Source organism: Anabaena sp. CCY 9613 (genome assembly GCF_963920895.1).
In the GTDB taxonomy this organism is placed as follows: Bacteria; Cyanobacteriota; Cyanobacteriia; order Cyanobacteriales; family Nostocaceae; genus Cyanocohniella.
Window position 1 is genome coordinate 1 of the sequence record NZ_CAWUDE010000024.1, and the last position, 57,671, is coordinate 57,671.

A 57,671-nucleotide genomic window follows, 5' to 3' on the forward strand; every position below is an offset into this window, starting at 1 on the left:
TTGTCGTCAACAGGGTCGCACCGTCTACCATATTCATTGGGAGACCTCCAGGAATAGTTCCGTTACCTTTATCTTGTGCTTTCCTCTTCTTTTTTGCTACTCCCTCTCACATAAGGCGTATAATATATCGTGCTACACAGGTAAAATACACACCCGCATGAGCTTTATATTAATCAATCGTGACAAAACCTCTTAAGGAAGCAAAGAAGAGACTTAATTTTTATGATTTTATTTGGCAACTCATCGTTTTACTCGTAAAATCGAAGACAAAGTAAAACTCAGTAGAATAGATTCCCTAAATTGATGAGTCAGTTAATAAGTCAGGGTGCGAGAGCTATCACTAAATCTCAAATGCTGGATAGGATAAATGATATCGCTTGGCAGGCTCACCAAGGTAGCGTTGCTGCGATTATTCAACTATTAAACGAAAAGCTAGCTAATTCTGGCGTCAGAACCAGAGCTATTTTTGCTGATGGTGTTCTACAACTTCTGTGTGAGGCGGCTAAAGAAGAAGAGCTAGAGCAATCTACTCTGGTAGCAGAAATTCAGCAAATCCTGGATTCCATCACACCCCGTAATATTCGGCGAGTCAATATCAACAGTCGTATCGTTCGGGAACAGCAATTGCTTTGGTTAACAGAAATTTATCGCGATCGCGAAAACCAATTGCTTTGGTCGCAAGAAATTATCTTAGCGCAACCACATATTTTCAAGCAATTAATTACAGATTTTAAAGAAGCCCAAAAAGACGTAAAAACTAATTTACCCAAGACCCAATTTTCTCGTTCTTCAGTACTTATTAAAAATTCACCCAAAAAAGGGATACTAGCTACAGTTGGGGTCTGCTCGCTGTTATTGCTAGGTTGGGTTGTCTATGGCCAGTTAGGTCATAAATTAACTAACTTCATGCAATCAAAAAACTTGAATTCTTTGACGACAAACACTAAGGAGAGTTCACCCCGTGTTGGGGTAAATAGCCTTTCTAACCCTGTTGAAGACGCATTTGGAGAAGCTGTGCGAATTGCTAACTTAGCCTCAGATGGAGGAAAAGTAGCTAAAACTTCAACTCAGTGGTTAGAATTAGCTGCTCAGTGGCAACGAGCTTCAGGTTTAATGAGTATGGTACTACCCGATCATAGTCGCTATGAAGAAGCTAAAATTCGCACTCAACTATATAAAGAATATAGTGACATAGCCAAAGCGGAAGCAGAGAAAAATAAAATTTAGTGTTTGGGGTTAGCTAGATTTTTAGTAAGACAAAATTACATGTAAAAAGTAAGGAGTTATTACTGAAAGAAGGTGAGTTAAGTGGTGTGCAAGTTAAACATGTTGCTTGGTTGGGTTTAGTTTTGCTCAACCCAACCTACAAAACATTGTAATTTTACTGGATGTTATAAATATTAAATACAGCCATTGTCATATTCTGGTTTATCTGAAAATAAATTGACCTCATTTTTTGCTAACTCCCCTCCAGCATAACCAGCAGCTAAAACTATGCCATAAAAAGCGACTCCAGGAACAGCTAGGGGTAGAGCTGCTGCTGCAACTCCTCCTGCTATCGCACCTCCTAAAATTCCCTCCGTATTTTCCATCAAATGATAAAGTTTCAAATAAGAAATTAAATATTCGTTTAAAGTTTCCATGTAACCTACATTTTTTCAATTTCTAATCTTTTCTTAAAATAGTTCTGTTAGATAACAAATATTATTTCAAAAACTCCTATCGAATTAGATTGTGTAGAGACGCAAAGTTTAACGCCTCTACAACATATCAACATCAACCCTAACTAGGCACTCATCTCTAACATCCTTTGAATTGGTCTTAATGCCGCAATACGTATTTCTTCTGACGTGGTAATTTCAGGAGTGCGATTCTTCATTGCTAAATAGAGTTTTTCTAAAGTGTTTAACCGCATGAATGGGCACTCGTTACAATTGCAGTTATTCAATGGTGGGGCAGGAATAAAGCGTTTGTTAGGAGCCAGTTTTTGCATTTGGTGGATGATACCTGGCTCTGTAGCCACGATAAAGTCATTTGTAGGACTACTTTGACAATATTTAAGTAAAGCTGCTGTGGAACCGATAAAACTGGCGTGGCGCAATACACTACTTTCACATTCTGGGTGAGCGATCGCCTCTGCCTCTGGATGAGCAATTTTTAATTGGACAATTTTCTTTTCGGAAAAGGTTTCATGGACGATACAGCTACCTTGCCACAGCAGTAAATTACGTCCAGTCTGTTCCATGACATACCTGCCCAAATTCCTGTCTGGAGCAAAAATAATCGGCTGTGACTGGGGTATCTGCTGCACAATCTTGACAGCATTGGAACTGGTGCAGATAATATCGCTCATGGCTTTAATTTCCGCAGAACAGTTGATGTAAGAAACCACCAAATGATTTGGATGTGCTGCTTTAAATGCGGCAAACTCTTGTGGTGGACAACTGTCTGCTAAGGAACAACCAGCATCTAAATCTGGTAAAAGCACCAATTTATCAGGATTGAGTATCTTTGCCGTCTCTGCCATGAAGTGAACACCAGCAAAGACAATGACATCTGCATTGGTCTTTTCTGCGGCTTTGGCTAATTGTAATGAATCCCCAATAAAGTCAGCGATATCTTGAATATCTGGGTCTTGATAGTAATGCGCCAGGATCACCGCGTTGAGTTCTTTTTTGAGAGTCTCAATGGCAGCAAATAAATCCAGCGGTAGTCCACCCGGTTGGGTTTTGTTTTGTTGAGGTAGTGCAGTGGTAAACACAGTTAAGGGGTGCTTTAAGTTGCAAGTTTTTGTTCTGTGGATTCAATTATAGTAGTTTTTACCAAAAATAGTAGATGGTGGATGTCCCTACAGTTGTGTCCAAATCCGGCGGAGTTTCATATGCTGGAGATAGACGGCAAGGAAAGTGGCATGACCAGTCAGAAAACTCAATCAATAACCCTAAAAATTGCTGTAGTTGGAGATGTTCACGATCAATGGGAATTAGAAGATGGCATGGCACTCAAGCATCTGGGTGTTGACTTAGTGCTGTTTGTGGGTGATTTTGGCAATGAGTCGGTGGAAGTAGTCAAAGCGATCGCCTCCCTCGACATTCCCAAAGCAGCAGTAATGGGAAACCACGATGCCTGGTACACTGCCACGGAATGGGGTCGGAGGAAGTGTCCCTACGATCGCTCTCAGGAAGATTGGGTACAGCAACAACTCGATTTATTGGGCCCTGCCCATGTTGGTTACGGTAAGCTAGATTTTCCCGCGTGGAATTTAACTGTGGTGGGGGGTCGTCCTTTTACTTGGGGTGGCCCAGAGTGGAAATTTGCGGATATCGTGCAAGAACGTTATGGTGTCACGAGTCTGGAAGAATCGGCTGATCGCATCGTTAAAGCGGTAAAAAGTGCGGCTCATGAGACGATTATTTTTCTCGGTCATAATGGGCCCAGTGGATTAGGCGATCGCCCAGAAGATCCCTGCGGTAAAGACTGGCATCCTATAGGCGGTGACTTTGGTGATCCAGACTTAGGCGAGGCGATTTCTCAGACCCTCACGGCTGGTAAAACTATTCCTCTGGTGACATTCGGTCACATGCACCGCACCCTCAGACATACCAAAAAAATGCAGCGCAAAGCTGTCTTTAGAAGTCCCGAAGGAACAATTTACTTGAACGCGGCAACTGTACCCAGGATTTTGGAAAATCAGGGCGATAAGCTGCGTAATTTTTCGATTGTTTCCCTAGAAGCGGGTGAGGTTTCCCAAGTCTCTCTAGTGTGGGTAGGCCATGATTTCCAGGTGACTTCAGAGGAAATTTTGTACGAGCGTTCGCTTAGTGTGTCATAGATATTTGCCTTCAAGAGTGCAATCTGCGTAGATGATGAGATATAGTATTATCTGTCAGCTTGTTAATGGTCGGCAAAAGCGCTATGATAGCTTACTGTCGTCAATTCATTAAGGGCTAGACAGTTTTATTGGAGAGGTGGCAGAGTGGTCGATTGCGTCCGACTTGAAATCGGATGAGGCTAAAACCTCCGGGAGTTCGAATCTCCCCCTCTCCGTTGAAGAAATATTGGGTTTTGTCTGGTTAATTAACATCCTCAGCAATGAATAATTAATTTTTCAAGACGGCAAAGTTTTCAAAATTGGTAAAGCTGAAAATCCTGATGATTCTGCTTCATTTAATTGAAAGCCCGTGAGTGCGATCGCTATTGCTTCTACAGCAGAATTTCACTGCCGAATAGTGAGTCTAAATACTTATATGACGAGTGTTTATTCTGTCACTTGTTCAAATTTAAATCCACTTTCTTTGGGGCCGCCACCACCTCTAACTACTCTCACAAGCACAGGTTCTTGTTGGCGATCGCCTTGCTCATCAAATTGTAGTAGATATCCAGAAGTTTCACTCTGTACAAGACTCAGAGATTTGAGGTTCTCTAAAACACTTTGACGAGTTGGATTGCTAGACATAGATATAGCCTGAATAAAAGCTCGAGTCGCATCATAAGTTGTAGCTGTACGCCAACTAATCTGCCCTCCCCATCTCTGACTAGCTTGATCTGCAAATTTTTGGGAGTTTTCTTCCCCTGCAAACCAGGGTACAGCTAAAACCAAACCTTCACCAGCTTCACCGGCTTGTCTTAAAGTCTCTGTATTATATAAAGCATCTGCGCCCAGTACAGGTAATTTTTTACTGCCTTGATTTTCTAATTTTTTTTGAGCGCGCATAATTTCCATTGCTACAGAAATTAATTCTGGTTCTGGGAACAAAATCATGGCATCGGCTTGATCCCGATATGAACTAAGTAAGACTTCAGCATCAGCATTTAAGGTAGCAAGGCTCACATTTATCGTTCTGACAAGTTCACCACCATTTTTTTGGAATTTTTTTTCAAACTCTTGATATAAGCTCTGACTATATTCATTTTCAGGATTATGGAAAATTACAACTTTTTCATAGCCTTTATTTAGAGAATGTTCTGCTAATTTTTCACCAATTTTTGTGTTAGAAGTTACTGTTCTAAAAAAGACCGGACTATTCAGGAAGGTACTTGTGCTGGATGGAGAAACCATAGCTATGTTAGCCCTTTCATACACAGGTATTGCCGCTTGACTATTTGTACTGGTGTAGTGTCCAATAACTCCTAAAATTTCTAGGTTTGTCGTTACATCTTGAGCAATTTTTTCAGATTGAATAGAATTATTATTATCATCAGCCATGACTATATTTAATAACTTATTATTAACTCCACCTGAAATGTTAAATTCATCTTGTGCTTGGGCAACCCCTCGCAAAAATTCAGCAGCAATATCTCTTCTAGTAGACACAGGTAAAGCTACTACTAAACTCAGGGGATTACCATTTTAATATGCTTTAGCATTATTATAAAATATATGTAATTCTGGATCTGTAGGAAAAGCTTGTATAGCTCTTTGGAAAGAATTAATAGCTTCAGTATAATTTTGAGTTTTAAAAGCATTAAAACCCCGATCACGATTGATATTCTCATTACCTCCAAAGAGAGTACCCTCTCCTTGACTAAATAGTGTTGCTTCTATTTGCTCAGTAACAAATAAAGGCTTAATCAGTCTCCGATATTGCCACACGACTAATGGCATTAGTAGTAACGGTATAGCCAGAATTAAGATAAATAGCTGGTGTCTTTGTGTTGCAAGTTTTTGGCTAGCATAAAGAAATTGATAATCTAGAGCAGTCAATTCATTAGCTTTTGCCCATGCTTGAGCTTGTCTTAATTTCTGTCCACGTAAAAGTTTATAATTATCCTGACAAGAAGAGCTTTGCCATGCTATTAGTTCCTGCCGATAAGGTCGTAAATCCGTTAATGTTTGATTAATCCATTCGTGATTAAAAACAGCCTTGTAAATAGGATTATATATCTTTAATTTACCGTGTTTTTTTACTACTAATCCTGAAAGGCGTAATTCCATTTGTTCAGGACTATCATCAGCAGTAATTTCTCCATGTTGCAAAATTTGATGATAAAGTCCTACTAGCTTAACTGTAAGTTTTTCATTCCGCACAATGCGATCACTGATTGTTCGCAAATGCTCTGGATCATCTTGATATTGCCAATTTTCGATAATCCGCGACTTTACTAATTCTTCTACGCCAGATACCTCAATTTCATCGGCAATGATGTTACACAGCTTTTGGGTAAGAAATGGTTGTCCACCTGTCCAAGTTAAAATTTCCTTCAGTACGTTTTCGGGATCGCTAACTTTTCCCTCCAACCCTTTAGCTAATAGCTTGGATTCAATAAATTGAAATCCATTTAATTCAATTGCCCTACCGATATTAAATGGTGTACGTCTTTTTTCTCTCATTAAATACGATGGTGTCGCCACTCCCAATAAACAAAATGTCAGGCGTTTATAGTCTGAATTATCAGCACGCTGGTTATAGCAAAATCTGATTAAGGCAAAAAAGTCATCAGGAGAAAAATTTTTTAAACTAAGAACGCTATCTATTTCATCGATGAAAATCACAATTTTTCCAGGAATCTGCGTGAGCAATACTTCTTCAATAAATTTGCTCAAGCGTCTGACTGGGGATAAAAGATTGCGTCGATGCCACCAACTAGTTAAATCAAAATGTTCCGATAAATTTAAATTATTGACTAGACTATCTATCACCCCTGCATACCATTTTCCTGGTTTTATATCTGTCCCAATTTCGTTGAGGTCTATAGCTGCACAAGTAATTTCATCGGCCTGCAATCGTTCCATAATTCTTACCCGCAAGCTAGATTTGCCCATCTGACGGGAATTAAGAACGTAACAAAATTCACCTTCTTTTAAACCGTAATACAAGTCATCATCTGCCTGTCGTGTGACATAAGTAGGTACATCAGCAGGTAAACTGCCTCCCACTTGGTATTGATAGTTGGTCAAGTCAGCTAAATTCATAACATCATCAACAATTCAAGCGATCGCGAAAATATAAGCGATATAAATCACACAAAGGCTGCACAGAATTGCCAGTATATTTTACTAGTCTCATACTCCGCAGTTTATATGCTTTGTCTGGATCTATTTTGACGGGGACATTGGCACTAACTACCTGCTGCATCGCTGCTAGTAGTTCTGGATTGTCCTGTAATGTTGACCAATAACGCAGTAAATGATCGCCATATAAGCCTTCTTCTGTAGGAGCAATGTGTAAAAACTTCTCTAACGTTAGTTCGCGTTGCGCTATTTTATACAATGCTTTTTTTTACCAACCAAGGATGTCCGCCCACCATTGCCATAAGTTGAGTAATTTGCCCTTCATGCCAATAAAGTTTGAGGTGTTGTGCAAATTTCTGGATTTGCTCTTGAGTTAATTCTGGTATTTCTACGGGTTTACCAACATTAAATGGTGACCTATTTCTATCTATAGGAATGTACTCTTCTTGAGCATAAGCAATTACCAAGCGTAGCTTTTGCCAACAAGGCTGAGTCCTCCCCTTCTCATACCAAGCTCGCAGCAAGGGCAAAAAATTACAGGCGATCGTCGGATATGAAAAAATCACATCAGTATTATCCAAGCCTAAAAGCAAGGGACTAGGAATTACTGCCAATAGTCTTTCCAAATAGTTGGTACAGTTACTATTGGCACTTAATGTACCGCCCCAATGTTGAGCTAAGTTATTCGGTAAATGTAACCCCTTGGCTATGCTGCTACAGAACCACTGCAAGAACCTTTCTAGACTATTAAATACTTCTTGTTCTGGCTCCTGAAAGTCCACTCTGACAGCTTGATAGCCTTGCTGAGTTGCATGATTGAGAATTTGAATCATTAAGTAAGTTTTACCCCATTGCAAAGGAGCTTTAACTCGAATTAATGAGCCTGGACGCTCAATTTCTCGATAGCAACCAGTATAAAAAGCTGAATCGAAAAAGAATAATTCTTGTTTGGAGGCTAATTCTGAATGTAGTAAATCTGCCAAATTCCACCAATTTTCCTCTACTGTTTGTAGGGGTACAGCCAGTCCTCCTTGGGTATTATCATAAGCAGCAATAATTCCCACTACAGCTTGAGCTTCAGTATCAAACACCGGGGAACCACTGTAGCCACCAATAATTTGTTGTGAGTCTGCCATGACTCGTAACCGTAACATACATAAATTATTAAAATCGGCATGGGGGTTAGCATCGGTAATACTACCCTCAATAGTTCCACCGCAGGGGAAGTCTAGCCTGCCATAACCAATGGAGCGAAATTGTTTCCCCGGTTCAAAAGTCAATAACAAAGGTGCGGCTTCGCCTTGATAGCCAGGTAATTGCAATACAGCAAAGTCGTCATGGGAGCTACTTCCCAAATAAACTAACTCAACTTTTTGCCCATTAACTCTGACATTTTCCCAACCATCAGCATCTTCAACTACATGGGCGCAGGTAAGTAAATGTCCTGTGGATGAGATAAAAAAACCTGTGCCTCGGATAATATCTTCAGGCGTGGCGATCGCAACGGTACAAGCTTTAACTAAATCCCAACTCATGTAAGTTTATTTATTTACGGTTTATTTTCTTCTGGTGCCAGTTTCCAAGTGATTTTCACCTTCAATGATGCTTGTGCAGAGGATTCCACCACATACACCGAGCCTTTGGCAGTAAAATTTAAACCAAATTCCACTTCACCATTCACAGGCTGTGATTCTTGCTGCAAGGTGCGGAATGCCCTAGTAATTGGACGACAGCCGTTCACAATCAAATCCTGAACTGCATCAAAGCTGGCTTCTACTTTTTCTATGGGTAAATCACTAGGAGCCGATACACGACCCACTGATATATCTGGTATCTCAACTGCTACCAAAATTGTGCTGCCATCTGCTGTATCTAATTCTAAAAGTTTACGGGACATGATTTAATGAGCTTGTGAATAAATATCAACAACGTAGTAAATTTAACTACTTTTTACAATAAATTGATGTAAATTTTTTGGTAAAAAATGTTCTTGGTAGAAAATTTACCTAAGGACAATATCTAGAAAAATTATACTAATAAATCAATTTTCCCGCAGAATTAGCTTATAACTACACCTCGCTACCCCATGAGTTCCCTATCTTCTCGATTTGACAAAATTCTAGTTGTCGATGATTCTCCTGATAATGTGTTTTTGATCAAAACGATTTTGGAGGAAGAAGGCTATACGGTTAGCACCGCAGAGAATGGTGTCTCTGCCTTGATACAACTGGAAACATCGCCTTGCGACTTGGTATTACTGGATCTGATGATGCCAGGTATGGATGGATACGAAGTTACTAGGCGCATTCGTGAAGATATGAAGTTGCAAGCATATATTCCTATCCTGCTGATTACTGCCCACGATGCGCCTAATGTGGCGCACGGATTAGACTTGGGTGCTGATGATTTTATCCGCAAACCTGTGACTGTAGACGAATTACTCGCAAGGGTGCGATCGCTCTTACGTTTAAAGCGCAGCATAGATGAACGTGATGAAATTGCCCGCCAGCGCGAAGATTTTGTTTCCCGTCTCACTCACGACTTACGCACGCCTTTAGTAGCAGCTGATCGCATGTTAATGCTGTTTCAGCAGGGTGCTTTGGGAAATTTATCACCACAAATGGCAGAAGTCATCACCATCATGGCGCGGAGTAATCTCAACCTGCTGTCTATGGTGAATACCTTATTGGAAGTTTATCGCTTTGAAGCCGGACGCAAAACCCTGGCATTTCAACCAGTTGATCTCAGTCAGTTGCTAGAAGAATTAGTTGGTGAACTGACACCCCTAGCACAAGACAAAAAACTATCTCTGAAACTGGAGTTGTCTGAGGATGCTACCAATACTATAGTGATGGGCGATCGCTTAGAACTACATCGTTTATTCACTAATTTAATCGGTAATGCCATCAAATTTACGGAATCTGGTTCAGTGGCTATTCGTCTTACTAGTGTACTTTGGAGTAGCAAAATTAGTTCCTCTGAGTTTACCGCCTCTGCCAGTATCAGTGACTACGTTACCATTGAAATAGCAGACACAGGCACAGGTATTTCGCCTGAAGAACAAGCCAATTTGTTTGAAAGATTCCGTCAGGGAAGCCACAAGAGTTCTGGTAGTGGCTTAGGATTATACCTTTCTCGTCGCATAGTCGATGCACATCACGGTAGTATTCTGGTAAGTTCTGAGTTAAATAAAGGTAGTGTATTCATGGTTAATCTACCTATTAAACAGTAAGAACCACAATAATAAATTATGATCAATGAATTATCTAATGTGGCGGCAATTATTAGTAAGCAGCGTGAGTTTTTTCAGACTGGTCAAACGCAAAATGTAGATTTCCGTCTCGCACAACTCAAAATATTAAAGCAAGCAATTGTTGAGCAAGAACAAGCAATCTTCCAAGCACTAGAAGCAGATTTACATAAACCAGAATTTGAGACTTATATTTCAGAAATCCTGGTTACCAAAGAAATTGATTATGCTATAAAACATCTTAAAAGTTGGACTCAGCCGCAAAAAACAGCAGTTCCCTGGCAATTATTTTCCTATTCAGCCCGAATTAACCCAGAACCACTAGGGGTAGTTTTAATTATTGGTACTTGGAATTATCCCTTTAATTTGATTATTGCACCCTTAGTAGGTGCGATCGCCGCGGGAAATTGTGCAATTCTCAAACCTTCAGAAATTGCCCCTCATACTTCTAGTTTGTTGGCTGAGATAATTGGCAAATATTTTGATCCAGCATATATTGCCGTAGTAGAAGGAGGGGTGGAAATCAGCCAACAACTACTCGCAGAAAAATTCGATCATATCTTTTTTACTGGTGGTACAGGGGTGGGCAAAATTGTTATGGCAGCAGCAGCCAAACATCTCACACCAGTGACTTTAGAATTAGGTGGTAAAAGTCCTTGTATTGTTGATAATGAGATTAATTTAGAATACACAGCTAGACGTATTACTTGGGGTAAATTTCTCAACGCCGGACAAACTTGTATTGCACCTGACTATCTTTTAGTTAATCAAAAAATTAAACCAGATTTGATTAATGCCATAAAAAAATGCCTCACAGGATTTTATGGAAATAATCCCGCCAGCAGTCCAGATTATGCTAGAATTATTAGCCAAAATCATTTTGAGAGATTGGGTAAGTTGCTCAAAGATGGTGCAATTATTATTGGTGGAGAAACTGACCAATCAACACTTTATATTGCTCCCACAGTAATTGATCATGTTTCCTTAACAGATACCATCATGCAAGAGGAAATTTTTGGCCCCATCTTGCCTGTAATTGAATACACTGATATTACAGAAGCGATCGCCTTAATTAACTCAAAACCAAAACCCTTGGCTTTATACTTATTCACACAAAATAAAAATCTGCAAAAGCGAGTTTTACAGGAAACTTCCTCTGGGGGAGTGTGTATCAATGATACAAACTTACAGTTTGGCGTCGCATCTTTACCATTTGGTGGTGTAGGTGAAAGTGGTATAGGCAGTTATCACGGTAAAGCTGGTTTTGACACCTTTTCCCATCACAAAAGTGTATTAAAACATTCCTTTTGGTTGGATTTAAACTGGCGATATGCTCCCTACAAACACAAATTACCCATAATCAAGCGTATTTTGGGTTAGTTAGCCAAGACTACTACTATAACGCTCTTCCGCCCAAGGTTCACCCCGCCGATGGTAGCCATTACGCTCCCAAAACCCAAGTTCTTCCTCACTGAGAAATTCCAAACCATTAATCCATTTGGCACTTTTCCAGGCGTAGAGGTGGGGTACAACCAGCCGCATTGGGCCACCGTGTTCTGCGGGTAACGGTTCATCAAATAATTGCCAGGCCAAGAAATTTTCTGCACGCATCAAGTCTGCCATAGCAATATTGGTAGTGTAACCGCCATAGCAGTGTTCCATCACATGCACTGCTTGGGGATCTACCTCAATTAAATTCATAAAATCGGTCACCTTGATGCCAGTCCACTTCACATCCAGTTTTGACCAGCGCGTTACACAATGAAAGTCGGCTGTAAACTCGGATTGAGGTAGTTTCATCAAATCTGACCACGTAAATACCGCAGGTTTTACCAAACCCGAAACCCGAAACTCCCAGTCTTCTGTACTAACTTGGGGTGTTGCACCGTAGGTTAATACGGGGAAACCCTTAGCCAAATGTTGACCTGGGGGAACGCGTTTTTGCTCTTCCTCGTTTGGTTTATGAAAAAATTTTCCTGGCATATTCTCAAAAAAATAAGTCTTGTGATTGGCAAGTCGCTCATTCATGGGTGGAGGGTAATGGGTAATGGGCAGCCCCAATTACTCATTACCGATTTTCTTTTAACCCAATTAGCTTTTGCAGACTACTTATTATTGATAATGCAATCAGAAAAGCAGCGAAAAAGCGCTCATACACTATTGAGAAATTTGGACGGTAGCTTTTACCGCGCAAATCTTCGGTGCTGTCCCTGCTTTTACTCAATAGGGAATTATTATTCTTCGTCCTCTTCTTCAGTGGTTGGATAGACAAAGGTAGAACGTCCAGTCAAAATTGACTTGCCCAGAGACAGGGCCTTTTGAGCTTCCACAACAGCTTTGTGTCTCCAAGTAGCTCGACGTTTATCTCGTTTGGATTTGGATGTTTTCTTCTTAGGAACAGCCATAATAGCGGATATCGCAATTCTTGACAACCTTTTTATTCTAAGCGATCAAATTGACATTTATTTAGGGACTAGGGGCTAGAAACTTTTTTCCTTCTTCTCCCGCATCCCTGGCATCTCCCTCTACTTCTGCGCCTCATCAGTAGGGGAATTAGTGGCATTTGCGGGACTAGCAGTTGGAGGAACAATAGTGGCTGCTTGTCCTACATTGGGTCTGGCCGGTTGGTTATCAAAGAATAAGAGCGATCGCGCTGTTTTGAAGTATGTTGCCCAACGTTGGGCATCGGGGCGTGTGCGCCATTGCTGGCGACTGACATCTAAAGTCAAGATGGGCGCGATCGCTCCATAACTTTGTACGGTGACGATAATTGAAACATCTGTTACTAAAATATCTTGGTCTAAGCTACGTTGAGCTGCTGCTCTGGCAACCGCTTCTGCCCTCCGCAGTATGGTTTCATAAGCTTCATCTTCCATACGGTCAATACTCAGGTCAACTCTGGCGGTATAAGCGCGCACTACCTGGGGTGCGATCGCTTCTGTCAACATCCACACTGAAACTGGTGAAAAAAGTAAAACCATTAACGGAAATATCCGGATTTTTTTGGCAATTTGGCCAATAAATAGAGAGGGGATGATCGATGATGGTTGATGAGCAACACTCCTGTGCATAACCTGAAAACTCCTAATTAATCAATTGATAATTTGAATTTGTGTAAGCAATATTTGCTAGAAAACATGTAACTAATTTAACTTAGGAAACGGTAATTTGATAATAATCTCCTAGACCATAAGACATAGGTTAGCTTTGTTTTTTCAGCAAAGCCAACCGCAATTTTAGGCAAACAAACGACCACCTACAAACAGCGGGATGGCAAATTACTGGGCGATCGCCATAGGCATCAATCAATATCAGTTATTTCAACCGTTACGTTGCGCTCAAGCAGATGCCGAAGCGCTAAATGATTTTTTAGTTCAAGAAGGAAGTTTTGTCAGGCAACGCTGCTTGTTAATGACAGAGACTTCGCCACCAATTGGAGACAGATCCACCTATCCCACCAAGGAAAATATTCTGCTGTTGCTGGAGGATTTAGCAGCCGCCTGTTGGCAACCACAAGACCATCTGTGGTTATTCTTTTGCGGTTATGGGATTAATTACAAGGGTCAAGATTACTTAATGCCAGTGGCAGGAAATCCAGAATTAGTAGAGGAAACTGGCATCGAAGTGCGATCGCTGATGCAAAGTCTGCAAATGACTGGACTGAATACATTGCTACTGCTGGATATCCACCGTGCTTTTGGCACTCAAACCGATACTCTTGTGGGCCAAGAAACCATAGAACTGGCTGCGGAACTACAACTGGCTACAATTCTTTCTTGTCAACCAGAGCAATTCTCCCATGAAAGTAGCGAACTAGGCCACGGTTTTTTTACAGCAGCAATTTTAGAGGCTTTGCGTTCCGGTAATGCCAGCAATTTGGCTGATCTAGAAAGCTATCTGAGTATTCTCACTCCAGAATTATGTCAACACTACTGGCGTCCTACACAAAACCCTGTAACCGTAATTCCCTTTAATCAGCTAGCAATCTTGCCGCAATTGGAGATGCAAAAAAATAGTAAAGTTATCCCCAGCACCATAGAACCTAGCGCCGCAGAATCAGTGATTTTTCCCGAAGAATCCTTCGCTGTTGCACTAGCCACATCTTCTTTGGGCGCAAAACCCACCGTAAATTCCCCTCAGCCGCCAAAAACGAATATTTGGCAAGCAGCCCCAGTAGTCGAAACAACCCTTGGGAACATATCTCAACAGCTGAGTTGGCAAAACTTGATCCCAAAGTCCCATAAATTAGAAACACCACAATTTTCTGGTGTAGCAACTGATTTGAGCAAAGGACAATACGGCAACCAGCCAGCCCAATTGGTCACGTCTTCTCCAGAAATGGCTACAGGCGGTCGGTTCATCCCTAACACACCTAAACCTAATCCTTCTCGTTTGCCACAAAATAAGTCAGCTACTCCAATTTGGCAACAGTTTTTATTTTGGGGTGGCGGCACTATGTTGATAGTGGCTTTAATTTTTGTAGTTATTCTTCGCAATCAGGCACAATTTTTATCAGTCAAAGATACACCACCAGCATCACCCACTGCTGTGACCCCTGAGTCTGAGACACCCCCCGTAACGCCTCCGGCAAACAACCAATCTAGCGCCCAAATAGCCTCCATTTCTGAGTCTAAAAAGCGAAATCAAGCAGTATTAGACCTAGCAAAAATGTCTCTGAGGCAAACTCAAGCTAGTGATCTCAGCTTGGCCATCGCTACTGCGCGCAAAATTCAACCAGGTGAACCGCTTTACGAACAAGCCCAAGAAAATATTAAAATTTGGACTCGTATGATTCTCGATTTAGCAGAGGGTCGGGCCCAGCAGCAACAATATACTAATGCCATTGCAGCCGCTAAATTAATTGCCAAAGATCAGTCACTTTATCCCCAAGCACAAACAGCAATTAATCAATGGCAGTTAGAAGCTAAACAATTTGTAGGTAACAAAACTGTTTTAGATGCGGCCAAGTCCTTAATTAGATCTGGACAGGCATCAACATATAATCGTGCCATTGAAGTTGCCAAAAGAGTCCCACCAGGACAGCCAGGCTTTGATCTCGCGGAAAAATCTATTAATGACTGGAGTGAGAAAATTTTAGAGTTGGCTAAAAATCGAGCCAATCAGGGCAATATCAAAGCGGCCATTGAAACGGCTACTTTAGTTCCAGAGGTGACAGCAGTCTACGAAGATGCTCAAGAATCCATCCAAAAATGGCAAGCAAGAATAGATAAAAAATAAAAAAGCTAGGAGTTAATTGCTAACTCCTAACTCTCTTCACTGAAGACTCAACACTGGTATTTAGCAGTACTGAGAAATATCCTCGCCACATTCGTCAGCAAGATAACACAGTGCGCGGAAGCGTAAACCAACCACTTCTTCATATAAGGGATTGAGTTTACACATGGGGGGGATGTGAAACAGGGTTTTGCCGAATAATTTGACATCACGCTCAAAGGGACATTGAGCAGGAATCAGTTTGCACAAACGATGAGCTAATTGGCGATCTTTAACCGCAATACTTTCTACTCGCTGCCGTAGGGGCCGGAGAATATCACCGTAAAACTTAGGAGCCGAATGGTTGAGCTGGGTTACAGGAGCTTTACTCGTCTGTGTTGGGTTGATCGATACCCAGCTTGTGAAAAAAATATTTTTTTTGGTATCATCAAATACCTTCATGGTTATTCCTCTGTATTAATGAGGTTATTCACCTTTCTGATGAATATATACAATGTGGCAATGACCTGTCCCGGAGAAATGTTTTCCTGACTGAGTTACAATAGGATGTTACAGTAACTACTTAAGTCAGAATCCAATTTATTACTACGTCAAGTTAATCGCAGTTTATGCGGGATCGGGAGTGTAAAAATGTAATCTTCTTCGTAACTTGACACAGATTAAATTTTAATAAAGACATCTGTCGTTGGACAGGTTTTATTGTAACATTTACAAAATTTAATATAAGCAAATCTGAAAATTATTTTTGTTAAGTATAAATATTAGCAATAGAAATAGGGGATGGGGAGGCGGAGCATTGTAGGTATTAAGCGGCCTGTGGTCATATATGGCCCTTGGCAATGCCTCATAAAAAACAGTGTTTGTCTGGGAATTGGCAATTTACGGAGTGCTGGGGCTAACTTAATTATAGTCCTCCTAGTCTTCTGGGCTTGTTGATTGCTTTGACCTTTGGCAGTATGGTCAATCGTCACCGCCCACTGTCCATCCCCACCTTGCTTCGCTGAAAGTGGGGACTTCCGTGATTCCGTTAAACAAAAAAAGCCTGCGTAGGCAGGCTTCGTCTATATAGCCGCATCCTTCAGGGTGACGGCAATGTTTGATTGATTATGATGCTACTTGAGCTGTAGTGCGAGTCCGCCGTCTTCTACCATCAGCAACCTTCACAGGTGGTTCATCAGGAATTTGCATCAACAAAGTCACCGTTGGTTGACATTGCAGTTCTCGGCGAATGGAACGTTGCAATTCCCGTTCTAATGTGCCTTGCAACCCACCCCAGTCTACTTCTGTTTTTTCGCCTTCAGAGGGTTGGGCAAATTCTGACCACCGGACACTGAGCATTTCTTCGATGCGTTGTTGTACCCATTTTTGGACAAGCGATCGCTCTACACTGGTAACTACGCCACGCATATGTATTTCTGGTTTGGCCATAAGTTTGCCGTTCCAATCAATGGCCGCTGCAATGGTAACCAGTCCTTCTTCTGACATGCGTTGCCGTTCTTGCAAGACTTTGGCACTTACCATACCAGAACTTGTAGTGTCCACAAGTTCAATACCGGATGGTACTTTACCAGCAACGCGAATCGCTTCTTGAGTCAGTTCTATGACATCACCATTCTGGATGAGTACCATGTTTTCGGCAGGGATACCCATACTCTGTGCCGTTTGTGAGTGCTTCACAAGCATTCGGTGTTCACCGTGAACAGGTACGAAGAACTTGGGACGAGTTAAGGCAATCATCAGTTTTTGTTCTTCCTGACAGCCGTGTCCTGAGACGTGAATACCTTTGTCTCGACCATAGACTACATTGGCGCCCTGAATCATCAATTTATCGATGGTATTGACCACAGCAATAGTGTTGCCAGGAATCGGGTTGGCGGAGAATACTACTGTATCTCCTTGACGGATTTTAATGTGGGGATGTTCTTTGTTGGCAATACGGGTCATGGCTGCCATTAGTTCACCCTGGGAACCAGTAGTCAAAATTAAGACACTTTCGTCTGGTAAGTTACGGGCTGCATTCAAGGGTTGGAAAATGCTATCTTCACACTTGATGTAACCTAAGTTACGGGCATGAGCAATCAAATTCAGCATGGAACGACCCACAACCGATACGACACGGTTATGCTTCTGTGCTAACTGCAAAATCATGTTGATGCGATGCACACTCGAAGCGAAGGTGGTGACAAATAATCTGCCAGTGGCTTGACCAAATACCCGGTCAAGATTGGGATAAACTGAACGTTCCGAAGGAGTGAATCCCGGTACTTCTGAGTTGGTGGAATCGCTCAATAAGCACAGTACACCTTGTTCACCGTGTTCTGCTAGCCTTTGTAAGTCAAAGTTTTCGCCATCAACTGGTGTATGGTCAATTTTAAAATCACCTGTGTGGATGACTATTCCCAAAGGCGTATGGATAGCTAGAGTAAAGCTATCAGCCATAGAGTGGGTGTTACGGATGTATTCCACAAAGAAATGTTGTCCAATTCGCACAACATCACGGGGTGCGACCGTTCTTAACTCGGTGCGATCGCGTACTCCTGCTTCTTCCAATTTACCTTCTAGCAAGGCCATTGCTAGTCTGGGCCCATAAATCACAGGGATATCAAATTGCTTGAGGTGAAAAGCAATCCCGCCAATATGGTCTTCATGACCGTGGGTGACGACCATGCCTTTAATTTTGTGACGATTTTCCCTGAGATAAGTGGTATCTGGTAGGACAATATTCACTCCCAGCATTCCTTTTGTGGGGAAAGCCAAACCCGCATCTAATAAGATGATTTCGTCTTCATACTCGAAAACACAAGTATTTTTACCAATTTCATGCAAACCGCCCAAAGGAATAATTTTGAGGGCAGAATTAGTTTCGTTATTTACCATTTTCTCCTGAGATTGTTGTTGGTTTTTCGGTGTTAATAAATTCAAACTTAGCGATCTTGTATGAAAAAAATACTAGCTTTCTATCTAAAAGCAGCTAAATTTTATGTGAGATGTTCAGTTGTTTGTTCAATAAAATGGACTCGAAATTAAAGGATTCAACATATATCTATGACAGTCTTAGCACAGGCATTTAAAGTGTAGATTATTTAAAATTATGCTCATTATTGATATAGCATTTCTTACTTTGGTGCAGTATGGCTTCACAGGCTAGAGTGGTTTACTCCATCGACATAAAAAGTGTTGTCTGCGTTTTTGGCAACTATTTCAGTTAGCAAGCATTCCCCAAGCTGCTGTCTAGATTAAGTCTAGTTTTTCCAAAACTGCTTTTAATTTGTCACTCACATCTGAATCAGCTTCGCATAGCGGTAGACGAGATGAACCCACCTCCCAACCTTGAAGTTTCAGCGCTTTTTTAACTGGAATGGGATTTGTAGTTAAAAATAAAGCTTTAAACAACGGAAACAGTTGCAAATGAATCTCGCTAGCCAGTGCAACTTTCCCTGCACTAAAAGCTTGGATCATCTGCTGTAGTTGGTTTCCTACCAGATGAGAAGCTACACTAACTACACCCTTGGCCCCAATGGCTAACAAGGGTAGGGTTAAAGAATCATCTCCAGAGTAAATCTGAAATTCTTGTGGTGTCAACCGCCGGATTTCACTTGCTTGGTCTAAATTTCCACTAGCTTCTTTAATGCCAACAATATTGCTAATTTCCGCTAACCGGGCAACTGTTTCTGGACTGAGGTTTTGACCAGTACGTCCAGGGACATTGTATAACAGTAATGGTAGGTCGGGACAAGCTTGGGCGATTGCTTGAAAGTGCTGGTAGAGACCTGTTTGTGGCGGTTTGTTGTAATAAGGTACAACTTGTAAGGAACCATGTACTCCTATTTTAGCTGCTTTTTCGGTGGCCGCGATCGCTTCTTTGGTGGAATTAGAACCACATCCTGCTATCACCTTAGCTTTGCCTGCCACGGCTTGCAATACTTCCACAAATAGCTGATATTCTTCCTCCCAACTGAGAGTGGGGGATTCTCCTGTCGTTCCACATACCACCAACGTATCTGTACCGTTGTTAGCTAGATTTGCTGCTAGTTCGGCCGCTACATCATAGTTGACACTACCGTCTGTTTTGAACGGTGTAATCATAGCGGTTAAAACTCTGCCAAATTCTCCCACCCTGTTTTCACTCCTGATTACCCTTTTGGTTTTTTTGTATCTTGGTGGTTTTCTATTTTAATAACCTATTAATCAATTTGTTTCAAGCGTATTCTGCACATTATATTTGATGTTTCTGTATCTTAATTAGCGCCATATGCTAGAAATCTTATTTCTTATTTCTTTAGCTAGAAGCATATACCTTTGTTGGTTGTAGGAGATTTTTTTCTACTAATAATTCGGCAATTTGGACTGCATTCAAGGCTGCGCCTTTACGAATTTGGTCACCACAAAGCCACAATTCCAAACCGCATGGATGAGAAATATCCTGACGAATTCTCCCTACCAATACTTCATCCTGCCCAGTGGCTTCCATTGGCATGGGAAAATAATTGTTTTCCCAATCTTCTAATAATTTTACTCCAGGAGCGCGGCTTAAAATTTCTCTAGCTGTATCTGGATTAAATGGTTGGGCAAATTCTAGATTAATTGCTTCTGAATGAGCGCGTAGTACGGGAACCCGTATACAAGTAGCAGTAATTCTAATTTCTTGATTATCAAAAATTTTCCGGGTCTCGTTGACCATTTTCATTTCTTCCTCACAATATCCCGCATCATTTAAGGGGGAATTATGGGGGAATAAATTAAATGCTAATGGGTAAGGCAAGACCTCAGCTACTGGCTGCTGTCCTTGTAAAATAGCACTAGCTTGGGTTTTGACTTCTGCCATTGCTTTGGCACCAGCACCACTAGCTGACTGATAAGTTGAGGCGACAATACGTTTTATGGGACTGATTTGATGCAAAGGCCAGATTGCCACTGTCATCAAAATTGTCGTGCAGTTGGGGTTAGCAATAATACCTTGGTGATCAGCCGCTGCTAAGGGATTCACTTCTGGCACTACTAAAGGCACTTGGGGGTTCATCCGAAAGGCACTAGAGTTATCTATAACTACTGCACCCTTGCCTACAGCTATGGGGGCCCAGGTTTTGGATGTGGAACCACCTGCACTAGCTAGCACCAAATCTACATTTTCTAAAGCGCGATCGCTTACTGCTTCTACTGGTAAATTTTCCCCTTGAAACGGCAGCGATCGCCCGACACTTTGCGGCGAGGCCAACAACTTCAAATCGGCAACCGGAAAATGCCGGCTTTCTAGTAATTCCAGCAACTCCGTGCCCACAGCACCAGTTGCTCCCAAAATAGCTACACGATAGGATTTTGACAAACTAGCTCCCTCCTTCGAGAGGTTATGTGCGATTTTTTGAAACAATTCAGAATATATGCTGAGTTAATTTAAAGAAAATATAGCTATGGCAAACTTTGAATAAAAATTTTTTCTGATTTTTAATTCTTTTCTGAAGATGGTAGTTTAATTTTTTATTTTACATTCATATTAGGTAACGGTAATATTTATTATCAAATTATAAAAATACTATATATATCACCATTATACAACAACCTGAGGTCGGTGTATATTCCCCGAATAAAATTCAGGGGCTTTACACATCATGTCTGGTAAAGTTATTGAGGTAAAGTGTCAAGACCTTTGCCATTGGCAGTAAACTGGATATCTACTGAAGAGCGGCTAGATTCAGTCGTGTCAACTTGTGGACTGGTGAGGCAGCGCGGTGAGGCAGGCTCCCCATGAGCGACTGTCAAACCCCGAAGGATTAGCGCCGACGCTTCCAGGTTTTTTACCACAGAGTAGCAGGAAGAAAATGTGATATTTTGTTAGCATTTTTGGATTGGCGCTCATCCATATAATATGGAACTTTAAAACATCCCTTGTGGGTACCTCCCATCTCCAGCCAAAAAACATTAACCCACAGAAGCGTTAAATTGCTTCTTGTGCGTCATTGGAGCCAAACATACCGGAAATATAGAGACGAAGCATGAAAGTTACCCAGGAAAAACTTCCCGCCAGCCAAATTGGCTTGGAAATCGAGATTACGCCAGAAATTACCAAGCAAACTTACGAACAGGTAATTAAAAACTTAGCTAGTACTACCAATATTCCTGGGTTTCGTAAAGGCAAGGTGCCTCGGCAGATATTGCTCCAGCGCCTAGGCGTAACTCGTATTAAAGCAGCAGCATTGGAAGAACTGGTTCAAGATGGTGTCGAGAAAGCACTCAAACAAGAAGAAATTCCGGCAATTGGTCAGCCACAATTGCGGACTTCGTTTGAGGAATTGATTAATAATTATGAACCAGGAAAACCTCTGACTTTTTCTGCGGCCGTAGATGTCGAACCAGAAGTTAATCTGGTACAGTACACCGAGTTACAAGCCAAAGCCGAAGAAATCAAGCATGATTCCAGTCGAGTCGAAGAAGTCCTGCAAAAAGAACGAGAAGAATTAGCCACATTGATTCCCGTAGAAGGACGTGCAGCCCAAATTGGCGATGTCGCCGTAGTTGATTTTAAAGGTGTACTGGCCAAAGGCGAAGGCGAAGACAAAACAGCCGAACCCACCCCAATTCCGGGGGCCGAAGCCACAGATTTTCAACTGGAGTTGCAAGAAGATAAATTTATTCCTGGCTTTGTTTCTGGCATGATAGGCATGAATCCTGGAGAAACCAGAGAAGTTTCTGCTCAGTTCCCAGATCCTTATGCTGACGAAGAATTAGCGGGAAAACCAGCAACTTTTACGGTGACACTACACGAATTAAAAGAAAAAGAACTCCCAGAGTTGAATGATGACTTTGCTCAGGAAGTCAGTGACTTTGATACATTGGCTGAATTACGGGCGTCTTTAGAAGAGCGATATCAAAAAGAAGCCGAGGAAAAAACCAAATCAAACCAGCAGGAAGCATTGTTAGGGGAACTGCTGAAGTACGTAGAAGTTGACTTGCCAGAAACGCTAATTGATCAAGAAATTGATGCCATGCTGACGCAAACAGCAATGCGACTGTCTCAGCAGGGATTAGATGTGAGAAAGTTGTTTACCCAAGATATTATTCCGCAATTACGTGAGCGATCGCGCGATGAGGCCATTGAACGCCTCAAACGTTCTTTGGGATTACGGGAAGTCGGTAAACGTGAGTCCATCGAATTGACACCTGACGAAATTCAAGCCAGAGTCAATGAACTCTTGGAACAGTATGCAGACCAAGACATTGACCCAGTGAGAGTACGTTCAGTGGTAGAAAACGAACTGTTAACTGAAAAAATCGTCGATTGGCTGCTCGCACATTCCACCGTCGAACTTGTCCCCGAAGGCTCTTTAAGCCCCGCAGAAGAGGAAACAGCAGCAGAATCAGCAACAACTGAACCTCAGACTGAGGAAGTAAGCGCCGAAACTAATACTTGATTCAGTGCTGAGTTATGGAAGTTGTCTCAAAGGGAAACCCCCCGCAGTAGCTCCTCTTAGCAACTTCTCGCTGAGTAAAAATTTTTCCTACTCAGCACTCAGCACTGACTTAATGTGCAAGATGTCAAGAATCTGTAACAACAAGAGCCATGTGCGATCGCCTGAGCTAGATGCAGCTTTACACGAGAGCAATATGGATGAGGCATAATGGTTAACACATGGCTCAAATTAAATTGCATCCGTTAAGCAGGCAGCCATCAACGCTGCCAAACCTGTCCTAAATTATTGTCAAATGTTCTTATATGCTTTTATCGCAGTCGGGAAATGACCCCATTAGCAGTGTTAGTCAAATAAAAATACACTCCCACTTGAGCGGCCCTACTAATATTGTGCCTATGGTGGTAGAACAGTCAGGAATGGGAGAAAGAGCTTTTGACATCTACTCCCGCTTGTTGAGAGAGCGGATTATATTTTTGGGCACGCCCATAGAAGATGCTGTTGCCAATTCAATTGTGGCTCAATTGCTCTTTCTAGATGCCGAAGATCCAGAAAAGGACATCCAGCTGTACATTAATTCTCCAGGTGGCTCCGTCTACGCAGGCATGGCAATCTATGATACAATACAACAAATCCGTCCCGATGTTGTTACTATATGTTTTGGATTAGCCGCCAGCATGGGAGCATTCCTACTGGCAGCAGGCTCTGCTGGTAAACGTATGTCTCTACCCGACTCCCGGATCATGATCCACCAACCATTGGGGGGCGCTCAAGGTCAAGCAATTGACATTGAGATTCAGGCAAGAGAAATTCTCTACGTTAAGGCTAAACTGAATCAGTTACTGGCTCATCATACTGGTCAAGGTTTAGAAAGACTTGAGGCAGATACTGAACGCGACTTTTTTATGTCGGCAGAAGAGGCGAAAAATTACGGTTTGATTGATCAGGTCATCTCCAGACAAAATCTTCCCACCGCTGGGGAAAACGTCACCATTCTGAAATAAGAGGCTGGTATGTCTAAGTACGACTCCCATTTAAAATGTTCATTTTGTGGCAAGTCTCAAGAGCAGGTGCGTAAATTAATCGCAGGGCCGGGAGTCTACATCTGCGATGAATGCGTTGACTTGTGTAATGAAATACTTGATGAGGAGTTACTCGACACAAACAGTGCCGCGTCTCCACCAGCACCAAGGTCAGAACCACCTCAAAAACGCCGTACCCGCTCTTCCAGTCTCTCATTTAATCAAATTCCCAAACCCAGAGAGATTAAAAATTATCTAGACGAACACGTTATTGGTCAAGACGAAGCCAAAAAAGTGTTGTCAGTTGCAGTTTATAACCATTACAAGCGGCTGGCAGTCCTGCAATCTAAAGGCAGTGGAAAAAATGCCGCAGACGATGCAGTCGAACTGCAAAAGTCTAACATCCTGTTAATTGGCCCCACTGGTTGCGGTAAAACTCTTTTGGCACAAACCCTGGCAACAATCTTGGATGTACCCTTTGCTGTAGCTGATGCCACAACACTAACAGAAGCAGGGTATGTAGGGGAAGATGTGGAAAATATTTTGCTGCGACTGTTGCAAGTAGCAGATTTGGATGTAGAAGAAGCCCAACGAGGGATTATCTACATTGACGAAATTGACAAAGTTGCCCGCAAAAGTGAGAACCCTTCGATTACACGCGATGTTTCTGGTGAAGGCGTGCAACAAGCTTTGTTGAAAATGTTAGAAGGGACAATCGCCAATGTCCCGCCCCAGGGAGGACGTAAACATCCTTATCAAGACTGCATCCAAATTGATACCAGTAATATTCTATTTGTCTGTGGCGGTGCTTTCGTCGGTTTAGAAAAGGTAGTAGAGCAGAGATCAGGCAAAAAGTCAATGGGGTTTGTACAACCGGGAGAAACTCCATCCAAAGAAAAGCGGGCTGCGGATACTCTCCGTCATCTAGAACCAGATGACTTAGTAAAGTTTGGCATGATTCCCGAATTTATCGGACGTGTGCCCATGGTAGCAGTGGTAGATCCGTTGGATGAAGAAGCCCTGATGGCGATTTTGACCGAACCACGCAGTGCCTTGGTGAAACAATACCAAAAGCTGCTGAAGATGGATAATGTCCAATTGGACTTTAAACCAGATGCTTTGCGGGCGATCGCTCAAGAAGCCTACCGCCGCAAAACTGGTGCTAGGGCGCTACGGGGGATTGTCGAAGAACTAATGCTCGATGTCATGTATGAGTTACCATCTCGGAAGGATGTAACTTGTTGCACAGTCACACGAGAAATGGTCGAGAAGCGCTCAACGGCTGAACTGATAGTACACCCGTCTTCTCTACCGAAGCCAGAATCGGCTTAATAGTCATTAGTCATTAGTCATTTTTGACTTATACGACTATCAGATTTATTCTCCCCCTGCTCCCCCTGCTAATCAAAACAATTGATTATTTTTGTATTTTTCAGTCCCTTAGAGTTATCAGGGTCGTCTAAACCACAAATTATCAGTGACTAACTTGTGGTTTAATTGCAAAAATATTAAACTTTTGCAATTTAATTTTTGAAACATGTCTTATATTACTGTTCGTGGCGTAGAACACTACTATGAATGGGTGAAAAAACCATCTGCATCTGGGGTAAAACCAGTCATGGTGTTTATTCATGGTTGGGCTGGTTCAGCTAGGTACTGGAAAAGTACAGCTGATGCTTTAGTAGATGAGTTTGATTGTTTACTCTATGATTTACGGGGATTTGGGCGCTCTCAGGGAAAACCTACCATCGCCCAAGCCAGTGAATCTGTAGTTGAGTCTGAGTCAACACCAGAAAAATCAGCAGCTATTCAAGAGCTAACCTATGAATTAGAAGAGTATGCTGAAGATTTGACAACTTTGCTAGATGAGTTGCATCTCCAACGCGTTTATATTAATGCTCATTCAATGGGTGCATCTATCGCTACATTATTTATCAACCGCTATCCCCAACGAGTGGAACGGGGAATTTTGACTTGTAGTGGTATTTTTGAATATGACGAAAAAGCTTTTACTGCTTTTCACAAATTTGGTGGCTACGTAGTTAAATTTCGTCCCAAATGGTTAGATAAAATACCATTTGTTGACCGGATGTTTATGGCAAGATTTTTACATAGCCCTATACCCAAGACTGAACGTCAGGCGTTTTTACGAGATTTTCTCGAAGCAGATTATGATGCAGCCTTAGGTACAATTTTTACTTCAGTCAGTAAGGCACAATCGGAATTAATGCCACAAGAGTTTGCCAAACTGAAAGTACCGATTTTGTTAGTGGCTGGGGAGTATGACCAAATTATTCCGGCTGAGATGGGGCGGGTAGCAGCAGCACAAAGTAACAAAGTTGAATTTGCCATGATTCCTCATACAGCGCATTTTCCCATGTTGGAAGATGCACCAACTTACTTGCGACGGGTGCGAGAGTTTTTGCATATTCCCACACCAGAAGCCCAGCCGGGTTAACTTAGTCCAAAAGGTTCGCCGTAGCTTTCATTAAAATAAACTTGGTCAAGAGGAAAACGTCCGCCGTATTGCTTGGCTGGTTCATCAGCATAACCAAGTGCTAGCAAACAACAAACATCCACTTCCTCTGGAATTTGGAATGCTTCTTTGACTTGATTGCTGACAAATCCTTCCATTGGACAGCTATCCACACCAAAGCTTTTCGCCACAATCATCATATAAGCTACCGCTAACATCGTGTGACGGTTAGTCCAAGTTTCCATTGAAGCAAAGTTGGGATGATTAGTAAAAAATTCGGGGATGCTAGAACGCATATAATTGGCGAAGTTATCGGTCATCATCCCATTCTCTTCCCCTAGATGGATGACAGCATCGATATTATCCACATTATCGGCACGGCGATCGCCACAACAAATCAACACAACTGGTGCTTCTCCTACTTGGCGCTGGTTAAAAGCACATTCTTGGAGTTTATCTTTATTTTTTTGCTCCTTGACCACAATAAATCGCCAAGGCTGGAGATTAAAGCCTGATGGTGCTTGTATTCCTAACTCAAGTATTTCTTGCAAAATTGCCGGGGGAATCACGTCGCTTTTAAAAGACCTAGCTGCACGGCGCTGCTTGATTGCTTCTACTAAACCGACATAAGGTTGCATTTCTACAAACATAATTCTGAGTTATTCATTAAAGGTGTGGCCTATACCATCTTCCTCCTATCTAAATTCTTTCTCTTCTACCTATGGGTCAACTCAAGCCTAGTTCGCGTTTTAACAAGTTAATTGAGCTAGTACCAATGTAATTTTCCACTTTAATCAGTTTAGGTGGACGAATAATGTCGTCTAAAGATGCTTGCACAGCCGCTTGGACAGCCGGAAAACTAGCTTGGTCACTGATTATGACTTCAGCCCGCTTGACGATCGCTTGCAGTTTGTAAGCATCTTTGGGTTGGGAAGTCATCACCAATAGTTCATCTCCTCGCAAACCATGAAGAATGACTTCTGCGGCGCGAGCGATTCCCGAACTGAGGCTGACTATACCTACACAATTTTCCTTGGGTAAGGTTTTTAGCAGATTCAGTTCTTTGGTGTAATCGTAAATATCCAGAGGAATCACACGTACAGCTTTCGGGGCAGCGATCGCTTCCACATCACCGATAAAATACCGACTTGTGACTACTGTTGCTGAGTTAGTTTTATCTAGTACAGCGGTTAGTTCTTCCATGGCTACCAACTGTACTGGTATTTTTAAAGCCAGTTCCAACTCATACACCATCAATTCCCCAGCACCAATGTCATGAGTCGGTACTGCAACCAGCACTTGGGCGCTACAACGCAAACGCCAATCAATTTCTGCTAAAAATAGCTCTCGCGCTTGATTGAGTGAGTAACCTTGAGACAGCATCTCATCCAGGGCTTGCTGCACCAGTTTATATGCGTCTTCAGGATGTTGTTTTTTTACAATGGGTGATTGTAGCCTGCTACCGCCTTCATGACCCTGGGCGCGCACATAAATTCCCGAACCAGCTAGACTTTCCACAAACCCGTCTTCTTCCAACTGGCGGTAAACTTTACTGATGGTATTACGGTGTAACCCAGTTTGCATAGCTAATGCTCTTGTGCTTGGCAACTTGTAACTAGGTGGATATTGCCGAGAAGCGATCGCAAACCGAATTTGATTAAACAGTTGGGTTGATGCGGGAATTTCACTGTCTGGCTGAATACGGAATTGAATCATCACCAAACCTCTTGAATACTAATAAGAGCAAGTGACTAGGTGCATTAATTACGTGTCAAATATTTGATTTACACAGGGAATTTTGGAGGACAAATTTCTCATGCACACACTTTTGCTAATTGATAACTTTTGACTAGTAATAGCCTAGAGATGCTGGCATAGTTATATCAAATAATCACATATCTAATGACACAGCACGGGTAAAAGTTTTTATGACAGAGCAAGTAATAAATACCACAACGGTTGAACTTTCGCAAGAGAATTTCCCAGTATCGGCTTACTTAGCACAGCCCCAAGCACCTGGCTCTTACCCAGGAATTGTAGTTTTACAAGAGATTTTTGGTGTTAACGTTCACATTCGTGAAGTTACAGAACGAATTGCTAAACAAGGATATGTGGCCATCGCCCCGGCACTTTTTCAGCGTCAAGCCCCTGGTTTTGAAACAGGCTACACTCCCGAAGATATTGAAATTGGCAGAAAATATGCTTGGTCGCAAACTAAAGCATCAGAGTTATTGAGTGATATTCAATTAGCCATCGACTATCTCAAGACTCTACCCCAGGTGAAACTAGATAGCTTTGGCTGTATTGGCTTTTGTTTTGGTGGTCATGTAGCATATTTAGCTGCCACCTTACCAGATATAAAAGCTACTGCTGCCTTCTACGGTGCTGGCATTACTACCCGCACACCAGGGGGTGGCGCTCCTACAATTACTCGTACCCCAGAAATCAAAGGCACAGTGTATGCTTTTTTTGGCAAGGAAGATGCCAGTATTCCCCCAGAACAAGTCAATGAGATAGCCGCAGAGTTAGAAAAATATAAAATTCCCCATCAAGTGTTTCGCTACGATGGATCTGACCACGGATTTTTTTGTGACCATCGCGCCAGCTATAATCCTAAAGCCGCAGCTGATGCTTGGGAGCAGGTTAAACAACTGTTTGACACTGTGTTGAGGGCTTAAATAGAAATGAGCGCCATGCCAGCTATTTTGGTCTTCTCTACCTGCCAAATCCTCATGCCATAATTAACAAGCATATTCAACTAAAACTCCCAATAGATCGGACTTTGTTAGGCGTTTAGTAAAACTCCAGTGGCATCCAATCAAATAACTATTTATCTTCAACCGTCATGAACTCCGAATCGAAACTTTCTCAACCAGCCAATTCGTCTTTTACAATGGACGATTTTGCCAAAGCACTAGAAACCCACGACTACCAGTTTCAGAAGGGACAAGTCGTACATGGCAAAGTGTTTCAACTTGACCATGATGGAGCTTACGTTGATATTGGTGGCAAATCATCCGCTTTTCTCCCCCGCGAAGAGGCTTCTTTGAGAGCAGTTATCGATTTAGCGGAAGTGTTGCCGTTGCAAGAAGAATTGAAGTTTTTGATTATCCGCGATCAAGATGCAGAAGGTCAAGTTACCCTTTCTCGCAAACAGTTAGAAATTCAGCAAATTTGGGAAAAATTGGCGCAAATGCAAGAAGGCGGCCAAACGGTACAAGTCAGAGTTATGGGTGTAAATAAAGGTGGTGTCACTGTTGATTTACTGGGTTTAAGGGGATTTATTCCGCGATCGCACTTAGCAGAGCGTGATAACTTAGAAGCACTCAAAGGTCATACCCTCACTGTAGGTTTTTTAGAAATTAACCGCAACACCAATAAACTCATTCTTTCCCAGCGCTTGGCGACTCGTTCTAGCAGCTTCAGCTTGTTAGAACTAGGTCAATTAGTAGAAGGTAAAGTGACTGGTATCAAACCCTTTGGAGTATTTGTAGATTTAGATGGTCTCAGCGCCTTACTACACATTAAGCAAGTTAGCCAAAAATTCATTGAATCTCTAGAAAAAGTCTTTCAAGTCGGTCAAATAATTAAAGCTGTAATTATTGACTTGGATGAAGGTAAGGGTCGGGTTGCTATTTCTACTAGGATTTTGGAAAACTTTCCTGGTGAATTACTAGAGAATTTTGATGAAGTTATGGCTTCGGCCGAAGCGCGCGCTCATCGAGCTAGTAATAAAACGGCTGATTAAAAGGATTTTTGCGCCAGTCTTGGGTATTCTGGCAAAATTGAGATAATTACTCATTCACAATCCGCAATATCGCGCTGCGGTGGGCGTTTGTAGGTAAACGTGAAACTATCACCACTAGCTATCACCCGCCGCATCTCATCATACAGAGGATAACTGCCCACACCACTCAGATTAGCCCAACCCCGCGCTCTCGTTAAAGCCACAAACAACTGATTGCGGCAATTTACATTATTTTCATGACGAGCCACATAATCGCAACCAACCACATAAACCATATCAGCCTCTTGTCCTTTGGCACGATTGACGCGAGATACTGTGACTCCTCCCTCATGCCAAAATTTATCTGGGTCATGTTTAGGCCATTGGGGGGTTAAATCATTTAACTTCATCGCCGTAGGGATATAAACATCAATATCCTGTGCCCTTAAGAAACCAGCCACATAGGTTTCTAATTCCATCGCTTCGTAAGTGGGGCCTAAAATGATAACTAAAATATCACGACTGGGATTAAGTCCATCGTGGACAATATTATGCATAATGTTCTCAGCCAGAGCCATCATTTCTTCTGGACGAGAACTATAAGTATCAAACTCTAATACAGGTTCTCCCCACATTTCTGGAATGGGATTTGGTGAATATTTTGGGGGTCGATGGATAGTTAATGGCTGACCAATACGCCGGAAATCGCCCTCGACTTCGTAACCAATTTTCTGCCAATCATCTTTGTTAGTTAAACCTGTTAGCATTCCTTCAGGACGTAGTAAACCCATACCAATTGCATGGGCAGCCGTGAGAATTGGCCCTGGTGTACGATAGCAGTGGCGCATAATTTCAGATTTTTTAATGCCGCCTTTATAGGTACCACTGACAGCTTTACGAAGATTTGCTTCAGCACCAAATAACTCTGATACTGTGGGAATTTTCAGGTTATCTAAACTTTGAGATTCATCATAAGCCCAAATCAAACGCCGTTGCTCTGGATGTTCATGATCCACTGGTCGCAAGGCTTGATAAGCTAACCAATATATGGCTTGTTTATCTTCATATTTTAAATCATCTTCGGCTACCAAATCTTGACCTTCATCAATCAAGATGGCATCAAACATCGGTTCAATCTTAATTTCTTCTTGTAGCCGTTTACTTAAGTCTATTAAGCTGCGATTTGGCTGTTTTTCCCTTGTATTTTGTGGCGTTTTAGATTTTTTGCCGTGGTACTCGCAAATTGTACTGTAAAAACCGGGTTGTTCCTTGGCTCCCCAAGCATGAAGTACGCGCAACTTCAAGTTAGTTGTAGGGTCGTATTGCAACTCACCACAACTAAAACGGCGCATCCACTGATCTAATAACCCAATCATTAAATCGTAGAGCGATCGCGTGAAAAAGACCAAGGCAATATCCCAATCGGGATGCTTGAGATGCATATGTGCGGCTTTTTGACACAGCAGCACAGTTTTACCTGAACCAGCAATCCCGCGAATACGCTGGAAACCAGGGGGAATTTGTTTACCAATATGTTCTTGCTGTAAATCGATTTCGTATAATTTATTTCGCAAACTATCGATGACACTAGAACGGGTTTTGCCGGTGGTGGAAACTCTGTGGCGCGGATTTTTGCGGAGTACAGGTGTTCCACCAATCACAGAAAGTAGCAATTCCCAGTCTTTATCTTCTAAATTTTCTCCGGGAACTACAACCGCAGATTGTTGAATGCGTTCTACCAAGTGAGCTTTATCTAACTGGTCTTGAAAAATCATTGATGGACTGGATGATTGCTCAAAACCTTTTTGCTGCCATTGTTCTTGGGTAATCAGAGGTAATGCAACTATTGCTCTACCATTGACTTTACGCCAAATTGCAGGCTCGCGATCGCTATATGCTATTAATGCTCTTAGCTGATTTTCTGCTTGCTGAGGGAAGTTAAATTCTGTAGTTTCAGAGTTTTGTAATTGCCACTTTCCACCATCGACAGCAACAATTTGATCAATGGTAACAGTTTGAATTTCGATGACAACTAAACCCAATTCTCGATCAACAATCAAGATGTCCGGTTCTTTACGAATTTCGCCCACCTGCGAGAAAATCGGATAGCGCCAGTAGCCGATACAGTTCCTCTCCGCAAAAGTGCTACGAACAACATCCCATAGTTTTTGCTCAATCTCATCACTAGATTTTAGCGGTTCTGTGGTGATGAATTTGCTACCCTGTGCTTCGTTCCCAACAGCCATTTACTACCCGCCTCAAATGGTTATTGCTGCCAAGCTAGCATTGACTAAACGCTGCACACCAGTGCAGATATACTGATGCGGTATTTGACTAGATAGATAAAGTTTTAATTAATTGCGTCACCAAGATAAACACTGGTGCGATATACCATATAAACAAAGCCTTGCTGATTACGCAACTGCTGATATAAATCTTGTAAGTCGGTGATAACTTGATTGTATGCTGCACCTTCATGCGGTACATAAGAAGAACTCATCGCCCTACCAATCAGTCCAGCTAAATCTAACTCGTGGCGATAAATAAAAGTATATTCATGAATATTAATAAAATGAGAAGTTACTAATAGTGGTTCTACTGATTGCATCCGTGATTCTGCTGGATGATTGTTAGACGCTGCACGTACTATGCGACTATACTCCGCCGTCAACTCATCATCTTTATCACGATTATTCCACACCACAGCTAACCGTCCTGATGGTTTTAAAATGCGGTGAAACTCCCATAAACTAGGTTCTGGGTTAAACCAGTGAAAAGCTTGAAAACAGGTAACTAAATCAACAAATTTATCAGGTAATTTTGTTGCTTCTGCTGTTTCATCCCGCCACTCTACCAAAGGATGACTTGCAGCAGCTTCTCTCATAGCTATATTTGGTTCAATGGCAATAACATTAACTCCACATTCAGCCAATAATCGTGAAGAAATTCCTGTACCAGCATCAATATCTGCGGCTTTGAGTTGTGAGGTAGAAGATAAGCCTTCTAGGATAATATCAATAGCTGCATCGGGATAACTAGGACGATGTTTTACATAATCTTCGGCTCTATCAGAAAATCGATTCAGTGGATTTAAAGTGTGTAGAGGTGTTTTATCAGAGTGAATTTTGCTCATATTTCACAGTTTAATTAATTTTCATTTTACTGTTTTTAATATATAACTAAATCAGCTATTTCAGAATTAATCTGTAGAGACGTTGTATCTAACGCCTCTCATATCACAACTATTTTTTTCTAACCAAGCTGCTAAATCAGCTATTTCAGAAAAATCAAATAATGCTTCTCCTAAATCTTCTAATTCATCAGCCGATAAATCTCTTATCTGTGTCATTAATGAATCATTAACTTCACCAAAACGTTTTTTAATCTGGCGATTAACTATTTTTAACGCTTCTTTTTGTACAATATCTTGATAAATGACTGACTCTTTCATGATATCCTCCCGTAAAAATTGTCGAACTAAGTTTTTCTCAAACCGTAAACCTGCGAGAATCTCTACACAACCTGCAATATTTTGTTGCTGTTGCCTATCTGGAATTGTAGCGATTTTTTGAGCTACTTGGGATAATAAAGTTTGTGGTGAATCAGTTCTCGTTAAGGTTGCTAACGGTATCAATGCAGGATTGTCTAAAAAGACTGTTGAATCTTGCTCCCATAAACGCACTACTTCAAATTTATGAATAGTTGTATTGTCTCGATACTCATCCGTAAAAGCTATTTCGTTGTCAGTTTCCTTTAAAAAGATAATTACTTGATGTACAGGACATCGATATTGACGCTTTAATCTCACAGAATAATCAAGCATTCGGAAATTAAGAGGCGTTTTTGATTTAGTTAAAGTCTGAAATTCAATATGCAATATTTGGTTATTAGCTTGCAAAAATGTTACCGAATCTGCACGAATAGGTTCTAGAGTTAATTCTGTTTTCAAAACTTCAATTTGTGTTGGTTCTACTCCCAATAGCCAACGTACAAAATCAGCAGGATATTGTTCAGCTAAATATTTACAAGCGTTGTCGTAACTCATTGTTTTTAATTGTATTAATACAGGATTGTTACGTAAGCACAATTATTTTTTAATAACAATTATCCCGTGAAAATACTGTTCATGAGAGTAAAATTTTCCTGTTAGATTTATTGTTAAGTTTTTCAAACAATTAAATTATGTCTACAGTAGCAGTTGCAGAAATTCAAAAATTTCGTTTAGAATTTTCAAACTATCCTGGAGTATCGGATGTTCTTAACGTTATTGAATCTTGTGGAGGAAACTTAGAAATAGCAATTACAACATTAGCAGAACGTTGTGGACAAAACTCAAATTTAGTTTTAAAGCTAGTAGATGAGCAATGCCAAGAAATAATCTGTAATAGTGAATTTATGAAAATGGCTTTAGCTCCAACTTTAGGACTCATAGCAAACTATTTAACAAAATCCCATCTGCCTACTCCTTTATCTGAAGAGCTAGCAATTATAGTTGGGATATATGTAGAATTAGGACTAAGAGGTTATTGCAAGGCTAAAACAGTTTAAATATCTGGTTTTTATTATTTATTTACAACTAAAAAAACAGCTGCTTCTTAATATAGAAACAGCTGTTTTGAATTTATTTGATTGACTACAGAATATTAGTAATCGAAGTCACCGCCACCCATGCCGCCAGCAGCAGGAGCAGCATCTTTGGGTTCTGGCTTGTCAACAATGATACATTCGGTTGTCAACACCATCCCAGCGATGGAAGCAGCATTTTGCAGTGCAGAACGAGTTACTTTGGCAGGATCAACAATACCAGCAGCCAATAAATCGACAAATTCGTTGGTTGCAGCGTTGTAGCCAATGTTGAAATCTTTCTCTTTTACACGTTCGGCGATTACAGCACCATTCTGACCAGCGTTTTCAGCGATCCGCTTCAGAGGCGCAGGTAAAGCCCGAACGACAATCAAAGCACCAATCAACTCTTCATCTTTGAGATTAGCTTTGGCCCAAGTTTCTAACTCAGGAGCAAGGTGAGCGAGAGTTGTACCACCGCCGGGAACAATACCTTCTTCCACAGCAGCCTTGGTGGCGTTGATAGCATCTTCTAGGCGCAGCTTTTTATCTTTCATTTCGGTTTCAGTGGCTGCACCCACTTTCACCACAGCTACACCGCCAGAGAGTTTAGCAAGGCGTTCTTGCAACTTCTCTTTATCGTAAGAAGATTCGGTTTCATCCATCTGACGACGGATTTGTTCGCAACGAGCCTTTACAGGAGCTTCGTTACCTTCAGCAACAATTGTGGTGTTGTCTTTGGTAATGGTGATCCGGCGAGCTTTACCTAAGCTTTCCAGCTTGGTATTTTCTAGCTTCAAACCAGCGTCTTCGGTGATTAATTGACCACCAGTGAGAACGGCGATATCTTCTAGCATCGCTTTGCGGCGATCGCCAAAGCCGGGAGCCTTAACAGCAGCAACGTTCAGCACACCCCGCAGGCGGTTAACCACCAAGGTTGCTAAAGCTTCTTTCTCAATATCTTCGGCGATAATCACCAAAGGACGACCAGCACGAGCTACTTGCTCTAGAACTGGTACCAGGTCTTGTACCAAAGCAATTTTTTTATCGGTTAGCAGCAAGAAAGGCTCATCGAAAATCGCTTCCATGCGTTCAGCATCGGTAGCGAAATAAGGAGAGATATAGCCTTTTTCAAAGCGCATCCCTTCGGTGATTTCCAATTCAGTGGTCATAGATTTCCCTTCTTCCAGGGAAATTACGCCTTCTTTGCCCACCTTATCCATTGCTTGGGCAATCATCTGACCGACTTCTTCGTCGTTACCAGCTGAAATAGAGCCAACTTGGGCGATCGCTTTGGAATCTTCTACGGGACGAGCGTGTTCAGCAATCTTTCCTACGAGGAAGGTGGCGGCTTTATCAATACCGCGCTTCAGCGAAATCGCATTAGCGCCAGCAGCAACGTTCCGCAAGCCTTCTTTGACCATAGCGTGAGCCAAAACGGTAGCAGTGGTAGTACCATCGCCCGCAGCGTCATTGGTCTTTGAAGCAGCTTGACGAATTAAAGCCACACCTGTGTTTTCAATGTGGTCTTCTAATTCGATTTCTTTGGCGATGGTTACACCGTCATTGACGATTTGTGGTGCGCCAAATTTCTTTTCCAGAACCACGTTACGACCTTTAGGGCCAAGGGTAACAGCTACAGCCTCAGCCAAGATGTCAATGCCTCGCTCCAGGGCGCGACGAGCGTTTTCGTTGTAGATAATGCGCTTTGCCATAGGTCTTTAAAATCAGGGAGTTAAGTCAATTTTTTCGTGAATTGGGTATTGGGCATTGGGCATTGGGTATTGGGTATTTTTATTTCCCAATTCCCTTCGGATGATGCCTCCGGCACGCTGACGCGAACGCCAGTCCAACGCCAGTCGCTCTTGGGGAAAATCCCCATGACCGCGCTGACTGCTCTTTGTTGGGACAACAAGACGGGCCTGGCTCACCTACTCCCTACTCCCCATTCCCTATTAGCTGACGACTGCTAAGATGTCTTTTTCAGACAGCAGTACGTATTCTTCGGTGCCAAGCTTGACGTCAGTGCCAGCGTACTTGGAGTACAGCACTTTGTCTCCGACCTTAAGGTCTAATTCTTGGCGGCTACCATCATCGTTACGCTTGCCAGGGCCAAGGGCGACAACTTCACCTACTTGGGGTTTTTCCTGGGCATTGTCGGGTAAATACAGACCACCTGCGGTCTTTTCTTCCGGGGCGCTCACTTTTACGAAAACGCGATCGCCTAGGGGTTTAACTGTAGAAACGCTTAAAGTTACGGCTGCCATAAATATTTATTTTCTCCAGAGTTAGCACTCTCAACTCCTGAGTGCTAATTTACCGAACAGCAGCATGTCATGGCAACAATGGCTTAAGTACGGGTTTCCGAACTAGAAAATCGCAGGATTACTTAGGTACAAATACTTGTTTATGTCTATGTTTCCGGATTTGTTCGGGAAGTGACAAATATTTTTATATAGATAAATTTATTTGCAAAGCGGGGAATTTGTTATAGAACTGTAATGAGGGTGCCGCTCGATGAGTAACATTACAGTGATCCAGTGCAGCCGTCAAATCCCTAAAACCACTCAGCCTCTAAACAACAAAGCCTTAAGTAATTGTGTAGAAACGTCAGGACTGGCAAAAATTCAGCCACACAAGCGACACATTTTTTCCTGTGCTGACCAGACAGCAGTTAACTGCTGTTCAAAACAAGTTAGTCTGGAAACTAGCGAGTAATTGGAAAAGCGGCAAATTCAAGCAGCTAAAACTTGAAATTACGCTTTTTACAGTTTTCCCGGTTCCATTGTCAGGACTAAAGCCAATTGCTTGCGAGTTTGTGGTTCTAGACCGATAATGGTTGTCTACCCAGACGGTGCCTGGTATTGCCAAGCCAACTTATAAGTTATTGAGCGGAACATCCCAGAACACTTAATAGGCAGAATGGTGGTGAAAGAATATGTATTTTTAACCCATCTTTTGCCGGAAACCTCCCTACTTGCTTGTGAACATTTGATAGAGGCTTAACATCCGCAGGATATAGTAAAGCAGTAAGTCGATGAAAGTGCGGGTTCTTTGGAAGTTAGGGTCATCTCAAGCCAATACGTAACTTGTGAATTGGAAGGATTATTATTTAATCAGTGTTTTTTCACCCGCCACTTTCAAAGCGATATATAATAACGCATTATAAATACTACTGCTCTACGTATCCTTACCGGAAATTTGCCAATGAGCTGGTAGTCTCAACATAAAGTGATCACCACTTTTGAGATAGCCAGAAAGCAGAGGCAAGTTAAGTGGGAACAGGACAACATCTCAACAATCCACCATAGAGGATAACCACTCAAGACCTTGATGGACCGAAGCGCGACAAGTGCCACTGCTATGAAAGAGCCCAGCATGAAAGATCACAAAAGACTTCTACTGATTGATGATGACCCTAACCTCATCTTGCTGGTGAAGGATTACCTGGAATTCAGAGGCTATGAAGTCAACACTGCCGAAAACGGAAGAGAAGCTCTGGAAATTCTTGAACAAGATGTTCCAGACATGATCATCTGTGACGTAATGATGCCGGAAATGGACGGATACACTTTTGTCGAGCAAGTGCGACAAAACGAACGTACCGGCTGGATTCCCGTTCTCTTCCTATCAGCGAAAGGACAAAGTGCAGACCGAGTTAAAGGTCTGAATAAAGGGGCTGATGTATATATGGTCAAGCCCTTTGAACCAGAAGAACTCGTAGCACAAGTAGAATCTTCGCTGAAGCAAACTATCCGTTGGAAAGAACATCAAGCCAAAGGAGGAGAAAACGGTTCTCGTATTCAGGTTCCCTTCGATGTGCAGTTAACCCCAACCGAACTGAAAGTAGTACAGTTTGTTGCTAGGGGTTTAGCTAACCGGGAAATTGCTGAAGAATTAAATGTCAGCCAACGTACAGTTGAAAGCCATGTGTCCAACATGTTGGGCAAAACCAATCTCCACAACCGCACTGAACTAGCACGGTGGGCGATTGAAAATCAAATGGCTTAAATAGCTATCAGCCTTCAGTCGTCAGCTTTAAAATGTTTAACTGATTGCTGATAGCTGATAGCCGCATCACAAGTCTTCTACTTTGGGAGTAGATTGATCAACATTCTCTCCCGACAGTTCATCTCGGTACGTTCAGGTGGTTTGGATTGAGAACAATTTTTTCACAGTTCCAGTGCCAAACATAACTACATCCCATCAAAAATTAGGCGATACAAGGACAGGGTATATTACCAGCCTTAACTACCTCAATTTCTCAGGGTGCCATCTACCATCATCATTCAGGTAACTCTACCATTTCGCGGATGTTGCCCTGAATGCTCCCTAAGCCTTGGGCAAATTGGCGGTCTTGATGATGAACTAGCATAGGCATTCCATATTTGGGAACTATCACGATTATTCCCTAACGGTCAATATTTTGCTGTGGCAGGTATTGCAAGCGGTATTGCATCAACAGCATGACTAAGACAATTTTTATTTCCATTATGGCAAAAGGCCCGCCAATACAGATGCGAGAACTAGCACTGAAAGGGTTGTATTCAGAAATTGAACGATGTTGAATCCAAGTGTGATGATAAAAGTGATATTTGATAGATTTCTACCGCATTTAAACTGATTGCTAAAAATACTGTATCTAGTCCTTTTATAAATAATTTATCTAATACTCTCCCCAGGTTATCATCATTGAGATATTCTGGTTTTACTCCTGCACCAATTAAGTGTTCACAAGCGATTAATTCAAAGAATTTTGGGAACATACAGCAGATTTCATAGCGGTGAGGTACACAATGGCGGGCAAGATGCCCACCCTACAAGATTTACAATAGATAAGTCTGTACCTCATTTACTTGCAAAGCGCTGTATATAAAGGCTGTGACATCATACCTTAAGCCGTTTAAAATCCTTAATAGTAAGTATTCTTATTTAGCCCTAATAAATTCTAGTCATTTCTCCCAGTAATTAGTTTTTATGTACTAAATATATTGGTTTCTTTGGGGTGTGACAGTTGAGGGTGCGGAATGTGGGCTAGATCACTTTAACGGTAAGCCCATCAACTTTGACGCATGTTTGATTGAAATTAACACTCTGACCCAAATGGCAACATACCTTGATTTTTCAAATATCCCTGAATCTCGCTGGATGGATTTGATTGATCAGGGGTTAGACATCAATCGGTAAGCGAAGATGGAATCCAGTATTCTGGACGACCATTATTGTGAATCACTTGATCAAAGACCTTGATGAGCCAGTCCTCAAAAGAGTCGGCAATAACGTGTTCTTGCCACTCTTCAAACGAATAATCATGTTGGCTATCAAGTACTCTGTACTCTGAATCGACATAAGTTGTTACATCAAAACTGCAAAAATCTCCGCTTAAAAACTGACCTAGATAACAAAACCCGATATATTTCTTTTCTTCGCCCTCTTCAATATAGATTTTGTCCGTCTCTTCATTGAAGGGAACAATACTGCCAGTGCTTTGAATCAGCAGTCCGCTATCCGCTAACCAAGGCAACGTTATGTTGTAAAGTGGCTGACTGCGGCAAAAAAGGTGCGCTCCATTGCTCAATTTTAAGAACTCTTTATAGCTATTTGGTAGGATAAGTCCAAGCTCTTCTTCACAGCGATAGATATCACCCTGAGTCGCAGGAGGATTAAACTTAAATCCCAGTTGAATACCTTGAGCAGTAAGAATTTGTTGCACCTGCTCAACTTTCCCTGATAACCAAGTCAGCATAAGCACTCCCAATCTAGCTTTGATTCTAACTACTAAAATTCTGCACTTTGTGGTGTTCGAGGAAAGGGGATGACATCGCGAATATTGCCCATACCTGTCATAAATTGTACAAGTCTTTCAAAACCTAAACCAAATCCAGCATGGGGAACGGTTCCATAACGACGTAAATCAAGATACCACCACAGATCTTCTGGTTGCATCCCTTGGGCTAAAATGCGGCGTTCGAGAACTTCTAGGCGTTCTTCCCGTTGAGAACCACCAATAATTTCGCCAATTTTCGGGGTAAGAATATCCATTGCGCGGACGGTTTTTTCATCATCACTCAAGCGCATATAAAAGGCTTTAATTTGCGCTGGATAATCTGTGACAATTACGGGTTTTTTAAATAGTTGTTCAGCTAGATAGCGTTCGTGTTCTGATTGTAAATCTAAGCCCCAACTTATCGGATATTCAAATTTGACATCGGCTTTTTCTAATAACTTGACTGCTTCTGTATAAGTTAAACGTTCAAATTGATTGTTAATAATATTGTCGGCTGTTGCTAAGACGGTATTATCAATGCGTTGGTTGAAAAACTCCATGTCTTCTGGGCATTTTTCTAACACATATTGAAAAACGTATTTGAGAAATGCTTCAGCTAAATCCATATTGCCATCTAGGTCACAAAAGGCCATTTCTGGTTCAACCATCCAAAATTCAGCTAGGTGGCGGGAGGTGTTGGAGTTTTCAGCACGGAATGTGGGGCCGAAGGTGTAGACATTAGAAAAAGCCATGGCCATGACTTCGGCTTCTAACTGTCCGCTAACTGTTAAATATGTGGGTTTAGCAAAAAAGTCTTGGGTGTAATCTATTGCTTGACTATCTGTGCGGGGAATATTTTTCAAATCTAAGCTGGTAACGCTGAATAATTCACCTGCGCCTTCGCAGTCGTTAGCGGTAATTACAGGTGTGTGTACCCATAAAAAGCCTCTTTCTTGGAAAAATTGGTGAATAGCCGCAGAACAGGCATTTCTGACGCGGAAAACTGCACCAAAGGAATTAGTCCGCGATCGCAAGTGTCCAATTGTGCGTAAAAATTCAAAAGAATGGCGTTTCTTTTGCAGGGGATACGTTTCGGGATCAGCCTCTCCGTAGACTTTCACAGTTTGGGCTGTTAATTCAACACGTTGTCCTTTACCTTGGGAAGCTACCAATACCCCATGCACTTCCACAGCCGCACCTGTATTAAGTTTTTTAATAGTAACTTCGTAGTCTGGCAAATCCTGATTCATGACGACTTGTAAATTCGCTAACGATGAACCGTCATTGACTTCTATAAACGCAAATCCTTTTAACTCACGTTTTGTTCTTACCCAACCTTGAATCACCAGGGACTCATCAGGTTGACTACTCCGTAAAATTTCGGCAATTCTTCTATTTTCCATAGTATATAAATTGTATTTCGTCAACTTAGAGAGTACACATATTAAAGAATATTAACATTTAAGTTAATGTAAAACTCAACTGAGGAATTAACCAACACAGGACTTTAATATCCAGCCTATAATAACTCCCATGCCGCCAAAGCGGACTATTTGCCAAAAAGGTTTCTTCAGACTCCGCCAAGAAAATAACTGGCTTTCTAAGTTTATTTCTAGGGCTTCTAACTGCTGTTTGATGTGCTGTAACTCAGCTTTGATTTCCGGAGTCTGATGTTTATTTTGGTTTAATTCCTGGCGACGCTGTTGCCATTGTGCCTGTTGCTGGCGATCGCCTTGTATTTGATGGTACCGTTCTCTTAACAAGACAAGCGATCGCTCTAAATCCTCTAGTTCTTGCTCAAAATCTGGTTCCTGATTTTCCTCTGGTGAAGGCTGAGATGATTGTTTAGGCGGCTTCATTGACAAGTAGTAAAGTAGATATAAATGCAACTTTGCCAATAGTTATGTCTCAACCTACCCAGTCGCTTCAAACCAGTCAATTGAATGAATTTAGCACTCTAGAACTAGCCCAAGCCCTCATGGAAAAGCTAAGTATTTCCCCTAACGATTGGCATCGCCTCAAGTCTAACCGCAATTCTCGCGCTAGTGAACAAGCAGCCGCAGCTCTGTTATATCTTGTCAAAAATCAGCCCCAAGAAGCCATAGTCAGATTAGAACAAGCCGTTGGTTGGTTAGATCGCTCCATTTCTGCACCTCCCTGTCCGAGTCATGGGAATAAGGGAGTGGGGAATGGGGAGTAGGCTTCGCCGTGAGCGTAGCTTCCCGAAGGGTACGGGAGTGGGGAGTAGGGAGTAACGAAGAAATTTCTCCCCTGCTCCCTGCCCCCCTGCTCCCTGCCCCCCTGCCTCTTTCCCCTAGCCCCTAACGTCGTAAAGACAACCGGGGGCGATTTTCCATTTGTTTACAAAGCCTCAATTCTGTGCCTTTGTGGTTCCACTCTACTTGATCGAAAATTTGATGCAGAAGACATAAACCACGCCCGCTTTCTGATTCGTCGGGTGGTAAATAATCTATTGGGTCTTCTTCACTAGCAGGTGTAGTAGGTACAGGTGCAAAACCTTGTCCTTGATCTGATATGACCCACCAATATTTATTATCTATTAAGGAAAAACGGACTACAACTGTTTTACTGGGATCAAGATTATTGCCATGTTTGGCTGCATTTACTAAGGCTTCTTGGAGTCCTAAACGCAGTTCTGCTTGCAATTTTGCAGGAATTTCTGCCAATAATAAATCTAAGATTGGACAAAGGTAAAGAGTTGAGGCAAAACTAATTGTGCCCCAATAGCGTCCAACTGGACGAAGGGAAATGGTAATCACAAGAGAAACCCCGTAGCTTTCAGTTAGCTAGACATCAGTTTGCTTTTACAGGCACCCTGATAAAAGTTGAGGTGGTCATGCTGCCTTCAAACTTGCGTCTTTAGATACTAAATTTTGAAAATGCTATGGAGCATTGACTCTGTTTATGAGGTTAGATTGCTGATACATAAAACGGCTGGGAAGGAATGTTAATGCAGTTAGCAACTAAAAGTGCTGGGCATTTTTTAGAAGAGTATTGGGATACCCTTTTTGTTGCCGATTCGTACTTGAAACAATCTTATTTCATGTTTTTGAGAGTTGATGCAACTTTTAATCTTTGTAACAAAATCGTTTTTATTTTTAGGTTAATTCGATTTTAGCATTTTTAGTATGCACTAGACTACGAATTTGCAATTTGAGTTTTTATCTAGGATTTAGTACCCCTATGCAAATGTGATAGCACAAGAAAGGCGGCAGCTTCCACATGGGCTGTTTGGGGAAAAAAGTCAGCGGGTTGTATCCGTGTAATAGTGTATAGCCCATCTTGGCACAACAATTTCAGGTCACGAGCGAGAGTGGCTACTTTACAACTGACGTAAACAATGCGATTAGGTTGCGATTGCAATAAAGAATCGATAACGGCGCGATCGCATCCTTTCCGTGGCGGATCAAGTAACATCACATCTGGTATTGTTCCCATTTTTGGCAGCAAATTCTCTACTGCGCCTACTTGAAATGTCACATTATGAATTTCATTGTGCTGGGCATTGACAATTGCCTGCTTTACAGCTTCTGGTTGGACTTCTAAGCCTGTAGCTTGGCGTACTTGTTTCGCTAAAGGTAAAGTTAAAGTCCCAATACCACAATAAGCATCAACTAGCAACTCATGTCCTTGAAGATTGAGTTCTGACTGAATTACTTGTAATAATGCTTCTGCGGTTTCTGTATAAACTTGAAAAAATGTATCTGGACCGACTTGAAATTCTAAGTCGGCGAATTGTTCTCGCAGATAAGGAACACCAGCAATGCAACGAGTTTGAGATCCAAAAATAGCATTAGTGCGATCGCTATTACGATTTAATGAAACTCCCACCACCTGAGGATAGCGTTTTAACCATTCCTGGGCTTGATCATTAATTTCCGGCAAATTCCAGTCCTTAACGACTAAAGTCAACAGCATTTCGCCAGTGCGTCTACCAATGCGTAAACTTAAATGTCTAATCTGTCCTTGATGGCGTTTTTCATCGTAAATTGACCAACCTAGCTGTTGAATGTCTTGTTTAACTTCAGCCAATAAAGGATTTAATCGCACATCTTGGACTGGACATTGATTCAAATTAACTAATTGGTGACTACCTTTTTGGTAATAACCAGCTTGTACTTGACCTGTAGCGGAAACTCCCAGAGGATAGGTAGCCTTGTTGCGATAGCCCAAAGACGAAGCCGCCGTCAGCACCGCATCTACTGGTGGATCAACAAAACCGCCAATACGTTGTAAAGCTTGGATAACTTGATTACGTTTAGCAGCCAACTGAAATTCATAATTAACATGTTGCCACTGACAACCACCACACTTATCAGCCACAATACAACTCGGTCGCACCCGGTGAGGAGATGGTTGCAACAGCTGCTGGAGTTTGCCGTGAGCATATTTAGGTTTAACATGTACCAAACGCACCATCGCGCGATCGCCTGGGACAGTATCCGGGACAAACACCACCAGTTCCTCAAAACGCCCCACACCATCACCCGTATCACTCAGGTCGGCGATCGTCAGTTCAATTAAATCACCCTGTTGTTTAGTCATTAGTCATTTCCGAGGAACCCCAGGAGGATATGGCTCCTCTATAAAATAGGCTACTGCTTTTACGCACAACTTTCACGTCGCGCATCTCGGCTCAATACCATTATGGCAATTATTGTCGTCAATAAAGATTTTAAGTATAAAATATATTAAGCAATAATATTTAAGTGCTTTAATACGTACATCACGGCAGCCAGGCGACTGGTAACACCAAACTTCTCATAAATGTGTTCTAAATGTTTCTTGACAGTGCGATCGCTCATTCCCAACTGCTTTGCTACCTCGTTTGTACTTTGATCCTTCGCCACCCAAAACAATACTTCTGCTTCCCGTTTAGTTAACCCCAACATTTGCAGTGCTTCAATTGAGAACTGGTTTGGTTGAGTTTCTTCTAACAACAAGTAAACCTGCCCCAGTTGTGCATTGTAATTCAAACGAATTGTCAAATGTCGCCCATCTAACTCTAAGCGCAGCGAGCTAGGAAAAGTACAAATATCCTTTGATTGGACTAACTCGAATACTTGACTTTTTACCCATCGTTGTAAAAGGTCAGGCAAAAAAATTTTGGACTTGGATGGTTGAAAATATTTATGTAGTATTTTCTCTGCTGGTTGAGTCATCCATTTCACCTTACCATCAATAGATAGTGAAATTATTGCTGCTTGCTCGGTTGCTTGACGCTGTTCGACAAGTTGATCCTGACAATGGTTAAAAGCAACCAGATTTTCATATGCCTGTTGCAGATGAGGACGAATCAGATTGAGAATCAGGCGATCGCGTTCTGTGAAATTGCGGCGATCGCGGCTGATTGATAAGGTTAACTGGTCTTGTCCTTGGTGAAACCGATCAGCATTCGCTATGGAGGGCAAATCAAAACGAATCATCATCTGGTCTTCTAACCCGAAGTGTTGGAAAAAACCTGCATACAACAAGTCTTGGCGATGAAATTCTGATTCACTGAAAAAGTCTGAAATTGCCAGCGCCTGCCCATCTAGGGTTTGGACATAATGGCGTGCAACTGGATGAGCTAAAAAATTTTGACGTTGCGCTGTGAATGATTCCGCGGCCATACCTATTTCAGGATGGGGAAAAGTATATATGCGTGGCAAGGTTGTATTCCGAATACTGAAACTGGTTATTCCCAATATTTCTGCACCTACTAACTTGGGTAAAGCCGTCAGTATTTGTGTAGGAAATTTATCAAGGCTGCAAGGCATGTAAAGCGATCGCAAAAACTCAAGCATCCGTTGCCAATCAGCATTTATCAGGGTTTCCATATTTTCCTACGAGTGAATAGGTGCTGCTTCACAATTAACTACGGCGATCTACGTATTGTATCTCTACAAAAAGTTTGGCATCTTAAATACCGTACTTACTAAAAAAACAGGATTAAATTCAGGTTTCCTACATATAGGTTAAGTATTTCCCACTATGGGAGTTACTTAAATATCTAATACTAATTCTCTCTATAAAAACATTTTGATCCCATCTATTTTTGTTTTCGTACCAAAGTCTATTAAATAGATACTACCACGGGACAAATGTGCTTTTTAGGAGACGATACCTGTTTGTCAACGCATTCTTTTCTGTCAATGCGTAAGTCCTAATTGATTTCGTCAAACAATATTTTTTGTAAAAAATAATTATGAAGACCACTCAAAAAAGTTACCGCGCTTCTCAACTTTTGTTAGCAGGTATATCCGGTATTCTATTTAACGTCTGTCTGACTTCAATTCCAGCACAAGCTCAGGTAGTACGGGCTAAAGCATGGGTATTAGCAAACCAGCCTAATACACCATTAAATACACCATATACACCAGATTTAAACTATCAATATAATTCCACCAATGCGACTAACCAAGCTACTCGTCTGGGAGTTGGTGAGTACAGAGTAAATTTTCCTAATTTGGGAACCGCAGGTGGCACTGTGCATGTATCTAGCTACGGCGGCAACCACCACTGCAAGGTGGTTTCCTGGGGTTCATCTGGAACTACCCAGCAGGTCAGGGTCAACTGCTTTACCCCAAATGGCGTTCCTGTGAATGGTCGCTTTACTGTCCTTTTCTACAAAGAATCCCGTAGGAGTACAACATGGACTGATGCATACCTTTGGGCTAACCAACCTACGACACCATCCTACACACCCAGTAACACTTACCAGTGGAATTCCAAGAGGACGATCAACACAGCCAGTCGTTTTGATACAGGTATAATTCGTTACCAAGCTACTTTGACCAGTTTGAATGTTGTGGGTGGAACAGTGTTGGTAACAGCTTATGGCTCTGGCTCAGAACGTTGTAAAGCTGTCAATTGGTTTCCCTCTGGTGGCAATACGTTAGTCAATGTGAACTGCTTCAATAGCAGTGGCAACCTTGTAGATACAAGATACAATTTGAGCTACATGACGGATGTTGCTATAGGCATAGATGTTTCCGAAAACACAGATTATGGTGGTTACGTCTGGGCTAACAATCCCACCGCAGGTTTCTATACTCCTGATCCCACTTATCAATTGAATAATACTGGTGGCACTAACACCATTACTCGTAACTCACTAGGCAAATATACTGTACGCTTTCCCAATCTCAAGCCATCTAACCGTACTACTGCTCAGGTAACTGCCTATGGAAGTGCTAGCGAATACTGCACGGTGAACTTTTGGAATAGTGATGGTAGTGGTGGCACGAATGTCAATGTTCAATGTTTCAACAGTTTGGGAAATCTTGTGGACACAAGATTCACATTGACCTATTTGACTAACCAGCAGATTCTTTTTTAGTTAGGACTTACGCAAGAACTTTCTGAAACTCTTATTTCTCCGTGTCCTCTGCGCCCTCTGTGGTAGCCTTCGGCACGCCCTTCGGTCTACATTTTTTCATGATTTTGCGTAAGTCCTGTTAGTTAAAGACCTAAAAAGTGGACACTTTTAAAATAATTTCGTTTTAAAAGCTGAAAATTTTTGTGCCTATTAAAAATTTCATCAGGAGATGGATTATGAATCAGAATTTTGGGAAATTAACAGGGGCGCTCGCTGGCACTGTTATCGGTGCTACCGTCCTAGAAATACCTGTCCTAGCTGCAACTGTCACCTACGACTTCACTGTCCAACTTTTTCCTTCTACTATTCCTATACCCTCTGAACTTTCAGACACTTATAATGGATTCTTCAGCTACGACACTGATACGTTTATCACTACTGCGACTGGTGATAGAGTTTTTCCCTTCGCAAACTTTTCGTTTTCTTTCTTGGAAGCAGATGGCTCTATCTCAACCACCTTTATTCCCAAGATTTATACTCTAAGCGATTTGGTTTCTTCTGTTTCATTCCCATCCAGCTTTGCCGTCGGAAACATTCCTACTGGAACTCCTCCTGCTACCAGTTCATTGTCTGGAGGATTTGTGTTCAATCTGAATCTTCCAAGAATATTTACAGATTCTCGGCAAGAGGTGCAAGGCATCTTTGTTGCGAATGTACCTACCCCAGGAAATTTTGCGAATAGTTTAAATTTAGTGACTATTTTTGATTGTCCTGAAGGTGTGATTGGATGTGAACTACCAATTGAACAGCAAATTGGTGAGTTTGTTAGTGTAACGCTGCGAGAAGGAGAACCACCAGTGGCGGCTGTCTCTGAACCAACTGCAATTGCTGGTCTGTTGTTGTTTGGCTTAGGCTTTTTATGGCGAAGAAAAGCTGGAACTTCGCGCACTGTGTAGATAATCCATACACAAACATAATCAAAATTGCAGCAAAAATCTTCTTTCTATTGAGTAAAAAAAATGGCTGTATTTAATAAATTTCTGGCAATAGCGATATCTACTGGTGTCACAATAGCTACTGGCATTCACTCTGAAATAGCAAAAGCAAGTTCATTGATTGGTGACACAATTCAGTATGAATACTTAGTTCCTGACTTAAGCACAGTTTTTGAATCTACAACAAGGGTGGTTCAGCCTGGACTTGCCGATCTGATTACTCAAACTGATGGGACTTTTGATATTTTCACTTTAAACCCAGAATCGAATGGGTTTAACGTTAATTTTTCCGTTGTAATTGGATTTTCATTTACTTCATTTAATGGATTCAGGCTTTCTAGTTTAGATTTCGACGATAGCAGCATTTTAACGGGATATACATTAGATACTAATATGGTTGGGCTAGAGGCTTCTCACATCAGCTTTACATCTAATACTTTTAGTGTTAACTTCCAGGGATTGGAAGCTGATGCTGATACCTTTATTGATGTCAATTTTATTACATCTGCTGTTTCTACCAGTGTTCCCGAACCTAGTCTGATGATAGGAATTTTGTCCATAAGTGGGTTGGGATGTGCATCTATGCTCAAGCGTAAATCACTACTTTGAGTGGCGGTGCATAAATGTGAGATAAATCAGTTAAATACAAGTATTTACCTATACTTTAGATAGTGAAGTAACAATCGAATTGAGTATTTAAGCTTGCCAACAGCAAACAATAATCCCACAGAGGTTTAAATATTTCCGCGCTGTGGTCTTCCGTAACCCAAGCTTAAATTCCTTGACCAATAATCCAACGGCGCGATCGCTCGTTCGAGTAGCGTGAGCTACAGCGCATAATCCAATGCCATTAACATATGCCTTTAAACAATCTTGTTTCACCTCATCTGCGTATCCTTTTGGGGGGTTTTCCACTACCAAACATTGCAATTCAATACATCACATCTCATATATCTTTCTTTGTGTACCTCAGACTCGTTAAACTAGCAAATAAATATTTCGCGTAATTGCCATAAATCATGACTGTAATTAGCCAAGTTATTCTCCAAGCCGATGACCAACTGCGTTATCCCAGCAGTGGCGAACTCAAAAGTATCAAGGAATTTTTGCAAACAGGGGTACAAAGGACGCGGATTGCTGCGACTTTAGCGGAGAACGAGAAAAAGATTGTTCAGGAAGCCACCAAAAAACTTTGGCAAAAGCGTCCTGATTTTATCGCACCCGGTGGCAATGCTTACGGTGAACGTCAGCGTTCTCTATGTATCCGTGACTTTGGCTGGTATTTGCGCTTGATCACTTATGGTGTACTTGCTGGTGACAAAGATCCAATCGAAAAAATTGGTTTAATCGGTGTCAGAGAAATGTACAATTCCTTAGGTGTCCCCGTACCAGGAATGGTAGAAGCGATCAATTCCTTAAAAACAGCCTCCCTGGACTTACTAAGTGCAGAAGATGCTGCCGAAGCTGCACCCTACTTTGATTACATCATTCAAGCGATGTCTTAATGCCAATTGGTGTTGCTTCTAGGAATGTAATTCCGGTCTACTAGATTAAAATCCATAAGATTTCTAATTTGATCATACTCTCCCCACTTTTGGTAGTGGCTTTGGCAAGCTTTTTGTCAGGTTATTAACCAGTTGTGGGGAAACTTTATTTGCCCATCCATCGACATAACAAAAAACCGACAGTCTTGATTTAAGTCTGTCGGTGATTAGTGTGTTCCCTATTAATGACTCGGCTAGAGTTCAGTAATAACCTATTATGGCAAATCGGGAATTGAGGTATACAGATCATAATCATCACTGCCAGTGATTTTTGTCACTTGATTTTTACCATTAATCTGCATCTACTCACGGAAATATATTTGGCTATGGAGTATAGATAGATAGATACAAATTTTATTGAAACACTAGCCCATCTGAGGGAAAATGTCTATTCGTCTTGTTCACATTGCACCAGCAACTATCCTGTTATTAACATTCTGGGGTTGCACGGTAACACAATCCAACCAAACTTCTCCAGGTAATAGCACAGGAGCTACACCCACTCCTATTCAAAGTAGTTATAACTCTAAAAGCGACAGACCTGAAACCAAAACTGCCACAATTAGTATTGAAGGGGAAGAAACTCCCATTAATCTGAGGCTTTACCAGGAATACAGCCAGTTATTTACTACCTACTATCCTGACGAAGATTTTATCAGCGAAGGGGTTAGTTCTGGTGAAGGTACAGGGGTCAGGTTTATTAGCAATTTCGACGGTAACAAAAATGAGGATGCTTATGTCAGCTTTTCCTTCCTCAACAGTTTTCAAACTCTAGAACAGCTAAGAAACTTTGTGAATGGAGCATCTGGCCTCATAGCATCTAATGGATGGCAAATTGTCAACCAAACGCAAGATGCTTCTTACCCTTGGTCTCAAGAACAAATTGTTTTCCGCGAAGGGCAAGACATAACAGGAGTTATTTATCTTGGGGAACAAAATGGCAAAGTTTTCTATGCAGTTACCCATTATCCTCTGGAATACGGTGATGGATTTGCACCAAGAGCCGATTTTATTTTACAAAACCTGCAAGTTAGTGAATAGAGGTTAGAGGTTAGAGGTTAGAGGTTAGAGGTTAGAGGTTAGGAAATATTATCTCCTGCACCCTGCCTCTTCTTCCCAGTCCCTAATCCCCACTACATGGTCGTTAATTTGAGTAATTAAATCGATACAATAAGGCTCTGTACTCGTTGGTGCATTATTTCCATGACCGCCACATCCTCTACACCTTTTTCTCCCCAAGAAATCGCTGCCGAAGGTCTTAAACCAGAAGAATATGCAGAAATTGTTCGACGGTTAGGACGTCATCCCAACAAAGCCGAACTGGGAATGTTTGGGGTGATGTGGTCAGAGCATTGCTGTTATAAAAATTCACGACCTTTGCTCAAACAGTTTCCTACCACAGGCCCCCGCATTCTGGTTGGCCCCGGTGAAAACGCTGGGGTTGTAGATTTAGGTGACGGACTGCAACTGGCATTTAAGATTGAATCCCATAACCATCCCTCAGCTGTGGAACCCTTCCAAGGAGCCGCCACAGGTGTAGGAGGTATTCTCAGAGATATCTTTACAATGGGTGCGCGTCCCATTGCTTTATTAAACTCATTACGTTTTGGTTCCCTAGAAGATCCAAAAACCCAACGTTTATTTACTGGTGTTGTCGCTGGTATCAGCCACTATGGTAACTGTGTAGGAGTGCCTACCGTCGGCGGTGAAGTTTACTTTGACCGGGCTTACGCAGGGAATCCGTTAGTGAATGTTATGGCACTAGGTTTGATGGAAACACCAGAAATCGTCAAATCTGGGGCATCTGGTCTAGGTAACCCTGTACTGTATGTTGGTTCTACCACTGGACGTGATGGTATGGGAGGGGCCAGTTTTGCTAGTGCAGAATTAAGTGATAAATCAGTAGATGACCGCCCGGCTGTGCAAGTCGGCGACCCATTTTTGGAAAAGTCTTTGATTGAAGCTTGCCTCGAGGCGTTTAAGACTGGGGCAGTTGTTGCCGCCCAGGATATGGGTGCAGCGGGGATCACTTGTTCTACATCGGAAATGGCAGCCAAAGGTGGTGTGGGTATTGAACTGGATTTAGATAAAATTCCTGTGCGAGAAACAGGGATGGTTCCTTATGAATACCTGCTTTCCGAATCCCAAGAACGAATGCTGTTTGTTGCCCACAAAGGACGTGAACAAGAGCTAATTGATATTTTCCATCGCTGGGGACTTCAGGCTGTGGTTGCGGGGACAGTAATTGCTGAACCCATTGTGCGGATTCTTTTCCAAGGAGGAGTAGCAGCAGAAATTCCCGCTGAAGCATTGGCAGAAAATACACCACTTTATGAGCGGGAATTATTGACAGAACCACCAGAATATGCGCGTACAGCTTGGCAATGGACACCTGATTGTTTGCCTCCTTGTACAACTACTGGCATTGAAGTTCAAGGACGCCTGCAATCTTGGAGTGATCTTCTTTTAACCTTGCTGGATACACCCACCATCGCCTCGAAAAGCTGGGTGTATCGTCAGTATGATCATCAAGTGCAGAACAACACCGTTATTTTGCCTGGTGGTGCTGATGCTGCTGTAGTGCGCCTACGTCCCTTGGAAGGTGAAACAGGGAAAACACTTAATTACCAAAGCGGTGTGGCGGCTACTGTAGACTGTAATCCTCGCTATGTTTATCTTGACCCCTATGAGGGAGCTAAGGCAGTGGTGGCAGAAGCAGCCCGCAATCTTAGCTGTGTGGGTGCAGAACCTCTAGCGGTGACAGATAACCTCAATTTTGGCAGTCCAGAAAAACCCATTGGTTATTGGCAATTAGCAGAAGCTTGTCGGGGTTTGGCCCAAGGGTGTCGAGAATTAGAAACACCAGTTACAGGCGGAAATGTTTCTTTATACAACGAAACCTTAGATTCCCAAGGTAACCCACAACCCATTTATCCTACCCCTGTGGTAGGGATGGTAGGGTTGATTCCCGATTTAAGTAAAATTTGTGGTCAAGCTTGGCAAGCAGCAGGCGATGTCATTTATCTGCTGGGATTACCTTTGACATCTCCCGTTAGCTTGGGAGGATCGGAATATTTAGCTACTATCCACAACACTGTAGCCGGAAAACCACCACGGGTAGATTTTGACTTAGAACGCCGTGTGCAGCAAGTTTGTCGCGGGGGCATTCGTGCGGGTTGGATACGTTCAGCCCATGATTGTGCTGAGGGAGGAATAGCTGTTGCAATAGCAGAATGTTGTATTGCTGGCAACCTGGGTGCCCGAATAAATTTAGAAATTCTCAGTACACAATCACAACGACTAGATCAAATCCTCTTCGGTGAAGGCGGGGCCAGAATTTTAGTTTCTGTCACATCCACAGACCAGGAAATTTGGGAATCATACTTACAAGAACATCTGGATCAAAAATGGCAAAAAATAGGTACAGTTGGTAATTCTGACAGTTCTGAGGTAAGTTTGGGGGTTTTAACCACTGATAACCAAACCTTAATCAAGGTTAGTATTGAACATATGCAGGATCGCTATTCACAGGCGATCGCTAAACGTCTCGTAACCAATGCAAATACCACTAGTTAATTAATTTGAATCCCCTACCCCTGGATGATTAACGTCTCTGAGCCTAATTACGGTACTGTTTTAATAAGTGGTTAAAGATTTATTAAGAAATCTGCAACTATCCAGAGACTTAATCCCAGTGACTTGACACCCAAACCAGGAGCAAAGCTAGCATGATTCCCATCCATCCCGTCACTCCGGATGAATACCCCAATCAGACTGACAACCCAATTCATAGTCATGAACATCGTTCTGATAAGCCCGAAGAAGCTTGCGGTGTTTTTGGCATCTACGCACCAGAAGAAGATGTTGCTAAACTGACCTACTTTGGATTGTATGCCCTCCAGCACCGGGGTCAAGAATCAGCTGGCATTGCCACTTTTGAGGGTGCAAAAGTCCATCTGCACAAAGACATGGGTTTAGTGTCTCAAGTCTTTAATGAAACCGTTTTGGATCAGTTGCCGGGTAACTTAGCTGTTGGTCATACTCGTTATTCCACCACAGGTTCTAGCCGCAAAGCTAATGCCCAACCCGCTGTGGTTGAGACCCGCTTAGGTTCATTAGGTCTAGCACACAATGGCAATTTAGTCAATACTGTGCAATTGCGAGCAGAATTACTCCAAACCAAAGCTAATTTAATCACAACCACCGATTCAGAAATGATCGCCTTTGCGATCGCCGAAGCCATCAACGCTGGTGCAGATTGGCTAGAAGGTTCAATTCAGGCATTTAAACGCTGCCAAGGCGCCTTCAGTTTAGTTATTGGTACTCCCGATGGCGTCATGGGTGTGCGTGACCCCAATGGCATCCGTCCCTTAGTTATTGGGACATTGGCTGGTAATCCCATTCGTTATGTCTTGGCTTCGGAAACTTGTGGTTTAGATATTATTGGTGCCGAATACCTGCGCGACGTAGAACCAGGCGAGTTAGTGTGGATTACTGAAGAAGGTTTGGCTTCTTACCATTGGAGTGAACAGCCGCAGCGTAAGTTGTGTATCTTTGAGATGATTTACTTTGCCCGTCCCGATAGCGTCATGCACAACGAAAGTTTATACAGCTATCGAATGCGGTTAGGGCGGCAAATTGCCCTCGAATCAGCCGTGGATGCGGATATTGTTTTTGGGGTCCCTGATTCTGGCATACCTGCTGCCATTGGCTTTTCCCAAGCCTCTGGCGTACCCTACGCCGAAGGACTAATTAAAAATCGCTATGTAGGGCGAACCTTTATTCAGCCAACACAATCCATGCGCGAGACGGGGATTCGCATGAAACTTAACCCCCTGAAAGATGTGCTAGTGGGTAAACGAGTGATTATTGTGGATGACTCAATTGTCCGGGGTACAACCAGTCGGAAACTGGTAAAAGCCTTGCGGGATGCGGGTGCAGCAGAAGTACACATGCGAATCTCTTCCCCACCTGTGACTCATCCTTGCTTTTACGGCATCGACACCGATACCCAGGATCAACTAATTGCTGCCACCAAGTCAGTAGCAGAAATTGCCCAGCAGTTGGAAGTAGATAGTCTCGCCTATCTCAGTTGGGAGGGAATGCTTGAGGCTACAGGTGAAGACACCAATAGTTTCTGTTCAGCTTGCTTTACAGGGGATTATCCGGTGGCTATTCCTGAACAGGTGAAGCGTTCTAAGCTGATTTTGGAGAAGGTCGTGGTTTAGGGACTGGAAACTGGGGAAATCGGGACCCCTCTGGAGATAAGGGGCAATGGGGACTGGGGTGCAGAAATTTTTCAATGCCCCATGTCCACCCAGGCTAGAATTAATCACAGGACTTACGCAAAATCATGAAAAAACGTAGACCGAAGGGCGTGCAGAAGGCTACCACAAAGGACACAAAGGACACGAAGGAAAGAGGGTTTCAGAGAGTTATTGCGTAAATCCTAAATCAATTAAATAGTCATCAGGATTAATATCCAACACATCAGATGCGGTAAAGGGGCACAATGCCGGGAACGTAGCTAAAGGGAACTGGGTTTCAACAGCTGCCGCTTTGCAGGCTTCATGGTAGCATTCATCCAATGCAGCATCAAAGTGACGCTTCAAACTAGGACTATTTTTTAAGGCTTTGTTTAATCTGCGCGAGTGTTCAATAATAGTATAAGACCAACTCACAGAGCGTTTTTCGGGCTGATAATTCCACTTAAGTAAATGTTGAAGTACCCGGATGAGATTACTCTCTAGAGCATCTTTCTCACTGCGACTCATCCCTTCAATTTCTTCAAGTATATTTTCAATGTCTAATTGGTCTAACCTCCCTTCTCTCAGTAGAAGCGCTGTTTCTTCTAACCAGAGATTAAAGTCAGTTTCGTAAAGGGTTTTTACAGGAAGCATTTTGTAAATCCTCCTATTTAGTTATGGATTGGTTTCCCACAGGATGCACCGAAAAATCCGTACTTCATTCAAATCAAAAGTGCTGTATCTCTATCTAAATAAAAATTAGGGGGAAAAATCAATATCGAAAATTTCACTATGAGAGAAAGGGCAACTTTCAGGAAACGTACTAATAGATAGTTGAGTTTCTCTACTAGCTGATTTTCTAGCCAGTTGATAACATTTATCAAATACTGTAGCTAAATAATTTTTTTCTAAACTAGGACTGTCTTCAAATATTAATAAGATTTGACGGCGTTGCTCATCAATAGTTGATAACCAACTATAAGACTGCTTTTCAGATTGATATTTCCATTTGAGTAAGTGCATTAGTAAAATGATTAATCGATTTTGTAATTCTCGTTTATCACTTTTACCCATTGTTTCAATTTCTTCAATGAGATGCACCAAGTCTAATTGATGAAATTCTTTGTTATGTAACTGCTGTAAGGTGGCATCTATCCACAGTTGATAATCAGTATCATAGAGCGTTGCTTTTGACTCTGATTGCATAATCAATTCCTCGGACTTTAGTTATGTTGCATAAACTCGATTTTGGGTAATAAAGGATCTGTCACAATACCCACACCACTAAAACCCCAACGTTTAAGCAAGTTTCCTAACTGTGTACCGGGAATAGATTCCACGGCAAAGCGATTAGCTATCTCTGCTGCATGGGTGTTGAGATAGCTTAAGGCATCAAAGTGTTCACGAAATAGCAATAGATAGCCCGATGATTCGGCATCAGGACGGGCTATGAGATAACGACCATCAGTAGGCGATCGCACTAAATAAAAAATTTCAGATAACATACTCAATTAAGATTCTAGACGAATCCGGGGGTCGGCTACTTTGAGCAATAAGTCTGCTAGCAAGTTACCTATGTTCAACAGTACCGCACTCATCACTAGGCTGGCCATAACTAAATACTGGTCTTTAGCTATTACTGCCTGTAAAGTCAATCTCCCTAAACCGGGCCAGTTAAAGAATTGTTCGGCAATAAATGCCCCACCTAACAAACCAGCTAACTCAAAGCCTAACAAAGTAATTAGTGGGTTGATGGCATTACGCAGGGCATGAACGTAAATCACCCGATTTTCTGGCAGTCCTTTAGCACGAGCTGTTTGGATGTAATCTTGACGTAGAACATCTAACAATTCACCGCGTGTGATTCTTTGTAAACCCGCAAAGCTAGTAATACTCAAGGCAATAGTCGGTAAAATCATGTGCCAGCCGACATCGATTATTTTACCGAACCAGGAAAAATCAGCATGATTAATGCTAGTCATGCCGCCCACCGGAAATAAAGGCGAGGTGATTTGGGCAAATATCAGTAAAAACAGGGCAGTGATGAAGCTGGGAAATCCTTGTCCTGTGTAGCTAATTACCTGTAAAATCCGGTCAGTAGCTTTATTTTGCTTAACAGCGGCTAGAATCCCAAAAGGAATCGCTATTGACCAGGTAAGGAATAAAGACG

The 57,671-nt window shown here is 42.0% G+C and carries 56 protein-coding genes and 1 tRNA gene (1 of these 57 running past the window's edge); 22 read left to right on the forward strand and 35 right to left on the reverse strand.

Features of this window, described 5'->3' with window-relative positions:
• Positions 1-303 precede the first annotated feature (303 nt).
• On the forward strand, positions 304-1,227 hold the full coding sequence (locus tag ACM0OT_RS21390; protein ID WP_414566412.1) for a hypothetical protein: 924 nt from the start codon (positions 304-306) through the stop codon (positions 1,225-1,227).
• 173 nt (positions 1,228-1,400) lie between these two features.
• On the opposite strand, the gene ACM0OT_RS21395 is transcribed toward ACM0OT_RS21390, so the two are convergent.
• Positions 1,401-1,643 (reverse strand): hypothetical protein, encoded by a 243-nt coding sequence (locus ACM0OT_RS21395; protein WP_414566413.1) that lies wholly within the window; start codon positions 1,641-1,643, stop codon positions 1,401-1,403.
• Positions 1,644-1,786: 143 nt separating this feature from the next.
• Positions 1,787-2,761, reverse strand: coding sequence for a quinolinate synthase NadA (gene nadA, locus ACM0OT_RS21400; RefSeq protein ID WP_414566414.1), 975 nt, complete (start codon positions 2,759-2,761; stop codon positions 1,787-1,789).
• A 150-nt stretch (positions 2,762-2,911) separates the two neighbouring features.
• Between nadA and ACM0OT_RS21405 the strand changes: the two genes are divergently transcribed.
• Both ACM0OT_RS21405 and ACM0OT_RS21410 read left to right on the forward strand, forming a co-directional pair.
• Complete coding sequence (locus ACM0OT_RS21405; RefSeq protein WP_414566461.1) at positions 2,912-3,832, forward strand: TIGR04168 family protein; 921 nt, start codon at positions 2,912-2,914, stop codon at positions 3,830-3,832.
• 130 nt (positions 3,833-3,962) lie between these two features.
• Positions 3,963-4,047, forward strand: a tRNA-Ser gene (locus ACM0OT_RS21410).
• A gap of 211 nt (positions 4,048-4,258) precedes the next feature.
• Here the strand turns inward: ACM0OT_RS21410 and ACM0OT_RS21415 are convergent.
• The 5 genes from ACM0OT_RS21415 to ACM0OT_RS21435 are packed head-to-tail and all read right to left on the reverse strand — an operon-like array spanning position 4,259 to position 8,849.
• On the reverse strand, positions 4,259-5,314 hold the full coding sequence (locus tag ACM0OT_RS21415) for an ABC transporter substrate-binding protein (protein ID WP_414566415.1): 1,056 nt from the start codon (positions 5,312-5,314) through the stop codon (positions 4,259-4,261).
• 36 nt (positions 5,315-5,350) lie between these two features.
• Positions 5,351-6,913, reverse strand: a complete 1,563-nt coding sequence (locus ACM0OT_RS21420) for an AAA-like domain-containing protein (protein ID WP_414566416.1) — start codon at positions 6,911-6,913, stop codon at positions 5,351-5,353.
• Positions 6,914-6,920: 7 nt separating this feature from the next.
• Positions 6,921-7,211: an AAA-like domain-containing protein gene (locus ACM0OT_RS21425; protein WP_414566417.1), complete on the reverse strand. Its 291-nt coding sequence runs from the start codon at positions 7,209-7,211 to the stop codon at positions 6,921-6,923.
• A complete protein-coding gene (locus ACM0OT_RS21430; RefSeq protein ID WP_414566418.1) occupies positions 7,204-8,487 on the reverse strand; it encodes an AAA-like domain-containing protein in 1,284 nt (427 codons plus the stop codon). Before ACM0OT_RS21430 ends, ACM0OT_RS21425 begins: the two co-directional genes overlap by 8 nt.
• Positions 8,488-8,501: 14 nt before the next feature.
• On the reverse strand, positions 8,502-8,849 hold the full coding sequence (locus ACM0OT_RS21435; protein WP_414566419.1) for a CU044_2847 family protein: 348 nt from the start codon (positions 8,847-8,849) through the stop codon (positions 8,502-8,504).
• Between the two features lie 189 nt (positions 8,850-9,038).
• On the opposite strand from ACM0OT_RS21435, the gene ACM0OT_RS21440 reads away from it, so the two are divergent.
• The gene (locus ACM0OT_RS21440; protein WP_414566420.1) at positions 9,039-10,184 is read left to right on the forward strand and encodes a hybrid sensor histidine kinase/response regulator; all 1,146 of its coding nucleotides are present in this window, start codon (positions 9,039-9,041) and stop codon (positions 10,182-10,184) included.
• Between the two features lie 15 nt (positions 10,185-10,199).
• On the forward strand, positions 10,200-11,582 hold the full coding sequence (locus ACM0OT_RS21445) for an aldehyde dehydrogenase family protein (RefSeq protein ID WP_414566462.1): 1,383 nt from the start codon (positions 10,200-10,202) through the stop codon (positions 11,580-11,582).
• Here ACM0OT_RS21445 and ACM0OT_RS21450 read toward each other — a convergent pair whose 3' ends face one another.
• The 3 genes from ACM0OT_RS21450 to ACM0OT_RS21460 all read right to left on the reverse strand — a co-directional run bounded on the left by ACM0OT_RS21450 (position 11,583) and on the right by ACM0OT_RS21460 (position 13,273).
• The gene (locus ACM0OT_RS21450; protein WP_414566463.1) at positions 11,583-12,185 is read right to left on the reverse strand and encodes a sulfite oxidase-like oxidoreductase; all 603 of its coding nucleotides are present in this window, start codon (positions 12,183-12,185) and stop codon (positions 11,583-11,585) included.
• Between the two features lie 251 nt (positions 12,186-12,436).
• The gene (rpmF, locus tag ACM0OT_RS21455; RefSeq protein ID WP_414543526.1) at positions 12,437-12,607 is read right to left on the reverse strand and encodes a 50S ribosomal protein L32; all 171 of its coding nucleotides are present in this window, start codon (positions 12,605-12,607) and stop codon (positions 12,437-12,439) included.
• A 120-nt stretch (positions 12,608-12,727) separates the two neighbouring features.
• Positions 12,728-13,273: a hypothetical protein gene (locus ACM0OT_RS21460; RefSeq protein ID WP_414566421.1), complete on the reverse strand. Its 546-nt coding sequence runs from the start codon at positions 13,271-13,273 to the stop codon at positions 12,728-12,730.
• Positions 13,274-13,472: 199 nt separating this feature from the next.
• On the opposite strand from ACM0OT_RS21460, the gene ACM0OT_RS21465 reads away from it, so the two are divergent.
• Positions 13,473-15,440 (forward strand): caspase family protein, encoded by a 1,968-nt coding sequence (locus tag ACM0OT_RS21465; protein WP_414566422.1) that lies wholly within the window; start codon positions 13,473-13,475, stop codon positions 15,438-15,440.
• A gap of 60 nt (positions 15,441-15,500) precedes the next feature.
• Here ACM0OT_RS21465 and ACM0OT_RS21470 read toward each other — a convergent pair whose 3' ends face one another.
• From ACM0OT_RS21470 to ACM0OT_RS21485, 4 genes are all read right to left on the reverse strand, one after another.
• On the reverse strand, positions 15,501-15,878 hold the full coding sequence (locus ACM0OT_RS21470) for a Mo-dependent nitrogenase C-terminal domain-containing protein (RefSeq protein ID WP_414566423.1): 378 nt from the start codon (positions 15,876-15,878) through the stop codon (positions 15,501-15,503).
• A gap of 663 nt (positions 15,879-16,541) precedes the next feature.
• Positions 16,542-18,314, reverse strand: a complete 1,773-nt coding sequence (locus ACM0OT_RS21475; RefSeq protein WP_414566424.1) for a ribonuclease J — start codon at positions 18,312-18,314, stop codon at positions 16,542-16,544.
• 354 nt (positions 18,315-18,668) lie between these two features.
• Positions 18,669-19,553: a 4-hydroxy-tetrahydrodipicolinate synthase gene (gene dapA, locus ACM0OT_RS21480; protein WP_414566425.1), complete on the reverse strand. Its 885-nt coding sequence runs from the start codon at positions 19,551-19,553 to the stop codon at positions 18,669-18,671.
• A 163-nt stretch (positions 19,554-19,716) separates the two neighbouring features.
• Positions 19,717-20,760, reverse strand: coding sequence for an aspartate-semialdehyde dehydrogenase (locus ACM0OT_RS21485; RefSeq protein ID WP_414566426.1), 1,044 nt, complete (start codon positions 20,758-20,760; stop codon positions 19,717-19,719).
• Positions 20,761-21,427: 667 nt separating this feature from the next.
• Between ACM0OT_RS21485 and tig the strand changes: the two genes are divergently transcribed.
• The 4 genes from tig to ACM0OT_RS21505 all read left to right on the forward strand — a co-directional run bounded on the left by tig (position 21,428) and on the right by ACM0OT_RS21505 (position 26,320).
• The gene (gene tig, locus ACM0OT_RS21490; RefSeq protein ID WP_414566427.1) at positions 21,428-22,843 is read left to right on the forward strand and encodes a trigger factor; all 1,416 of its coding nucleotides are present in this window, start codon (positions 21,428-21,430) and stop codon (positions 22,841-22,843) included.
• 302 nt (positions 22,844-23,145) lie between these two features.
• Complete coding sequence (gene clpP / locus ACM0OT_RS21495; RefSeq protein ID WP_414566428.1) at positions 23,146-23,844, forward strand: ATP-dependent Clp endopeptidase proteolytic subunit ClpP; 699 nt, start codon at positions 23,146-23,148, stop codon at positions 23,842-23,844.
• Between the two features lie 9 nt (positions 23,845-23,853).
• The gene (clpX, locus tag ACM0OT_RS21500; RefSeq protein WP_414566429.1) at positions 23,854-25,194 is read left to right on the forward strand and encodes an ATP-dependent protease ATP-binding subunit ClpX; all 1,341 of its coding nucleotides are present in this window, start codon (positions 23,854-23,856) and stop codon (positions 25,192-25,194) included.
• Between the two features lie 205 nt (positions 25,195-25,399).
• On the forward strand, positions 25,400-26,320 hold the full coding sequence (locus ACM0OT_RS21505) for an alpha/beta fold hydrolase (protein ID WP_414566430.1): 921 nt from the start codon (positions 25,400-25,402) through the stop codon (positions 26,318-26,320).
• Here the strand turns inward: ACM0OT_RS21505 and ACM0OT_RS21510 are convergent.
• Together ACM0OT_RS21510 and ACM0OT_RS21515 are read right to left on the reverse strand one after the other, a co-directional pair.
• Entirely contained in the window at positions 26,317-26,988 is a 672-nt protein-coding gene (locus ACM0OT_RS21510; protein ID WP_414566431.1) for a nitroreductase family protein, read from the reverse strand. The genes ACM0OT_RS21505 and ACM0OT_RS21510 overlap by 4 nt on opposite strands.
• Positions 26,989-27,064: 76 nt before the next feature.
• Positions 27,065-28,054 (reverse strand): GntR family transcriptional regulator, encoded by a 990-nt coding sequence (locus ACM0OT_RS21515; RefSeq protein WP_414543513.1) that lies wholly within the window; start codon positions 28,052-28,054, stop codon positions 27,065-27,067.
• A 212-nt stretch (positions 28,055-28,266) separates the two neighbouring features.
• On the opposite strand from ACM0OT_RS21515, the gene ACM0OT_RS21520 reads away from it, so the two are divergent.
• Together ACM0OT_RS21520 and ACM0OT_RS21525 are read left to right on the forward strand one after the other, a co-directional pair.
• Complete coding sequence (locus tag ACM0OT_RS21520) at positions 28,267-29,016, forward strand: dienelactone hydrolase family protein (RefSeq protein WP_414566432.1); 750 nt, start codon at positions 28,267-28,269, stop codon at positions 29,014-29,016.
• Positions 29,017-29,183: 167 nt separating this feature from the next.
• Complete coding sequence (locus ACM0OT_RS21525) at positions 29,184-30,086, forward strand: S1 RNA-binding domain-containing protein (RefSeq protein WP_414566433.1); 903 nt, start codon at positions 29,184-29,186, stop codon at positions 30,084-30,086.
• 50 nt (positions 30,087-30,136) lie between these two features.
• Here ACM0OT_RS21525 and ACM0OT_RS21530 read toward each other — a convergent pair whose 3' ends face one another.
• From ACM0OT_RS21530 to ACM0OT_RS21540, 3 genes are all read right to left on the reverse strand, one after another.
• A complete protein-coding gene (locus tag ACM0OT_RS21530; protein WP_414566434.1) occupies positions 30,137-32,311 on the reverse strand; it encodes a DEAD/DEAH box helicase in 2,175 nt (724 codons plus the stop codon).
• 104 nt (positions 32,312-32,415) lie between these two features.
• Positions 32,416-33,198: a class I SAM-dependent methyltransferase gene (locus tag ACM0OT_RS21535; RefSeq protein ID WP_414566435.1), complete on the reverse strand. Its 783-nt coding sequence runs from the start codon at positions 33,196-33,198 to the stop codon at positions 32,416-32,418.
• Between the two features lie 66 nt (positions 33,199-33,264).
• Positions 33,265-34,110: an Rpn family recombination-promoting nuclease/putative transposase gene (locus tag ACM0OT_RS21540; protein WP_414566436.1), complete on the reverse strand. Its 846-nt coding sequence runs from the start codon at positions 34,108-34,110 to the stop codon at positions 33,265-33,267.
• Between the two features lie 137 nt (positions 34,111-34,247).
• Here ACM0OT_RS21540 and ACM0OT_RS21545 point away from each other — a divergent pair, with 137 nt between their 5' ends.
• Positions 34,248-34,613, forward strand: coding sequence for a hypothetical protein (locus ACM0OT_RS21545; RefSeq protein ID WP_414566437.1), 366 nt, complete (start codon positions 34,248-34,250; stop codon positions 34,611-34,613).
• Positions 34,614-34,708: 95 nt separating this feature from the next.
• Here the strand turns inward: ACM0OT_RS21545 and groL are convergent, their stop codons facing one another.
• From groL to groES, 3 genes are read right to left on the reverse strand one after another with little or no spacing between them, the layout of a single operon-like run.
• On the reverse strand, positions 34,709-36,343 hold the full coding sequence (groL, locus tag ACM0OT_RS21550) for a chaperonin GroEL (protein WP_414543505.1): 1,635 nt from the start codon (positions 36,341-36,343) through the stop codon (positions 34,709-34,711).
• Positions 36,344-36,355: 12 nt separating this feature from the next.
• Entirely contained in the window at positions 36,356-36,559 is a 204-nt protein-coding gene (locus ACM0OT_RS21555; protein WP_414566438.1) for a hypothetical protein, read from the reverse strand.
• A 24-nt stretch (positions 36,560-36,583) separates the two neighbouring features.
• On the reverse strand, positions 36,584-36,895 hold the full coding sequence (groES, locus tag ACM0OT_RS21560; RefSeq protein ID WP_414543503.1) for a co-chaperone GroES: 312 nt from the start codon (positions 36,893-36,895) through the stop codon (positions 36,584-36,586).
• Between the two features lie 1,066 nt (positions 36,896-37,961).
• On the opposite strand from groES, the gene ACM0OT_RS21565 reads away from it, so the two are divergent.
• Positions 37,962-38,639, forward strand: a complete 678-nt coding sequence (locus ACM0OT_RS21565) for a response regulator transcription factor (RefSeq protein WP_414543502.1) — start codon at positions 37,962-37,964, stop codon at positions 38,637-38,639.
• Between the two features lie 400 nt (positions 38,640-39,039).
• Here the strand turns inward: ACM0OT_RS21565 and ACM0OT_RS21570 are convergent, their stop codons facing one another.
• The 5 genes from ACM0OT_RS21570 to ACM0OT_RS21590 form a co-directional block, all read right to left on the reverse strand.
• On the reverse strand, positions 39,040-39,228 hold the full coding sequence (locus ACM0OT_RS21570; RefSeq protein ID WP_414566464.1) for a cytochrome P450: 189 nt from the start codon (positions 39,226-39,228) through the stop codon (positions 39,040-39,042).
• A complete protein-coding gene (locus ACM0OT_RS21575) occupies positions 39,176-39,394 on the reverse strand; it encodes a DUF4277 domain-containing protein (protein ID WP_414566439.1) in 219 nt (72 codons plus the stop codon). The genes ACM0OT_RS21570 and ACM0OT_RS21575 overlap by 53 nt, the downstream gene beginning before the upstream one ends.
• Positions 39,395-39,804: 410 nt before the next feature.
• Entirely contained in the window at positions 39,805-40,374 is a 570-nt protein-coding gene (locus ACM0OT_RS21580) for an SMI1/KNR4 family protein (RefSeq protein ID WP_414566440.1), read from the reverse strand.
• Between the two features lie 32 nt (positions 40,375-40,406).
• Positions 40,407-41,798: an asparagine--tRNA ligase gene (gene asnS / locus ACM0OT_RS21585; protein WP_414566441.1), complete on the reverse strand. Its 1,392-nt coding sequence runs from the start codon at positions 41,796-41,798 to the stop codon at positions 40,407-40,409.
• Between the two features lie 87 nt (positions 41,799-41,885).
• Positions 41,886-42,254, reverse strand: a complete 369-nt coding sequence (locus tag ACM0OT_RS21590) for a hypothetical protein (protein ID WP_414566442.1) — start codon at positions 42,252-42,254, stop codon at positions 41,886-41,888.
• A gap of 44 nt (positions 42,255-42,298) precedes the next feature.
• Here ACM0OT_RS21590 and ACM0OT_RS21595 point away from each other — a divergent pair, with 44 nt between their 5' ends.
• Complete coding sequence (locus ACM0OT_RS21595) at positions 42,299-42,595, forward strand: DUF6439 family protein (protein WP_414566443.1); 297 nt, start codon at positions 42,299-42,301, stop codon at positions 42,593-42,595.
• A 121-nt stretch (positions 42,596-42,716) separates the two neighbouring features.
• Here ACM0OT_RS21595 and ACM0OT_RS21600 read toward each other — a convergent pair whose 3' ends face one another.
• The 3 genes from ACM0OT_RS21600 to ACM0OT_RS21610 form a co-directional block, all read right to left on the reverse strand.
• Entirely contained in the window at positions 42,717-43,175 is a 459-nt protein-coding gene (locus ACM0OT_RS21600) for an ATP-binding protein (RefSeq protein ID WP_414543495.1), read from the reverse strand.
• A 406-nt stretch (positions 43,176-43,581) separates the two neighbouring features.
• On the reverse strand, positions 43,582-44,961 hold the full coding sequence (gene rlmD / locus ACM0OT_RS21605) for a 23S rRNA (uracil(1939)-C(5))-methyltransferase RlmD (protein WP_414566444.1): 1,380 nt from the start codon (positions 44,959-44,961) through the stop codon (positions 43,582-43,584).
• Positions 44,962-45,107: 146 nt separating this feature from the next.
• The gene (locus ACM0OT_RS21610) at positions 45,108-46,235 is read right to left on the reverse strand and encodes a response regulator transcription factor (RefSeq protein WP_414566445.1); all 1,128 of its coding nucleotides are present in this window, start codon (positions 46,233-46,235) and stop codon (positions 45,108-45,110) included.
• 368 nt (positions 46,236-46,603) lie between these two features.
• Here ACM0OT_RS21610 and ACM0OT_RS21615 point away from each other — a divergent pair, with 368 nt between their 5' ends.
• The 3 genes from ACM0OT_RS21615 (at position 46,604) to ACM0OT_RS21625 (ending at position 49,320) form a co-directional block, all read left to right on the forward strand.
• Positions 46,604-47,737, forward strand: a complete 1,134-nt coding sequence (locus ACM0OT_RS21615) for a hypothetical protein (RefSeq protein ID WP_414566446.1) — start codon at positions 46,604-46,606, stop codon at positions 47,735-47,737.
• 215 nt (positions 47,738-47,952) lie between these two features.
• The gene (locus tag ACM0OT_RS21620) at positions 47,953-48,672 is read left to right on the forward strand and encodes a hypothetical protein (protein WP_414566447.1); all 720 of its coding nucleotides are present in this window, start codon (positions 47,953-47,955) and stop codon (positions 48,670-48,672) included.
• A 63-nt stretch (positions 48,673-48,735) separates the two neighbouring features.
• Complete coding sequence (locus ACM0OT_RS21625; RefSeq protein ID WP_414566448.1) at positions 48,736-49,320, forward strand: hypothetical protein; 585 nt, start codon at positions 48,736-48,738, stop codon at positions 49,318-49,320.
• Positions 49,321-49,407: 87 nt separating this feature from the next.
• On the opposite strand, the gene ACM0OT_RS21630 is transcribed toward ACM0OT_RS21625, so the two are convergent.
• Complete coding sequence (locus ACM0OT_RS21630) at positions 49,408-49,626, reverse strand: hypothetical protein (RefSeq protein ID WP_414566449.1); 219 nt, start codon at positions 49,624-49,626, stop codon at positions 49,408-49,410.
• A gap of 104 nt (positions 49,627-49,730) precedes the next feature.
• Between ACM0OT_RS21630 and ACM0OT_RS21635 the strand changes: the two genes are divergently transcribed.
• From ACM0OT_RS21635 to purF, 4 genes are all read left to right on the forward strand, one after another.
• Positions 49,731-50,216: an allophycocyanin gene (locus tag ACM0OT_RS21635; RefSeq protein WP_414566450.1), complete on the forward strand. Its 486-nt coding sequence runs from the start codon at positions 49,731-49,733 to the stop codon at positions 50,214-50,216.
• 423 nt (positions 50,217-50,639) lie between these two features.
• Positions 50,640-51,296: a hypothetical protein gene (locus ACM0OT_RS21640; RefSeq protein WP_414566451.1), complete on the forward strand. Its 657-nt coding sequence runs from the start codon at positions 50,640-50,642 to the stop codon at positions 51,294-51,296.
• A 162-nt stretch (positions 51,297-51,458) separates the two neighbouring features.
• Positions 51,459-53,831 (forward strand): phosphoribosylformylglycinamidine synthase subunit PurL, encoded by a 2,373-nt coding sequence (gene purL, locus ACM0OT_RS21645; protein WP_414566452.1) that lies wholly within the window; start codon positions 51,459-51,461, stop codon positions 53,829-53,831.
• Positions 53,832-53,983: 152 nt separating this feature from the next.
• The gene (gene purF, locus ACM0OT_RS21650) at positions 53,984-55,483 is read left to right on the forward strand and encodes an amidophosphoribosyltransferase (RefSeq protein ID WP_414566453.1); all 1,500 of its coding nucleotides are present in this window, start codon (positions 53,984-53,986) and stop codon (positions 55,481-55,483) included.
• Between the two features lie 207 nt (positions 55,484-55,690).
• Here purF and ACM0OT_RS21655 read toward each other — a convergent pair whose 3' ends face one another.
• The 4 genes from ACM0OT_RS21655 to ACM0OT_RS21670 all read right to left on the reverse strand — a co-directional run.
• Positions 55,691-56,155 carry a DUF29 domain-containing protein gene (locus tag ACM0OT_RS21655; protein ID WP_414566454.1) on the reverse strand — a complete coding sequence of 155 codons (465 nt, stop codon included), beginning with the start codon at positions 56,153-56,155 and terminating at the stop codon, positions 55,691-55,693.
• Positions 56,156-56,260: 105 nt separating this feature from the next.
• Entirely contained in the window at positions 56,261-56,707 is a 447-nt protein-coding gene (locus ACM0OT_RS21660) for a DUF29 domain-containing protein (RefSeq protein ID WP_414566455.1), read from the reverse strand.
• Between the two features lie 17 nt (positions 56,708-56,724).
• Positions 56,725-57,006 carry a hypothetical protein gene (locus ACM0OT_RS21665; protein WP_414566456.1) on the reverse strand — a complete coding sequence of 94 codons (282 nt, stop codon included), beginning with the start codon at positions 57,004-57,006 and terminating at the stop codon, positions 56,725-56,727.
• A gap of 6 nt (positions 57,007-57,012) precedes the next feature.
• On the reverse strand, positions 57,013-57,671 hold the 3' portion of the coding sequence (locus ACM0OT_RS21670) for an ABC transporter permease (protein WP_414566457.1). The gene runs 382 nt beyond the window's last position; the window shows 659 of its 1,041 coding nt (coding positions 383-1,041); the start codon falls outside the window, past its right edge; its stop codon occupies positions 57,013-57,015.

What these genes read in the sequence shown, in the direction of transcription:
- ACM0OT_RS21395 (WP_414566413.1), bottom strand. Translation starts at nt 1,643, where the DNA reads ATGGAAACTTTAAACGAATATTTAATTTCTTATTTGAAACTTTATCAT.
- ACM0OT_RS21405 (WP_414566461.1), top strand. Translation starts at nt 2,912, where the DNA reads ATGACCAGTCAGAAAACTCAATCAATAACCCTAAAAATTGCTGTAGTT.
- ACM0OT_RS21580 (WP_414566440.1), bottom strand. Translation starts at nt 40,374, where the DNA reads ATGCTGACTTGGTTATCAGGGAAAGTTGAGCAGGTGCAACAAATTCTT.
- purL (WP_414566452.1), top strand. Translation starts at nt 51,459, where the DNA reads ATGACCGCCACATCCTCTACACCTTTTTCTCCCCAAGAAATCGCTGCC.
- ACM0OT_RS21520 (WP_414566432.1), top strand. Translation starts at nt 28,267, where the DNA reads ATGACAGAGCAAGTAATAAATACCACAACGGTTGAACTTTCGCAAGAG.
- groL (WP_414543505.1), bottom strand. Translation starts at nt 36,343, where the DNA reads ATGGCAAAGCGCATTATCTACAACGAAAACGCTCGTCGCGCCCTGGAG.
- purF (WP_414566453.1), top strand. Translation starts at nt 53,984, where the DNA reads ATGATTCCCATCCATCCCGTCACTCCGGATGAATACCCCAATCAGACT.
- clpX (WP_414566429.1), top strand. Translation starts at nt 23,854, where the DNA reads ATGTCTAAGTACGACTCCCATTTAAAATGTTCATTTTGTGGCAAGTCT.
- ACM0OT_RS21460 (WP_414566421.1), bottom strand. Translation starts at nt 13,273, where the DNA reads ATGCACAGGAGTGTTGCTCATCAACCATCATCGATCATCCCCTCTCTA.
- ACM0OT_RS21575 (WP_414566439.1), bottom strand. Translation starts at nt 39,394, where the DNA reads ATGTTCCCAAAATTCTTTGAATTAATCGCTTGTGAACACTTAATTGGT.
- rpmF (WP_414543526.1), bottom strand. Translation starts at nt 12,607, where the DNA reads ATGGCTGTTCCTAAGAAGAAAACATCCAAATCCAAACGAGATAAACGT.
- ACM0OT_RS21450 (WP_414566463.1), bottom strand. Translation starts at nt 12,185, where the DNA reads ATGCCAGGAAAATTTTTTCATAAACCAAACGAGGAAGAGCAAAAACGC.
- ACM0OT_RS21615 (WP_414566446.1), top strand. Translation starts at nt 46,604, where the DNA reads ATGAAGACCACTCAAAAAAGTTACCGCGCTTCTCAACTTTTGTTAGCA.
- tig (WP_414566427.1), top strand. Translation starts at nt 21,428, where the DNA reads ATGAAAGTTACCCAGGAAAAACTTCCCGCCAGCCAAATTGGCTTGGAA.
- ACM0OT_RS21540 (WP_414566436.1), bottom strand. Translation starts at nt 34,110, where the DNA reads ATGAGTTACGACAACGCTTGTAAATATTTAGCTGAACAATATCCTGCT.
- ACM0OT_RS21420 (WP_414566416.1), bottom strand. Translation starts at nt 6,913, where the DNA reads ATGAATTTAGCTGACTTGACCAACTATCAATACCAAGTGGGAGGCAGT.
- ACM0OT_RS21590 (WP_414566442.1), bottom strand. Translation starts at nt 42,254, where the DNA reads ATGAAGCCGCCTAAACAATCATCTCAGCCTTCACCAGAGGAAAATCAG.
- ACM0OT_RS21660 (WP_414566455.1), bottom strand. Translation starts at nt 56,707, where the DNA reads ATGCAATCAGAGTCAAAAGCAACGCTCTATGATACTGATTATCAACTG.
- ACM0OT_RS21525 (WP_414566433.1), top strand. Translation starts at nt 29,184, where the DNA reads ATGAACTCCGAATCGAAACTTTCTCAACCAGCCAATTCGTCTTTTACA.
- ACM0OT_RS21565 (WP_414543502.1), top strand. Translation starts at nt 37,962, where the DNA reads ATGGACCGAAGCGCGACAAGTGCCACTGCTATGAAAGAGCCCAGCATG.
- ACM0OT_RS21620 (WP_414566447.1), top strand. Translation starts at nt 47,953, where the DNA reads ATGAATCAGAATTTTGGGAAATTAACAGGGGCGCTCGCTGGCACTGTT.
- rlmD (WP_414566444.1), bottom strand. Translation starts at nt 44,961, where the DNA reads ATGACTAAACAACAGGGTGATTTAATTGAACTGACGATCGCCGACCTG.
- ACM0OT_RS21465 (WP_414566422.1), top strand. Translation starts at nt 13,473, where the DNA reads ATGGCAAATTACTGGGCGATCGCCATAGGCATCAATCAATATCAGTTA.
- ACM0OT_RS21470 (WP_414566423.1), bottom strand. Translation starts at nt 15,878, where the DNA reads ATGAAGGTATTTGATGATACCAAAAAAAATATTTTTTTCACAAGCTGG.
- ACM0OT_RS21530 (WP_414566434.1), bottom strand. Translation starts at nt 32,311, where the DNA reads ATGGCTGTTGGGAACGAAGCACAGGGTAGCAAATTCATCACCACAGAA.
- ACM0OT_RS21505 (WP_414566430.1), top strand. Translation starts at nt 25,400, where the DNA reads ATGTCTTATATTACTGTTCGTGGCGTAGAACACTACTATGAATGGGTG.
- ACM0OT_RS21610 (WP_414566445.1), bottom strand. Translation starts at nt 46,235, where the DNA reads ATGGAAACCCTGATAAATGCTGATTGGCAACGGATGCTTGAGTTTTTG.
- ACM0OT_RS21545 (WP_414566437.1), top strand. Translation starts at nt 34,248, where the DNA reads ATGTCTACAGTAGCAGTTGCAGAAATTCAAAAATTTCGTTTAGAATTT.
- ACM0OT_RS21640 (WP_414566451.1), top strand. Translation starts at nt 50,640, where the DNA reads ATGTCTATTCGTCTTGTTCACATTGCACCAGCAACTATCCTGTTATTA.
- ACM0OT_RS21635 (WP_414566450.1), top strand. Translation starts at nt 49,731, where the DNA reads ATGACTGTAATTAGCCAAGTTATTCTCCAAGCCGATGACCAACTGCGT.
- ACM0OT_RS21535 (WP_414566435.1), bottom strand. Translation starts at nt 33,198, where the DNA reads ATGAGCAAAATTCACTCTGATAAAACACCTCTACACACTTTAAATCCA.
- ACM0OT_RS21625 (WP_414566448.1), top strand. Translation starts at nt 48,736, where the DNA reads ATGGCTGTATTTAATAAATTTCTGGCAATAGCGATATCTACTGGTGTC.
- ACM0OT_RS21595 (WP_414566443.1), top strand. Translation starts at nt 42,299, where the DNA reads ATGTCTCAACCTACCCAGTCGCTTCAAACCAGTCAATTGAATGAATTT.
- ACM0OT_RS21665 (WP_414566456.1), bottom strand. Translation starts at nt 57,006, where the DNA reads ATGTTATCTGAAATTTTTTATTTAGTGCGATCGCCTACTGATGGTCGT.
- ACM0OT_RS21510 (WP_414566431.1), bottom strand. Translation starts at nt 26,988, where the DNA reads ATGTTTGTAGAAATGCAACCTTATGTCGGTTTAGTAGAAGCAATCAAG.
- ACM0OT_RS21390 (WP_414566412.1), top strand. Translation starts at nt 304, where the DNA reads ATGAGTCAGTTAATAAGTCAGGGTGCGAGAGCTATCACTAAATCTCAA.
- ACM0OT_RS21655 (WP_414566454.1), bottom strand. Translation starts at nt 56,155, where the DNA reads ATGCTTCCTGTAAAAACCCTTTACGAAACTGACTTTAATCTCTGGTTA.
- ACM0OT_RS21515 (WP_414543513.1), bottom strand. Translation starts at nt 28,054, where the DNA reads ATGATTCAATTCCGTATTCAGCCAGACAGTGAAATTCCCGCATCAACC.
- ACM0OT_RS21430 (WP_414566418.1), bottom strand. Translation starts at nt 8,487, where the DNA reads ATGAGTTGGGATTTAGTTAAAGCTTGTACCGTTGCGATCGCCACGCCT.
- ACM0OT_RS21475 (WP_414566424.1), bottom strand. Translation starts at nt 18,314, where the DNA reads ATGGTAAATAACGAAACTAATTCTGCCCTCAAAATTATTCCTTTGGGC.
- groES (WP_414543503.1), bottom strand. Translation starts at nt 36,895, where the DNA reads ATGGCAGCCGTAACTTTAAGCGTTTCTACAGTTAAACCCCTAGGCGAT.
- clpP (WP_414566428.1), top strand. Translation starts at nt 23,146, where the DNA reads ATGCTTTTATCGCAGTCGGGAAATGACCCCATTAGCAGTGTTAGTCAA.
- ACM0OT_RS21440 (WP_414566420.1), top strand. Translation starts at nt 9,039, where the DNA reads ATGAGTTCCCTATCTTCTCGATTTGACAAAATTCTAGTTGTCGATGAT.
- asnS (WP_414566441.1), bottom strand. Translation starts at nt 41,798, where the DNA reads ATGGAAAATAGAAGAATTGCCGAAATTTTACGGAGTAGTCAACCTGAT.
- ACM0OT_RS21435 (WP_414566419.1), bottom strand. Translation starts at nt 8,849, where the DNA reads ATGTCCCGTAAACTTTTAGAATTAGATACAGCAGATGGCAGCACAATT.